The 44,553-nt window shown below is 40.7% G+C and carries 35 protein-coding genes and 1 pseudogene; 26 read left to right on the plus strand and 10 right to left on the minus strand.

Translation table 11 applies throughout. The features are described from left to right. Window positions 1-72: 72 nt before the first annotated feature. Window positions 73-1,713: an alpha-glucosidase family protein gene (locus A9479_RS13925; RefSeq protein ID WP_064663736.1), complete on the minus strand. Its 1,641-nt coding sequence runs from the start codon at window positions 1,711-1,713 to the stop codon at window positions 73-75. Between the two features lie 658 nt (window positions 1,714-2,371). Here A9479_RS13925 and A9479_RS13930 point away from each other — a divergent pair. The 8 genes from A9479_RS13930 to A9479_RS13965 all read left to right on the plus strand — a co-directional run bounded on the left by A9479_RS13930 (window position 2,372) and on the right by A9479_RS13965 (window position 15,601). Next, window positions 2,372-5,164 carry a TonB-dependent receptor gene (locus A9479_RS13930; protein ID WP_064663737.1) on the plus strand — a complete coding sequence of 931 codons (2,793 nt, stop codon included), beginning with the start codon at window positions 2,372-2,374 and terminating at the stop codon, window positions 5,162-5,164. Between the two features lie 118 nt (window positions 5,165-5,282). Continuing rightward, a complete protein-coding gene (locus A9479_RS13935) occupies window positions 5,283-6,776 on the plus strand; it encodes a tryptophan halogenase family protein (protein WP_064663738.1) in 1,494 nt (497 codons plus the stop codon). A 149-nt stretch (window positions 6,777-6,925) separates the two neighbouring features. Next, complete coding sequence (locus tag A9479_RS13940) at window positions 6,926-8,788, plus strand: alpha-amylase family protein (protein ID WP_029609931.1); 1,863 nt, start codon at window positions 6,926-6,928, stop codon at window positions 8,786-8,788. Next, the gene (locus A9479_RS13945; protein ID WP_064663739.1) at window positions 8,778-10,265 is read left to right on the plus strand and encodes an MFS transporter; all 1,488 of its coding nucleotides are present in this window, start codon (window positions 8,778-8,780) and stop codon (window positions 10,263-10,265) included. The genes A9479_RS13940 and A9479_RS13945 overlap by 11 nt, the downstream gene beginning before the upstream one ends. A 14-nt stretch (window positions 10,266-10,279) precedes the next feature. After that, entirely contained in the window at window positions 10,280-12,685 is a 2,406-nt protein-coding gene (locus A9479_RS13950; RefSeq protein ID WP_064663740.1) for a glycoside hydrolase family 15 protein, read from the plus strand. Window positions 12,686-12,771: 86 nt separating this feature from the next. Beyond that, window positions 12,772-14,484 (plus strand): alpha-amylase family glycosyl hydrolase, encoded by a 1,713-nt coding sequence (locus A9479_RS13955; RefSeq protein ID WP_064663741.1) that lies wholly within the window; start codon window positions 12,772-12,774, stop codon window positions 14,482-14,484. 500 nt (window positions 14,485-14,984) lie between these two features. Further along, entirely contained in the window at window positions 14,985-15,221 is a 237-nt protein-coding gene (locus A9479_RS13960) for a hypothetical protein (protein WP_064663742.1), read from the plus strand. Window positions 15,222-15,334: 113 nt separating this feature from the next. Beyond that, window positions 15,335-15,601 (plus strand): DUF4177 domain-containing protein, encoded by a 267-nt coding sequence (locus tag A9479_RS13965; RefSeq protein ID WP_013464815.1) that lies wholly within the window; start codon window positions 15,335-15,337, stop codon window positions 15,599-15,601. A 37-nt stretch (window positions 15,602-15,638) separates the two neighbouring features. On the opposite strand, the pseudogene A9479_RS13970 reads toward A9479_RS13965, so the two are convergent. Then, window positions 15,639-16,592 (minus strand): annotated as a pseudogene (locus A9479_RS13970) (IS110 family transposase). 416 nt (window positions 16,593-17,008) lie between these two features. Between A9479_RS13970 and A9479_RS13975 the strand changes: the two are divergent. From A9479_RS13975 to A9479_RS13985, 3 genes are all read left to right on the plus strand, one after another. Beyond that, entirely contained in the window at window positions 17,009-17,650 is a 642-nt protein-coding gene (locus A9479_RS13975) for a membrane protein insertase YidC (protein ID WP_231893574.1), read from the plus strand. A 27-nt stretch (window positions 17,651-17,677) separates the two neighbouring features. Next, window positions 17,678-18,103: an N-acetyltransferase gene (locus tag A9479_RS13980; protein ID WP_064663743.1), complete on the plus strand. Its 426-nt coding sequence runs from the start codon at window positions 17,678-17,680 to the stop codon at window positions 18,101-18,103. Window positions 18,104-18,212: 109 nt separating this feature from the next. Further along, window positions 18,213-18,452 (plus strand): DUF3955 domain-containing protein, encoded by a 240-nt coding sequence (locus A9479_RS13985; RefSeq protein ID WP_064663744.1) that lies wholly within the window; start codon window positions 18,213-18,215, stop codon window positions 18,450-18,452. 9 nt (window positions 18,453-18,461) lie between these two features. Here A9479_RS13985 and A9479_RS13990 read toward each other — a convergent pair whose 3' ends face one another. Together A9479_RS13990 and A9479_RS13995 are read right to left on the minus strand one after the other, a co-directional pair. After that, window positions 18,462-19,094, minus strand: coding sequence for a trimeric intracellular cation channel family protein (locus tag A9479_RS13990; RefSeq protein WP_064663745.1), 633 nt, complete (start codon window positions 19,092-19,094; stop codon window positions 18,462-18,464). Between the two features lie 285 nt (window positions 19,095-19,379). Continuing rightward, on the minus strand, window positions 19,380-20,396 hold the full coding sequence (locus A9479_RS13995) for a LacI family DNA-binding transcriptional regulator (RefSeq protein WP_013464820.1): 1,017 nt from the start codon (window positions 20,394-20,396) through the stop codon (window positions 19,380-19,382). Window positions 20,397-20,686: 290 nt separating this feature from the next. On the opposite strand from A9479_RS13995, the gene glk reads away from it, so the two are divergent. The 6 genes from glk to A9479_RS14025 all read left to right on the plus strand — a co-directional run bounded on the left by glk (window position 20,687) and on the right by A9479_RS14025 (window position 27,845). Continuing rightward, the gene (gene glk, locus A9479_RS14000) at window positions 20,687-21,685 is read left to right on the plus strand and encodes a glucokinase (protein WP_016899969.1); all 999 of its coding nucleotides are present in this window, start codon (window positions 20,687-20,689) and stop codon (window positions 21,683-21,685) included. A 29-nt stretch (window positions 21,686-21,714) separates the two neighbouring features. Beyond that, window positions 21,715-22,728, plus strand: coding sequence for a LacI family DNA-binding transcriptional regulator (locus A9479_RS14005; protein WP_008110549.1), 1,014 nt, complete (start codon window positions 21,715-21,717; stop codon window positions 22,726-22,728). Window positions 22,729-23,068: 340 nt separating this feature from the next. Next, complete coding sequence (edd, locus tag A9479_RS14010; RefSeq protein WP_064663751.1) at window positions 23,069-24,919, plus strand: phosphogluconate dehydratase; 1,851 nt, start codon at window positions 23,069-23,071, stop codon at window positions 24,917-24,919. Between the two features lie 33 nt (window positions 24,920-24,952). Continuing rightward, complete coding sequence (gene eda, locus A9479_RS14015; RefSeq protein ID WP_013464823.1) at window positions 24,953-25,585, plus strand: bifunctional 4-hydroxy-2-oxoglutarate aldolase/2-dehydro-3-deoxy-phosphogluconate aldolase; 633 nt, start codon at window positions 24,953-24,955, stop codon at window positions 25,583-25,585. Continuing rightward, on the plus strand, window positions 25,582-26,586 hold the full coding sequence (gene gap / locus A9479_RS14020) for a type I glyceraldehyde-3-phosphate dehydrogenase (RefSeq protein ID WP_013464824.1): 1,005 nt from the start codon (window positions 25,582-25,584) through the stop codon (window positions 26,584-26,586). The genes eda and gap overlap by 4 nt, the downstream gene beginning before the upstream one ends. A gap of 134 nt (window positions 26,587-26,720) precedes the next feature. Next, window positions 26,721-27,845, plus strand: a complete 1,125-nt coding sequence (locus tag A9479_RS14025; RefSeq protein WP_013464825.1) for a sterol desaturase family protein — start codon at window positions 26,721-26,723, stop codon at window positions 27,843-27,845. A gap of 46 nt (window positions 27,846-27,891) precedes the next feature. Here A9479_RS14025 and A9479_RS14030 read toward each other — a convergent pair whose 3' ends face one another. The 4 genes from A9479_RS14030 to A9479_RS14045 all read right to left on the minus strand — a co-directional run bounded on the left by A9479_RS14030 (window position 27,892) and on the right by A9479_RS14045 (window position 34,219). Next, entirely contained in the window at window positions 27,892-29,169 is a 1,278-nt protein-coding gene (locus A9479_RS14030) for a protein kinase (RefSeq protein ID WP_013464826.1), read from the minus strand. A 73-nt stretch (window positions 29,170-29,242) separates the two neighbouring features. Beyond that, window positions 29,243-29,956 carry a YebC/PmpR family DNA-binding transcriptional regulator gene (locus A9479_RS14035; RefSeq protein WP_013464827.1) on the minus strand — a complete coding sequence of 238 codons (714 nt, stop codon included), beginning with the start codon at window positions 29,954-29,956 and terminating at the stop codon, window positions 29,243-29,245. 198 nt (window positions 29,957-30,154) lie between these two features. Continuing rightward, a complete protein-coding gene (locus A9479_RS14040) occupies window positions 30,155-32,233 on the minus strand; it encodes a M13 family metallopeptidase (RefSeq protein ID WP_064663746.1) in 2,079 nt (692 codons plus the stop codon). 195 nt (window positions 32,234-32,428) lie between these two features. Continuing rightward, a complete protein-coding gene (locus A9479_RS14045; RefSeq protein WP_197487261.1) occupies window positions 32,429-34,219 on the minus strand; it encodes an ABC transporter ATP-binding protein/permease in 1,791 nt (596 codons plus the stop codon). Window positions 34,220-34,331: 112 nt separating this feature from the next. Here A9479_RS14045 and A9479_RS14050 point away from each other — a divergent pair, with 112 nt between their 5' ends. The 6 genes from A9479_RS14050 (at window position 34,332) to A9479_RS20125 (ending at window position 39,389) form a co-directional block, all read left to right on the plus strand. Then, the gene (locus A9479_RS14050) at window positions 34,332-34,793 is read left to right on the plus strand and encodes a hypothetical protein (protein WP_013464830.1); all 462 of its coding nucleotides are present in this window, start codon (window positions 34,332-34,334) and stop codon (window positions 34,791-34,793) included. Window positions 34,794-34,901: 108 nt separating this feature from the next. Further along, on the plus strand, window positions 34,902-36,740 hold the full coding sequence (gene secD / locus A9479_RS14055; protein ID WP_013464831.1) for a protein translocase subunit SecD: 1,839 nt from the start codon (window positions 34,902-34,904) through the stop codon (window positions 36,738-36,740). Continuing rightward, complete coding sequence (secF, locus tag A9479_RS14060; RefSeq protein ID WP_013464832.1) at window positions 36,733-37,662, plus strand: protein translocase subunit SecF; 930 nt, start codon at window positions 36,733-36,735, stop codon at window positions 37,660-37,662. The genes secD and secF overlap by 8 nt, the downstream gene beginning before the upstream one ends. A 101-nt stretch (window positions 37,663-37,763) precedes the next feature. Then, complete coding sequence (locus A9479_RS14065) at window positions 37,764-38,240, plus strand: GreA/GreB family elongation factor (RefSeq protein ID WP_013464833.1); 477 nt, start codon at window positions 37,764-37,766, stop codon at window positions 38,238-38,240. Between the two features lie 104 nt (window positions 38,241-38,344). Beyond that, entirely contained in the window at window positions 38,345-38,893 is a 549-nt protein-coding gene (locus A9479_RS14070; RefSeq protein WP_013464834.1) for a hypothetical protein, read from the plus strand. Window positions 38,894-39,047: 154 nt separating this feature from the next. After that, the gene (locus A9479_RS20125; protein WP_231893575.1) at window positions 39,048-39,389 is read left to right on the plus strand and encodes a hypothetical protein; all 342 of its coding nucleotides are present in this window, start codon (window positions 39,048-39,050) and stop codon (window positions 39,387-39,389) included. A 149-nt stretch (window positions 39,390-39,538) separates the two neighbouring features. On the opposite strand, the gene A9479_RS14080 is transcribed toward A9479_RS20125, so the two are convergent. Continuing rightward, on the minus strand, window positions 39,539-39,874 hold the full coding sequence (locus A9479_RS14080) for a zinc ribbon domain-containing protein YjdM (RefSeq protein WP_013464836.1): 336 nt from the start codon (window positions 39,872-39,874) through the stop codon (window positions 39,539-39,541). Window positions 39,875-40,189: 315 nt separating this feature from the next. Here A9479_RS14080 and A9479_RS14085 point away from each other — a divergent pair, with 315 nt between their 5' ends. From A9479_RS14085 to A9479_RS14095, 3 genes are read left to right on the plus strand one after another with little or no spacing between them, the layout of a single operon-like run. Beyond that, on the plus strand, window positions 40,190-41,584 hold the full coding sequence (locus tag A9479_RS14085; protein ID WP_013464837.1) for a RimK family protein: 1,395 nt from the start codon (window positions 40,190-40,192) through the stop codon (window positions 41,582-41,584). Then, entirely contained in the window at window positions 41,584-42,729 is a 1,146-nt protein-coding gene (locus tag A9479_RS14090) for a GNAT family N-acetyltransferase/peptidase C39 family protein (protein WP_064663748.1), read from the plus strand. Before A9479_RS14085 ends, A9479_RS14090 begins: the two co-directional genes overlap by 1 nt. A gap of 16 nt (window positions 42,730-42,745) precedes the next feature. Beyond that, window positions 42,746-43,258 (plus strand): MgtC/SapB family protein, encoded by a 513-nt coding sequence (locus A9479_RS14095; protein WP_064663749.1) that lies wholly within the window; start codon window positions 42,746-42,748, stop codon window positions 43,256-43,258. Between the two features lie 12 nt (window positions 43,259-43,270). Here the strand turns inward: A9479_RS14095 and A9479_RS14100 are convergent, their stop codons facing one another. Further along, the gene (locus A9479_RS14100; protein WP_064663750.1) at window positions 43,271-44,500 is read right to left on the minus strand and encodes an EAL domain-containing protein; all 1,230 of its coding nucleotides are present in this window, start codon (window positions 44,498-44,500) and stop codon (window positions 43,271-43,273) included. Window positions 44,501-44,553: the final 53 nt, after the last annotated feature.

Here is a 44,553-nt window from a genome sequence, read left to right on the forward strand (position 1 = left end):
TAAAACAATTAGCCATTAAAAAATGCTAAAAAAACCCGAGCAGTGCTCGGGTTTTTTATAATAATATAAATATTAACTGCAGTGGGCGTAATAACAACCAAATGGCTCAACTGTCAGTGTTTCATTATCAAGCTTTGCGTTGTGATGAGAAAGGTCGCTATGTTCATTTTCAACACTTGCATTAATAGTAAGTTTTGCTTGTGAAGCACTCAAATTGAATACACACAACATTTTTTCATCGTTTAGAGTACGGTAAAACGCTAAGATTGGCTCTTTGGTTTGTAAAAACTCAATATCACCTTCAAGTAATACCGGCTGGTTTTTACGCCATGCCATAAATTCACGGTACGCATTTAATATTGAGTTTGAATCATTCTCTTGTTCAGCAACTGCTTGCAGTCTATGTTGTTGATCAATAGGTAACCACGGTTTTACTTCACTAAAGCCCGCATTGTGAGCATTGGCATGTGAGCTATCAAGGTTTTCCCAAGGCATTGGGGTACGACAACCATCACGGCCTTTAAAGTTTGGCCAAAACGTAATGCCGTATGGGTCTTGTAAATCTTCAAACGCAACACTGGCTTCACCTAGCCCGAGTTCTTCACCTTGATACATACACACGCTACCACGTAACGAGGCCAATAGGGCGGTTAACATCTTACATTGCGCAGGGTTTACTTCACCCGTTTCGCTCCAACGACTTGCAACGCGCTCTACGTCATGGTTACTAAATGCCCAGCAAGGCCAGCCTTCAGTCATACGTTGTTCAAGTGTAGTAACGGTGTTTCTTATATATTCACTCGAGTAGTCATCAGTTAGTAGCTCAAAGCTGTAACCCATGTGCAGTTTATCGCCGCCTTGGGTGTATTCTGCCATGGTGGCTAATGAATCTTCAGATGAAATTTCACCTAGTGACACGGTTCCTGGGTATTTATTGAGCAAGGTGCGAATATCACGCATAAACTCAATGTTTTCTGGCTGTGTGTTGTTGTAGTAGTGATACTGAAAAGCATACGGATTATCTTCACTAAAACCACGGCCCTGACGCTTTTCTTTTGGTTTTGCAGGGTTATCACGAAGCTGTGCGTCATGGTAGCAAAAGTTAATTGCATCTAACCTAAAACCATCAACGCCTTTTTTAAGCCAAAACTCAACATTATCTAATACAGCTTGGCGAACATCAGGGTTATGAAAGTTAAGATCTGGCTGTTCCGTGAAAAAGTTATGTAAGTAGTATTGTCCACGACGCGGCTCCCATTGCCATGCACCGCCACCAAAAATTGATAACCAGTTGTTTGGTGCTGTTCCGTCTTCTTTAGCATCGGCCCATACATACCAATCAGCTTTATCGTTGGTTAAATCTTCACGGCTATCAATAAACCATTGGTGTTGATCTGAGGTGTGACTAAGCACTTGGTCTATAATAATTTTAATGTCGCGTTGATGTGCTTGCGCAATGAGCTCATCAAAATCATCTAAGTTACCAAAAAGGGGGTCGATATCGCGATAGTCGCTAATATCATAACCAAAATCTTTCATAGGTGATTTAAAGAAAGGTGAGATCCAGATAGCATCCACCCCTAAGCTTTTAATGTAATCAATGCGATTAATTATCCCTTTTAAGTCACCAATGCCATCGTTGTTGCTATCTTGAAAGCTACGCGGATAAACCTGATAAATAACCGCACCTTTATACCATTGCTTTTGGGCCATGCCTTTCTCCGTTTTCACACTGTCTTTGTGTTGTTCTTTTTTAGAGGTGTTAATCCTCGTTTATTTGAAAAAGCATACTTGAAGCCCGTCATACTGTAAAAAGTCTGCATACGTATGCACCGTTTTAAGGCCATTAAAAGAGGTTAAATCAATCGCTTATTTCATCGATTTTAACGCCGGTTTATTGAATATCTCTTTACCAATTTGGTTTGTTAAATTGTTAATTTATTGTTTGCGTTATTTAGGTGCTTAAAAATAAGGGGGTGCACTAAATTGGTGATTATTAATATTGGTCTTACCAATTGTACATAAATAAATGTTCTCCATAATAATAAATTAGAAAATAAAATAGCGTCGTGTCACTTTATTTATGTTTAATGACACACTTATTTTATCAAAAAATAAATAATGACTATCATTAAAGCTATAAATGCTAATTGCACTAAAATAACTCATAATAAAACAGTCACTTATAAAACAGTGTGTAAATTTAATGTTAACTTAATGCGTGTGGTGTAACTTTGAATACGTATGCATAAAGTTGTTAATAAAATAATACGAGCGTTAATATTCATCCTGACAACAAAATAAGCTCGCAGGCTTAACTATCACTTAAGCAAGTAAGCGGGTATCACATTATGGGTAACGGGAAAACATTATGGCTATGTTCAAACCAAGTATACTAACGCTAGCATTAACTGCTGCCGGACTATCAAGCTTTGCCACCACTGCGGCACAAGAAGAAACAATAAAAAATGATGATGTAGAAATCATCGAAGTAAAAGGTTTTCGCGGTAGTGTTGTTGAATCAATTAATACTAAGCGTTTTTCAACACAGGTGGTTGAGTCTATCTCTGCAGAAGACATTGGTAAACTTCCAGATACATCTATTGCTGAGTCAATTGCACGCTTACCTGGTTTAACAGCCCAGCGTCTTGATGGCCGTGCTAGTCGTGTAAGTGTTCGTGGTTTTAGCGAAAACGAAAGCGCAACCACCTTTAATGGTCGTGAGCAAGTATCGATTGGTGACAACCGTGGTGTTGAGTTTGACCTTTACCCATCAGAAATAATGAGCGGCGTAACCGTTTATAAAACACCAAGTGCTAGCATTGAAGCAGAAGGTATTGCCGGTGTAATCGACATGCAAACGGTAAAGCCTTTAAGTAAAGGCGAGCGCGTGATCATGTTTAATGGTCAGTTAGAGCAGTCAGGTTTTGATAAGCTAAACCCTGATGGTGATGATAAAGGCTTTCGTGGCACGGTTTCATACATTGATCAGTTTGCAGATGACACTATAGGTGTTGCATTTGCTTACAACACAATGAGCTCACCAAATCAAGAAAAACGCTGGAATTCTTGGGGATACCCTGAATTCGACGTTGATGGACAGAATTATTCTATCTTAGGCGGCGCTAAACCATTCGTACGTTCATCAACACTTGAACGTGATTCAGCGATGCTAGTAGTGGAAGCTGCACCAAATGATCGTCTAAACATGACGTTTGATGCGTTATATGTAGATTTTAACGATGAAAAAATCTTACGTGGTATTGAAGTACCTTTCGCCTGGGGTCAAGGTAGCATCGACCCGAATAGTGTTACTGTAGATGAACAGTCTGGCTTTATCACCAGTGCAACAACGCAAGGTCAACGCGTTGTAGTTCGCAATGATGTTGAAGAACGTGATGCTGAATTAACGCAATTTGGATTTAATACTAAATATGACATTGACGATTCATGGTCGGTAGAGTTTGATGCGAGCTTATCTGAAGTTGAGCGTAAGGACTGGAGCTTACAAAGTTATTCTGGCACAGGCCGTGGCGATGCAAACGGTATTGCTGACAACATTGGTTACTCACTTGATGGCGGCAATACCGGCGCCAAATTTAGCCACGAGTTAGATTATAGTGATTATGCTTTAATTCAGTTAGGTGGTCCTTTGTCATGGGGAACCAGCTCAGCGCTAAATAATAAGTACGGCTTAAATGATACGGCTTATCAAAACACCGCACAAGATGGCTTTATTAATGCACCTGAAGTTAATGATGAACTACATACTTTAAAACTAGCAGCAAGCAAGCTATTAGAAAACGATTACTTAAGCAAAGTAAGTTTTGGTATGTCATATCGCGACCGCGAGAAGAGTAAAAAGTCTGAAGGGTATTACTTAACATTAAGCGATTTCTCATTAGATAGTCCTGGTACGCTTGTCGTTCCAGAGCAATATCGCCTCGGAACAGCTAGCTTAGGCTTTATCGGTATGGGGGATATGATTGCCTATGATACCCGTGCACTAGTTGACGATGGATATTATGACTCAATTCAAGAAAGTTTAACGGATATAAAACACACTACGCAGTCGTACACAGTTCAAGAAAAAGTTACGGCGTTTTTTGTTCAAGCTGATATTAATGCTGAAGTAGGTGAACTACCATTAACAGGTAACTTTGGTGTTCGCTATGTTAGAACTGAGCAATCTTCGCAAGGTTTTGCGGCTGTGCCGAATGACGTGACTGGTCTAGTTGACGCCGTTCCTAACAATGTGTCACACGATTATAGTCATGTTTTACCTAGTCTTAATTTATCTTTAGCGCTAGATGAAAATCAAACTGTGCGTTTTGGTGCCGCTAAAACTATCTCACGAGCCCGCCTAGATGAAATGAATGCTTCTGTTAATGCGAGCTACAATTCTGAGCGTCCTGATGAGAATGGCAACTATTGGTCAGTATCTGGTGGTAATCCTACACTTGAACCAAAAGAAGCAACGGGTTTTGATTTTACTTATGAAAACTACTTTAGTGCAGAAGGATACTTCTCAGCGGCTGTATTTTATAAAGACTTAAGCCAATGGATATTTGATGGTGTATACGAAGTTGATATGTCAGGAGTTGCTAACCCTTCAACGGGTGAGATACCAGAGAATAGTACCGGTACTGGATCAGGTAAAGTGAATGGCGGTGGTGGAGATCTTTGGGGCTATGAATTGTCTCTTGCTCTACCGTTTAATATTTTTAGTGATTCATTAGAAGGTTTTGGTTTAATTGCCAGCCATACAGGAATTGAACAAGATATTGAAGATCAAAACGGTAATGAATACGAATTACCTGGTTTGTCGGATAAAATTGAAAGCATAACTTTTTATTATGAAAACTATGGCTTCCAAGCACGTACTAGTATGCGAAAGCGTAGCGACTTTAAAGGTGATATTTACAACGCAGGTTATGAAACTCAGCAAGTGAATATCTTAGGTGAAACAATTTGGGACGTACAAGTTGGTTACGATTTTGGCGAAGCAGGTGTTGAGAGCTTAGATGGCTTAAATGTGACATTCCAAGTACAAAATATCACTGAAGAACCATTTACAACACTAAGTGGTGATAATGCTTTACAAGTGCGTGATTACCAAGATTATGGGCGTAACTTTATTCTTGGATTTAGCTACAAGCTTTAACTGAAATTTAGTTAAGTTATTAGCCCTTGTAATTAGTTTTACAAGGGCTTTTTTATAACTACCTTACCTAAGTTTTATCAAACTTTTTAAATTCTGATTTAAAAAAGTGAGCAATAATATGAAGCCAATAAAACACGTCGTCATTGCAGGCGGTGGTACAGCTGGATGGATAGCCGCTGCACTGTTAAATAAAGTATTAGGTAAAGTAATTAATATTACCCTAATAGAATCAACTCACATTGGCACAGTGGGCGTAGGGGAAGCCACTATTCCCCCTATAATGCAGTTAAATAATGCATTGGGTATCAATGAACAACACTTTATAAGTGCTACTAACGCGACGATTAAGCTTGGTATTGAGTTTGAAAACTGGAAAAGCTCAGCACACAGTTATATGCATGCGTTTGGCACTTTGGGTAAAAACTTTCCTTTTTGTGACTTTTATAATTTTTGGCTTAAAGGCCAAACGCAAGGGTGCAAAGATGATTTTTGGGATTTTTCATTAAATTATCAGGCTGCGAAAAACAATAAATTTGCTCCACTGAATACCATTTCTAACACGTCGTTGCCAGGATTAAGCTACGCGTATCATTTTGACGCCAGTTTGTATGCTGAGTTTTTAAAGCACTTAGCCACAGAGCGGGGGGTAAAACATCTAGATGCTAAAATTAATGAGGTCATGCAGTGCCCAACCAGTGGCAATATTCAGAGCCTAACCCTTGATGATGGCAGCAGTATCAGTGGCGATTTATTTTTAGATTGTACGGGTCTGCGTGCCTTACTGATTGAGCAAACACTCAATACTGGATATGTAGATTGGTCGCACTACTTACCCTGCGATAGCGCCATTGCAGTACAAACAGCATCAAATGATGAATTAAAACCTTATACACGTTCAATTGCGCACAGTGCCGGTTGGCAGTGGCAAATTCCATTACAGCACAGAATGGGGAATGGCTTAGTATATTGTAGCCGCCATATATCTGATGACGACGCAAAACAATTATTACTCAATAATCTTCCTGCAGAGCCTATTACTGAACCCCGATTAATTAAGTTTAAAACGGGTCGTCGTTTAAAACAGTGGCATAAAAACGTCGTTGCCATTGGCTTATCGAGTGGGTTTTTAGAGCCACTTGAATCAACCAGTATTCACCTAATACAAAGTGCTGTGACGCGTTTAATTAAGTTATTTCCTCGCCATGGGGTTAGTGATGCGTTAGTAACAGAATTTAATAAGCAAAGCATCACCGAAATCGAGCATATTCGTGACTTCATTATTTTGCACTATAAGCTAACTGAGCGGGAAGATACTCCATTTTGGCGTCAATGTAAGCAAATGGAAATTCCGCAATCGTTAGCGCATAAAATGGATTTATTTAAACAAACAGGCAAAGTAGTGCGCGAAAACGACGAGTTATTTGCCGAAGTGGCATGGCAACAAGTCATGATAGGTCAAGGCCTATTACCCGATGATTACGGTGCACTAGCAGATTCATTAACCAATGAGCAATTAGCCGAGTTATTTAGTAATTTAAAAACATTAATAAATTCAACGGTAGAGCAACTGCCAAGTCACACCGTATTTTTAAGTAGTTTAAAACCAAAGTAAGCCCCAAAAAAAGTTTCATGCTGGCAGTTTAATTTTTGGGTTAACAGGGTCTGAATATAGCTGTGAATACGTATGCAGCAACTGTAACCAAACTACAGTTAGCTTTAGTATAAACCAATGACAACACTGAAATAAAAATGACACACACAATGAAAAAAAGATTTTACATACCCTTGCTGCTATTAAGCACATTAGTTGTGCAAGGCTGCAGTGATGATAATGAAAGCACGCAAGCAAAAACGGTTGTAAATAAGACAGAGCCTGTAAAGCCAGTTGTTTATCAAGTGTTTACTCGTTTATTTGGTAATACGCAAACAGCTAATATTCCGTGGGGTACTAAAGAGCAAAATGGCGTGGGTAAGTTTGCTGATTTTAACGATGCTGCGCTTAAAGGTATTAAAGAGTTGGGTACTACGCATGTGTGGTATACCGGCGTTTTACATCATGCCTTAGTGGGTGATTACACCGAATATGGTATTAGTCAGGATGATCCAGATGTGGTTAAAGGGCGTGCAGGCTCGCCCTATGCAATTAAAGATTATTACGATGTAAATCCTGATTTGGCGGTAAATGTAACGAACAGAATCGAAGAGTTTAGCGCGCTTATTGAACGTACCCACGATCATGATATGAAAGTGATAATAGACATTGTGCCCAATCACGTTGCACGTGATTACCACTCAACGGCTAAGCCTAATGGCGTTAAAGACTTTGGTGAACAAGACGATACCAGCAAAGACTATGATGTTAATAATAACTTTTATTATGTACCTGGTGAGTCATTTCAAGTGCCTTCGAGCGACAGTTATCAAGTGCTTGGCGGAAATTCTCATCCCTTAGCTGATGGTAAATTTAATGAAACACCGGCTAAATGGACAGGAAACGGTGCACGCTCTCCACAGCCTGATATAAACGACTGGTACGAAACAGTAAAAGTAAACTACGGCGTTAAACCCGATGGTAGCCTAGATTTTCCAACTTTACCTAAGGCGCTAGAACACCAAGACTACCGCGCTCATTACGCCTTTTGGCAAGATAAAGAGTTACCTAATAGCTGGTATAAATTTAGAAATATTGCGCTTTATTGGTTAGATAAAGGCGTGGATGGCTTTCGCTATGATATGGCTGAAATGGTGCCGGTTGAATTTTGGAGCTTTTTAAATTCATCGATAAAAATGCATAAACCCGATGCGTTTTTACTTGCAGAAGTGTACAACCCATTGATGTACCGAACTTATATTCACCAAGGTAAAATGGATTACTTGTATGACAAAGTAGGCTTTTACGACACCTTAAAAGCCATAATGCAAGGCAAGCAAGCCGCAAGTAGTATTTTTAATGCTCAGCAAAAAGTGGCTGACATAGAGCAACATATGCTGCACTTTTTAGAAAACCATGACGAGCAACGTATCGCAAGTCCTGATTTTGCCGGCGATGCCGCATTGGGCAAGCCAGCAATGCTGGTCTCTCACCTAATCAGTCGCTCGCCAAGCTTGCTTTATTTTGGTCAAGATGTCGGTGAAGATGGCTCAGAAAACGCGGGGTTTGGTAGCCCGACTCGCACCAGTATTTTTGACTATATTGGTGTTCCTGCTCACCAAGCGTGGATGAACAACGGTAAATTTGATGGCGGTCAGTTAACAACTGAACAAGCGCAATTACGCCAATATTACATTTCAATTATGGCACTTAACGATTTACCAGCGATTGTTGCCGGCGATATGGCACCCTTGTTGGTAACAGGCAGTAATAGAGTGGTAGGTTTTGTACGCACCCTAGGACAGCAATCATTATGGGTGCTGAGTAACTTTAGTCAGCAAGCGCAAACAGTCACTATTACGCTCACGCCCAATCAAGCAACAATGCTCAAACCAAACTCAACGCTTTACGATCTATTAGAGTCGCATAACGGTATTTTGGTGAGCGATGAGAAACAAAATACAACCTTTACGCTGACCCTTGATGCACTCAGTAGTGCCGTTTTAACAAATAAGGCTGACCATGAATTATAATAACAAACCAACCTTAAGCTTTTGGCAAATATGGAACATGTGCTTTGGCTTTTTAGGCATTCAATTTGGCTTTGCACTGCAAAACGGTAACGTAAGTCGGATTTTTCAAACCCTTGGGGCGAATGTAGACGATATTCCTATTTTGTGGGTAGCAGCACCACTTACCGGTTTAATTGTACAGCCAATTATTGGTTATTGGAGTGATAAGACGTGGGGCAAATTAGGTCGCCGTCGTCCGTTTTTTTTATACGGCGCTATTTTAACCACATTATCGTTATTTATTATGCCAAACTCACCAACACTTTGGATTGCAGCGGGCATGTTATGGATCATGGATGCATCGATTAACGTCACCATGGAACCATTTCGCGCCCTTGTAGGCGATAACCTACCAAACAAACAGCGTGCTACTGGCTATGCAATGCAAAGCTTTTTTATAGGCGTAGGCGCCGTGGTTGCTTCTGCACTCCCTTGGATGATGACGAACTGGTTTGATATTGCCAACACCGCCGCTGCAGGGCAAATTCCTGATTCAGTAAAGTACTCATTTTACTTTGGTGCAGTTGTATTGCTGGTCGCAGTGGGCTGGACAATTATAACCACCAAAGAATATTCACCTGAAGAATTGGCCGCATTTAATCAACAAGAGCAAGCTCAAGTTGAACAGACGGTTTGTGCACAAATTAACTTTAGTAAAGGCGGCAGTGTATTTACCGTGCTAGGGCTTGCCGTACTTGGTTTAGTCACGGGATTAAACCTAGAAAAAGAGCTGTACCTATTAGCAGCTGGCTTAGTGAGTTTTGGCGTTATTCAATTTATTGCAGCCGCACTTCAGGCAAAAAACCACACCAGCGGTGGCTTTTACCAAGTCGTTAACGATGTATTCACCATGCCAGAGGCGATGAAACAACTTGCTTGGGTACAGTTTTTTAGCTGGTTTGCTTTATTTGCCATGTGGATTTACACCACCTCAGCGGTAACCAGTTTTCATTATGGTAGCAGCGACACAAGTTCAGCGGCGTATAACAATGGTGCAGACTGGGTGGGTATTTTATTTGCGGCTTACAACGGTTTTGCTGCATTGGCGGCTTTATGTATCCCGATCATCGTTAAGCGTGTTGGTTTAAAACTAGCGCATGCACTTAACCTTATTTTAGGTGCCTTAGGTTTAGCGAGCTTTATGTTTATAAAAGATCCGAGCTTACTTATTTGGCCAATGATAGGTATTGGTTTTGCGTGGGCGTCTATTTTGTCGTTGCCTTACGCCATGTTAAGTACCTCAGTACCGAGTCATAAAATGGGTGTGTATATGGGAATATTTAACTTTTTTATTGTGATCCCACAATTATTAGCCGCCAGTGTACTTGGCCTGATACTCCGTCACTTTTTCCAAAATCAACCTATTTACGCATTGATGCTAGGTGCTGTGTCTTTTGTACTTGCAGCGGTTGCCGTACTGCGTGTTAAACAGTCTTAATTTAAGGGGCTAAAATGAAAAAATATAACCTAATTACCGCGACAATATTGGCCGCAGGCCTTGTAGGTTGTGGCGTGCAAAATACGCAAACCAGTGCAGTAGCAAAAACATCAGTGAGTGCGCCAGGCGCACCAGGCGAAGCCCCATTTTGGGCATACGCAGGCAAAACTGGGATAGGCACGTCTTTTGAGCAATACCAAAATGGCCATTACAGTGACGAAGCACCTACAGGTAAAGTGTCAAAAGTATGGTTTTCGATTGCCAAAGGGATGATCACCGAAACCATGTTCGGGCTTATTCATCAAGCGCAAATTAAAGACATGCAATTTGTTGTAGTCGGAAAAGATTTTACAGTCACCGAAGCTGACGATTTAGACGTTACCATTGATTACTTATACAAAGACGATAAAGGCCGCCCGTTATCATTAGCATACAAAGTAGTAAGCAAAGATAAGCAAGGTCGCTTTAGCCTGGAAAAACATATATTTACCGACCCAGACGGTCAAAGCTTATTTGTACGCAGTATTTTTAATACCCAGCTTGACGGTGTAAAAGCATATGTAACAGTTAACCCGTATATAAACAACAACGGCTTAGATGACTTTGCAAAAACCACCGAGCAAGGATTGGTAGCGTGGCAGGGCGATAATTACTTGTCATTGCAAGGTGCACAGCCATTTAAACAAACAAGTGTCGGTTTTACGGGCGTGAGTGATGGTTTAAGCCAGCTTAAAACAACTCAGCAGCTTACCCGAGTTTATAAAACTACCGGTGAACAATCGGGTAATGTTAGCCTATTTGCAGAGCTGGGTGAAATTGGTAAAAACAGCCAGTTCGATTTAACCCTAAGCTTTGGTAACAACCAGCAATCAAGCTTTAAACAAGGGCAAGCTACGCTAGCCAAAGGTTACCAAGCTGTGCTTGATAATTACAACGGTAAAGGCGAAGCGCTTGGTTGGCAAGACTACCTGCAAAGCCTTGCACCGCTAAACAACATGAGCGAACAAACCGCTGATAACGGCAAGTTACTTTACACCAGTGCTATGGTGTTAAAAGCGCAAGAAGACAAAACTCATGCTGGGGCACTTATTGCCTCTTTATCTAACCCATGGGGTGAAACCGTATCGTCGAAAACCGGCTCTACCGGTTACAAAGCGGTATGGGTGCGCGACTTTTATCAAGTTGCCATGGCATTTATGGCACTAGGCGATACCGCAACAGCCAAAACCGCATTTGAATACCTTGAAAAAGTACAAGTAAACAGCAAAACCCCGGGCAACAAAGGCGACACAGGGTGGTTTTTACAAAAAACACACGTAGATGGCGAACTTGAATGGGTAGGCGTACAGCTAGACCAAACCGCTATGCCTATTATGCTAGCGTGGAAGCTTCATCAGGCAGATGTGTTAAGTGATGCTGAGCTAACTGATTGGTATACCCGCATGTTAAAACCGGCCGCTGACTTTTTGGTAGACGGTGGGCGCGCTAAAATCCTATGGAACGACATGCAAATAACCCCACCTGCGACTCAACAAGAGCGTTGGGAAGAGCAAGAAGGGTATTCGCCATCAACCACCGCTGCTGTTATTGCCGGTTTAATTACCGCCGCTGATATTGCAAAAATGGCAGGTGATGAGGTAAATGCTAAACGCTACCTTGCAACAGCAAAAAGTTACAACGCCGATATAGAAAGCATGATGTTTACCACCGCAGGAAATTTAGAATCAAACGCATCAGACGGCGAGTATTTTATACGTATTGGTCAAGACAAAGACGCCAATTCAAATACTAAAATTAACGCCAATAATGGCCGTGAAGGGTTTAATAAAAAGCAAATTCTCGATGGTGGATTTTTAGAGCTCGTTCGCTATGGTGTACGTGATGCACTAGCGCCTAGCATAGTAAAAACACTCCCAGAATATGATGACGAAACCCTAACCGATAACCTACAAGTTAAATACAGCTTTGAGTTTATTGATGGCAGCGGCACATTTGCAGGATACCGCCGCTATGGTAACGACGGGTACGGTGAAGATGAAGTAACTGGCGCTAACTATGCGCAAGGTGGAAAAAATAGCCCAGGGCAACGTGGGCGAGTTTGGCCATTTTTTACCGGTGAACGTGGTCATTATGAAATTGCCGCCGCAAATGCTAATAATACCTTAGATGCAACAAAACAGCAGGCTATTAAAAATAGCTATGTAAAAGGGCTAGAGCAATTTGCTAACGAAGGTATGATGCTACCAGAACAAGTATGGGATGGCGTAGGCGTAAATAAAGCAGGATACACGTTAGGCGAGGGTACAAACTCGGCCACACCACTGGCGTGGACGCATGCTGAATACGTGAAGCTAGTGCGCTCACTAAGCGACAAACAAGTATGGGATCATTATCCGGTGGTAACTAAAGCACTAAAATAACCACAAACTATCCGCAGTTCAGGTTAATTAACATAGCCGTAGTAAAATACGGCTATGTTATTTATTATAATAATAACGAGGCTGAAATGAAAACATTTACCTTGAGCGCATTAGCATTAGCAATCATGCTAACAGGCTGCCAAAGCGCACCATCATTAAATAACAACACGAATAACACCGAGACATCGCAATTAAATACTAAACAACAAGTAAGCCCGTGGTGGGAAAGCGCCATTTTTTACCAAATTTGGCCACGCAGCTTTTACGATAGCGATGCTGATGGTCATGGCGACTTTAACGGTATGACCCAAAAGCTCCCGTATTTACAAGAGCTCGGCGTAAATGCACTGTGGTTAACCCCCATGTTTGAAGCACCGTCGTATCATGGCTATGATTTTACTGAATTTTACCAAGTAGAAAACGACTACGGCAGCATGGCCGAGTTTGAAGCCTTTATAAAAGCCGCTGATGATAAAGGCATGAAAGTCATACTTGATTTAGTTATAAACCATATATCAAGTAACCATGAATGGTTTCAGCGTTCAGCAAAACAACAAGCCCCTTATGCTGATTACTTTATTTGGCGCGACGATATGCCAAAAGCCGGAAGTGGCTGGGGCCACGCATGGAGTAATAACGACCAACCCGATGCAGTATGGCATTGGAATGAAACACGCCAGCAGTATTACTATGGTGCGTTTGGAGCAAGCCAACCTGACTTGAATTTACGCCACCCAGATGTTGTTGCCGAAATGGAAAAAATGGCTAAGTTTTGGCTTGATAAAGGCGTTGCAGGGTTTAGATTAGACGCAGTTCGTTTTGCAATGGAAGGTGGCGCAGATGCGCAAGCCGATACCGACGAAACCATTGCATATTGGCAGCACTTTAACCAATACGTAAAAAGCGTTGATCCAGAGGCATATTTAGTGGGTGAAGCTTGGGCAGACATTCCCGTTGCAGCAAAATACTTTGGCGAAGGTAAAGGCCTCGATCAAGGCTTTGATTTTGAAGTGGGCTATAAAATACTGGGCTTATTAAAACCCGATGTCAGTGGTGAAGCGCAATTTGGCACCATGCAATCTAATCAAAAAATCAACGCAGTTGATGCCAATGTGCTCAAACAAAATTTACAGCAGCGTATTGATTCAACTGCGCCGCTTGATTTTTTTGCACCGTTTTTAACTAATCACGACCAAGAACGTATCGCTTATCAACTTGCAGAGCACGACGATAAAGCAAAACTTGCTGCCGCCATGTTATTTAGCTCTCCTGGTACGCCGTATATTTATTACGGTGAAGAGATAGGCTTAACACAAGGTGGCACAGGTCACGATGTGTATAAACGTGCGCCTATGCAATGGGACAACAGCAATCAAGCCGGTTTTACCAAAGCTAAAACGAGCTGGGTTGAACAAAGTGAATTATTTGGTAAAGACTTTACAAGCTGGTGGCCTGAATTTTTAGCCGAGCAGCTTAGCGCAGGTGATCGCAATGTTAAAGTACAGCAAGCACAATCTGACTCACTGTGGCGTTTATATCAGCACTTAATCGTACTAAAAAAACAGCGCCCAGAGCTGGGTATTAAAGGCAGTTATGAATTAACGCAACACGACAACGGCCTAGTTGAAATAACCCGCGAGTTAAACGGCAGTAAAAGTATGTTTATTCTTAATTTAACCGCTAACCCGCAAAGCATCAGCGGTATAAAACGTCAGGGGTTAACGCCTAGCTGGCAACACGACCTCAATGACGAGCAACTCGCAGCTTATGGTTTGTTGTTACTGAATAACACACTGTAAATAAAGTACATAAAAGGGGCTAATATACATTAGCCCCTTTTGGTAAAAGTGCTATTATTGCATTCCCCCCAAGTTATACCCCATTTTAATGAATCATAAGTCGCTTAACTTCTTCTGGCGTCATGGCACTTATCATGAAAATGAATATAAGATGCAATCCACCTCAGGTAGGTGCCCACGGTACGTAATGAATACTGATGTACCAACATATATCCAGCAATGTAATTTAAAAATGGGGAACGCGTTTTCATATCATCATCAATGCTTAAGGCTGTATAAATATATAGATTAGTTGTTTCCTTCTATATTCAAGAAAATGAGCGACGAGCGCATTTTCATCTTTCATATTATATTTAGTAGCAAGAAATAATTATAGCTAGCAATGAGTTAAGTTATTTGTTAAAAAAGTAATTAATAAATATATTAGCGTGACGTTGGCAGAAATGTACGCGACGAGCGCACTATAAAATTGTTAGGTGTTTCTAAGGTTTGGAGTTCAAATGGGATTTAAGTTTTGGTTCGTTAGAGCATTAAAAGTATTTCTTGGAGTAGCAGCCTTACTTTTTATAGTTGAGTTGCTTAAACAGCACTCAGTTCAAGAAGCATTAACTTTTGCTTGTACTTGGTCATTGATTACAACAGCAGTGTTTATATGTTCAAGACTATATCAATCACGTAAAGGTGTAGAGTGTGCTTTGTGCAATGATATTCCAGACAAAAGTGATAAAAACACCTAACAAGAATTTAAAGCGGGACTGCTAACAGTTTGCTCGGTTTCGCAACGCTACACATTTTAGCAAACAATTAACAGCCCCTTAAATGGGCGTTATGTTACTAGATAAGGATATTTATGAAATTAAGCATCGGAGCTTTATTAACACTCTTTCTAATCTCAGGCTGTACAAGTACATCAATTAAGCCGTTGAAATGGGAATACAAAACTATAAATGTAAATCCATTTAAAAATGGGCTTATTGGTAGAGAGCTAAGAGAAATCGAAAAGGAATATTCTAATACGCAAAAAGAGCTTCTTTCAAAATATGGTGAAGATGGCTGGGAATTGGTTCATATTGAGGGTAAAAACTATATTTTTAAAAGGCCAGTTCAGGTTAATTAAGTAACATAACAAGTGACTATGGTGTCAATTCCTAATTTTAAACCATTTTAGGATCCCACATGGCACCATCCCTCACCATAGAATTTATGATGACTACCAGCTTTCGTATGCACGCAATAATGGCTACCTTTTTAGGCTTTCCTGCTTTAAACATGCGTTGATAAAGGTCTTTAAATTTAGAGTTGCACTGAATGGCTGACATCATCGCCATGTACATGGCAGTTCTTATTTTAGGTCGGCCGCCACGTATCATTCGCTTACCTTGATACACGCCACTTTCACGATTAAATGGGGCTACACCCACTAAAGAAACGGCCTCTTTGTTGTTCACATAACCTAACTCAGGCATATCACTAAGCAAGTTAAATGCGACCACATTGCCAACACCTGGCACACTTTGGATAATGGCATTTTTTGCTTTGTATTCGTCTCATTCTTCAATCAATTTTTGAAGTTTTAAATCGACTTTATCTATTTGGTTTTTCAGTGCAGTTAAGATAGGTTTTATGAGTGACGATAGTGTTTTTGGCATTATTTGAGAGCGATTTTTCTCCATCGTTTGCATATTCATTAACTGACGTCTTCTCGAGAGTAAATCGCTCATCAAGCGCATTTGCTCTGGCTTTAAAGATGATAAAGGCGGTTTAATCGCTTCACCAAAGTGAGCAATAAGTTGTGCATCAAGTTTATCCGTTTTTGCTTTTTGGCCGATAGCGCCTGCGAAGCGTTTTATGTTCACGGGATTAGCAATAACGAATGGAATATTCGCCTCAGCGCAGGCTATGATAAAAGGCTGTTCAAGACGTCCACTTGCCTCAATAGTAACGCGTGTTACTGGGTGTTTTTTTAAGATTTGAATGGCGTGTTTAATGCCACTTTGATTATTTTCTACAGTAAAGTAAATGTCTAAAGGCCTGATATAAATATCGAGTTGTGTTTTACCTGTATCGACACCGACGTTAATTTCATTTTGATTATTTATTTTATTCATAATAAGCTGACTCTGCCTTGCTATTCGGGCTCGAGGCCCCGTTGACTATCCGAGTTTAATGCTTGGAGTTTATACAGCGTTCTAACTTGTTACCGGTCTCTCAATAGAGGAGCCTACGCTCAATCGAACTACTGTATAAAAGGCTTTGGTTGCAGCCAAAGCTTGGGCCTCACATTACCCGAACTAGGTTAAAGTATTAATTAATTTATGGGTTTATTATCCATACAAGTCGTTAAAGCAGGACACTGCTCCTCACCCGTTTTAGTGAACAACTCCACATAACATTAAGGAGTAACACAGCCTAATAGGCCCTTAAACATAGCGAGTTGATTTTAGTTTAAAATAAACTCTTGACATAGTATGTCGTGGTGGTTACTTTTAATACATAATATTAAAAGGAAAACTAAAATGGAAATTTGGAATTTATTTACAGATTTTATCGTGCAATCAATCACCTTTTTTACCAAGAGGTGGGCGTAAGCCAAGCGGCTGCTATTATTTTGTTTACCGTTATTGGACGATTAGTCTTAATGCCGATTAACCTTGTCGCTATGGCTAATATGGTTAGAAACAAAAAAGCAATTGCCGCACTAAAACCTGAGCTAGATAGCATAAAAAACAAATATAAAGATCAACCCAGTCAAATAGCCCAATCGACAATGGCACTGTATAAAAAGCACAACATTAAGTTTATCGATAAAAAAAGTGTGATTAATATGGCAAGCCAAGGGGTATTTGGCCTTGGAACTTTTCAGGCTCTGCAACAAATTGTATTTACTAGTAAGTTTGCCTGGATTGCCAATATTGCAAAGCCTGATATTGCGCTTTCCTTATTAGTGGGGGCTATTACATATTTATCTATGATGATGATGCCTGGTAGCGCAGAGCAAACCAGCACTTTATTGTTCCTAATTCCCGCAATTATTTGTGTGGTTACTCTCGTTAATTTTCCTTCTGCAATTGGCTTATACTGGGCTACATCAAGTAGTACTAGCTTGTTGCAGTCATTATTAGTAAATAAGTATTTTAAAAACCATCAGCCGCAGCATGCTTTGTAAAAGTCGCTAAACAAAGGAATGGCAATAATGAATATGTATTATCAGCCCACAGCCGAACTAATGGCTTCTGCACAGTTAACCTATACCAATATGCGTAGATATTATGAGCATTATGGTGTTGATTGGCAGCAACTTAAAATATGTGAGCAAATTTCAGACCTTGAAAATTGGGATGTTTTGTTAAATGGCGATGTAGTGGGTGCAATGCGCTTGGCTTTCGATGATGAGGGTTGCTATATACGTGACTTACAAGTAGATGCTGCGTTTCAAAATATGGGTATTGGTGCAGCAGCAATTAGTGAGTGTTCTCGTTTAGCTGTGCACAGAGGTGCTATGCAACTTAGGCTTCGCGTTTTTAAAATAAGCCCTGCGCACAAGCTTTACACACGTTCAGGTTTTAGCATAGATAAAGAAGACGACAGGTTTTATTATATGTCTAAAAGCTTAGTTTAATGAGCGTGACTTTTATTTTAAAAATTAATGTTGCTCAGTCACTGTAGATTAATATTCGCTCATTCAAACTGCTATCCCGACAATTTAATAAAATAGTTATGGATAGATTATGCGCTTTTTTACAAACAAAACAGCCACATTGAGTGTTTGCTTTTTATTGCTTGGCACGGGTTTTATGCTGATAGAGCACAGTCTGTATCAATATGTTGATCATAATGGTGTTCTACATGAAAGCTTGTTTATGCCCTTGAGCATACTGTGTTTTGCTTTGGGGTTATTTTTTGTGGCCAGTTTATTAGCCCGAAAAGTATTCGGGCTCTTTAAAAGCGCTAGTGGAGGTGGGCATTAACCGCTACTGTTATTGCTCATTATTTAAGTTAGCGGGCTCTAATAAGTTAAATGTCGGTAAGCGCCATTTAAAGCGTACCGATGCCATTCGAATTAAATAGCCTACTACTAAACTTGCAACCACGCTGATATTGTCGTCAATGTTGTAGTGATGGAGTGCTAAGTATAAACACGCGACTATTAGCGCTACACTTGCGTAAAGTTCATGGTGTAATACCAGTGGTGCTTGGCGACAAATTAAATCACGCAATAATCCACCAAATACGCCGGTAACTATAGCAGCGACCACACAAATACCATAGTGCAAACCCATATTAAGCCCAACTTGGCAGCCAATAATACTAAATGCGGCAAGCCCTAAGGCATCTAAACGCATAAATATGCCTTTAAATTTAACCACCCATTTTGCTAGCCAAGTTGTAACAATACCCGCCACGCAAGTGATCAGTAAATATTCAGGATGCTTTACCCACGTTAACGGGTAATTGCCCAGTAAAATATCGCGTACGCTGCCACCCCCAATGGCTGTGGCACTGGCTACTAGCATAACCCCAAACCAATCCATGTTTCTGCGCCCAGCGCTGAGTGCACCGGTCATGGCTTCTGCTGTAATTCCGATGATGTAAACAATAGTAAGTAGCATGAAATAGTCACTTAAACTTTTAAGAGCAAAAATTAAAGTGCGATTGTAGAGATAAAATAGTGCATTGACGAGTGAAAAATCACATTAAAAACAGCCACTTTCGGATTAAAAAAACTAATGTTATAGCAAGGTGTGAATAGGCTGTTAATCTAAAGAACACTTTTGGTTTGCTGGTAAAAACAGCAAGGACAAATGACCGTAATTAAGCCAATAAAGCCCAAATAAATATAAGGGTAAGAGGAGGGGGATTTGGCTACTTTTTAAAGGGTGGCCTCACGCAATGAGTTAACTTGAGCCACGCGCAATTAAACGCGGTGGCAGCAGGGTACTTTGTACTTGCTCACCACGAATTAATTTAAGTAAGTTTTCAACTAACATTTGCCCCGCTATAGTGGTGTTTTGCTCTATGGTTGTGAGCGGAGGATTAATGTAACTGGCAATAGAAATATTATCAAAGCCGATTACGGCTACATCTTTTGGCACGTTAATATTAGCTTCTTTAAGCGCGCGTATTGCGCCTATGGCAATCAAATCGCTGGCAGCAAAAAGTGCATTAAAAGTAATGTTATTAGCAATTAAAGAGCGAGTAGCATGGTAGCCAGATTCTTCGGTAGAAATTGCATTGGCAATTTTACGATCATTTAAGGTGACACCGTTTTGCTGTAGTTCGTCTTTAAAGCCATTAAAACGGGCAAAAAACTCAGGGCTGTGATCAGAGGCATCGCCAATAAATGCACAATCAGTTCGGTTATGCGCAAGTAAATGCTCAGCGGCAAGTTTACCACCGCCATAATTATCGCAACTTATAGTTAAATCAGGGCGGTTATCAACGCTTGCTCCCCAGCAAACAAATTTAGTGTTTTGTTCAAGCAAGGTATTAAATTTTGGTTGAAAATCAATGTAGTCGCCATAGCCTAATAAGATTATTCCATCTGCTCGATGGCTGTCTTCGTAGTCTGCTTGCCAATCAGCGCTGGCTGATTGAAATGAAACAAGTAAATCGTAACCCTCTTTTGCGCAGGCACGAGTAATACTCCCCAGCATGGCTAAAAAAAACGGATTGATTTGTGATTCATCTGAGGTTGGGTCTTCGAACAACAGCAATGCTAGGGTACTGCTTTGTTGAGTGCGAAGGTTACTGGCGTTTTTGTCTACTTTGTAATTAAGTTTTTTAGCAATATCGTGAACACGTCTTCGTGTTTCGTCATTTACCAATGGACTATTTCGTAAAGCACGGGAAACTGTAGATTGAGACACCCCAGCATAGTGGGCTATATCAAACGAGGTGGCTTTACCTTTCATCACGATTACTTACTTAAGAGGACAATAAGGGGATATTCTCGTTTATTAGTGATTTTTTTCAAGCTTATTTGTCAATAAAGGCATTTTTTTATTGATTTTTTCATGACACCGGTGTCACAATGAGGGCGTTTTATCATTTTGTTGTCAAAACGTATTAGCTACCTTTATTATTAAAGGTAGCATTTTTTACAGTGATAGCTGCTTTGAGGTGATAGCTCAAAGTAAATAAGTATCAATGATACCCCATTAAAATAATAAGTACTCATTACTTAAACAAAAGAGATAACACTATGGGTTTACACTCTAGCACACACTTTGATCCTATTCTGGTTGCTGATATTGGCGGCACAAATGCTCGTTTTGCGTTGATCACTGGGTTCGACGAATCAAGTAATCAATTTACCATTGAGCATAATCATACTTTTCCCAGTGCTAACTATGGATCGCTCGAAAGTGCTACCGAGTACTACTTATCAACAGTGTCTCATATAACCCCTAAACGCGCATGCCTTGCAGTAGCAGGCCCTATAAATGCAGGGCAAGTTCATTTAACTAATTTAGGTTGGCACTTTAGCGTTAATGATTTTAAACACCACTTTGACCTTGCTCAATTAAGCGTTATAAATGACTTTGCTGCTTTTGCCTACGCAGCACCGTATTTAGACCCTTCACAAAATGTCACTGTTAAACCTGGTCAAGCGGATGAGTCTGCCAATATAGGTGTAATGGGCCCAGGCACTGGTTTTGGTGCAGCGTGCTTAGTTAGAACGGCACATTCGTGCGCGGTAATGAGTTCAGAAGGCGGGCATATTTCGTTAGCAGCCGTTAATCAACTCGACGCTCAACTTATTCAAGAACTCAAAAAAGATCACCCTCATGTATCGGTAGAAACGGTATTTTCGGGCCCTGGCATTGCTCATTTGTATAAAGCCATGGCTGCGGTTAAAGGGGTGGCGGCAAAAAATTTAGATGCCGCACAAATTAGCAGCTTAGCCAATAGCGGTGAATGTGAAGTGTGTGATGCAACGCTTAATCAATTTTGTGACTGGATTGGCAGTGTTGCGGGCGATTTAGCATTGGCCTACGGCGCCTTAGGCGGCCTTTATATTGGCGGTGGAATTTTACCACGCATGCAAGCTCGTTTACTTGAAAGTCGTTTTATTGAGCGCTTTTCGCAAAAAGGTATTATGTCGCAGTACACAGGTCAAATTCCGGTGACGTTAGTAACACAAGACAACATCCCATTAATTGGAGCTGCCGCGTGTTTGCATACGAGTCAACAGGATTAATCGCTTTGCATAGGTTTGGAAATAAATAGATGAAAAAAGTCACTATAAACAGCGTTGCCAGTCATGCAGGTGTTTCTAAAAAAACCGTATCGCGAGTACTCAACAATGAGCCTAATGTCAGTGCAGCTACACGCGAAAAAGTGTTAGCCGTATTTAAAGAGCTAGATTACACCCCAAACCCAATTGCACGCGGCCTTGCACAAAATCGCAGCTTTATCATTGGTTGCATTTACGATAACCCTAGTAAAAGTTATATCACCCGTGTGCAAACAGGCGCACTGGCTGCCTGCCAAGAGAACAACTATAACTTGCTTATTCATCCTTGTGAGCTCAGGGGCGATGCACTCATTAACAATATTGAGCAGTTATTGCAGTCATCACGCCTTGACGGTTTAGTATTAACCCCGCCATTTTGTGATTTTGGCGAGTTGGTAGATTTTTTAAAGTCGAAAAAAATCCCTTATGCTCGAGTCGCTTCTGCAATTTTAGATGATGATTCTATTTCTGTGACCAGCAATGACGAGCAGGGGGCGTTTGAAATTACCGAGCATTTAATAAACCTAGGACATACGTCTATCGCGTTTATTAAAGGTCACCCAGATCACAGTGCCACTGAGCAGCGTTTTAAAGGTTACAGGCGCGCATTAACAACTCATGGCATTGAATTTAACGAACGCTTAGTTGAAGAGGGTAACTTTAGTTACCATTCAGGGGTAGACAGTGCGCGTAGTATTTTAGATTTATCGCCACGTCCTACTGCTGTATTTGCATCAAACGACTACATGGCAGCGGCAGTGCTCAAATTAGCCACGCAGCGTAACTTACGTGTACCTGATGATATTTCTATCGCTGGGTTTGATAATGCACCAATAGCGCGCCACATTTGGCCTGGGCTGACCACCATAGCGCAACCTGTAGAAGAAATGACAAAACAAGCCGTTACGCAATTGATCACCCATATTATTGAGCCGCAAGAGTCGCCATATAAAGTGATTTTAGAAGCAAAATTAATCACGCGAGAGTCAACTGCAGCCGTAAAATAAAACCCTTTTTTCACAGTAGCCCGAGTATGAGTGACGCTTACTCGGGCTTTTTTTTGTCTGTACTTTTAATTTTCATTATTTGCTTGCTGGTATTTCACTAAAAATTCACGTTTATTTATTGTACATGTTAAAAAAATTGGCTATTTTTATGACTCAGGGTTGACACCGGTGTCAATGTCATGCGTTAATACCCTGACACCGGTGTCAGGGTTGTTGTGAGAGGCTCCCTGGTAGCGTACCTTTGAACGGGTAAGTCAAAGATGCTCAGTACAGTTATTTTCGTGGAGTCTATAATTGTTACTGAGCCTTTATCCTCTAACGAATAGAGATGAGTAAAATTATGTTGCACCCTCGAATTCAAGAAGTCACAGATCGCGTTATTGAGCGCAGTAAACAAACCCGTCAAGCCTATTTAGATCGTATTTCGCACGCAAAAAAACAAACAAGAGTTCGTGCTGGATTAGGCTGTGGCAATATTGCTCATGTAATGGCTGCGTGTAGCAGCGATGACAAAGCGCGTTTAAAAGCAGACGAGGTGCCAAACCTTGCAATTATCAATTCATATAACGACATGTTATCTGCACATGTGCCTTATAAAGAATACCCCGATTTAATTAAAAGCATTGCCACTAAATTTGACGCCACCGCGCAAGTTGCTGGCGGTGTACCTGCGATGTGTGATGGCGTTACGCAAGGGCGTGATGGCATGGAGCTATCGCTTTTTTCTCGTGACGTTATTGCTATGTCTACTGCGGTTTCGTTATCGCATGACGTGTTTGATGGTGTGTTTTGTTTAGGCGTATGTGACAAAATTGTCCCAGGCCTATTAATTGGTGCTTTATCATTTGGTCACTTACCTGTGTATTTTTTACCAGCAGGGCCTATGCAATCAGGTATACCAAACAAAGACAAAGCACGTGTTCGTCAAAAGTTTGCACAAGGACTGGTATCTCGTGAAGAGCTACTAGAAGCTGAAAGCGCTTCTTATCACAGTGCGGGTACCTGTACGTTTTATGGCACTGCAAATTCAAATCAAATGCTGATGGAAATAATGGGCTTACACTTACCAGGTAGCTCGTTTATAAACCCATACACAGAACTGCGTGATGGCTTAACCGGTAATGCGGTTGAAACCATGCTTAAGCAGCTTACTGAAAACAAAGATGGCCCGTGTTTAGCGGATGTGATCAGCGAAAAAACCATTATTAACGGCTTAGTTGGCTTGTTATCAACAGGTGGCTCAACAAATCATGCAATCCATATTGTGGCGATTGCTAAAGCGGCCGGTATTCAAGTTACATGGAAAGACATGTCTGATTTATCAGCGGTTGTTCCATTACTGACGCGTATTTACCCTAATGGCTCTGCAGATGTTAATCACTTTCAAGCAGCCGGCGGAATGGGCTTCTTAATGCGTGAATTAGCAGGTGCTGGTTACCTTCATACAGACGTAACCACTATTTTAGGCGAAGGCCTTGCACCTTACATGTGTGAGCCACTACTCGATAAAGACGACAACTTAATTATGAGTGATGCGAATGGCCCAAGTAAAGTTAAATGGGTCGCGTGTCCAGAAAACTCACATGATGAAGAAGTACTTCGCCCAGTAAGTAACCCATTTAGTAAGCAAGGTGGTTTACAGCTACTAACGGGTAACTTAGGTAAAGCGGTTATTAAAGTTTCTGCGGTTGCAGAGTCTCATCAAGTGGTGTCGGCACCGGCTAAAGTATTTAGCTCACAAGGTGAGTTACAAGATGCCTACAGCCGTGGCGAACTTAACCAAGATTTTATTGCTGTACTTAAAGAGCAAGGGCCAAAAGCCAAAGGCATGCCTGAGCTTCATAAGCTCACACCAGTAATGGCAACATTACAAGATCAGGGCTATAAAGTGGCTATTGTTACCGACGGTCGTATGTCGGGCGCATCAGGCAAAGTACCAGCGGCAATCCATTTAGCACCTGAAGCGGTTGAAGGTGGGATTATTGCTAAAATTCATGAAGGCGATATTGTTACTCTAGATGCGCCAAATGGTATTTTAAAACTGCATGTTAGCGATGAAGAGCTTGCTAAACGAGAGCCGCAAATTAGCCAAGCAAGCCAAACGTTTGGTACAGGTCGTGAATTATTTACTGGATTTAGAAACATAGTAAGCAGTGCCGATTTAGGTGCAAGTGCTTTTGGACTTGAATAATAATTAGCCATATTGGGTAATGAGGAACAAGTAATGAGTATTGAAAAAATCTTAGCATCGGCACCGGTAGTGCCAGTGGTGGTAATCGAAAAATTAGAAGATGCAGCACCACTTGCAAGAGCGTTATATAACGGTGGCCTAAAAGCACTTGAAATTACACTGCGTACACCCATTGCAGCTGAGGCTGTAAAACTAATGAAAGCAGAAGTGCCCGAAGCTTATGTTGGTACAGGTACTGTGGTTGATAAAGCAAGCTTTAACGCATCAGTAGAGGCGGGTGCTGACTTTATGGTAAGCCCAGGTGTTAGCGATGAGTTATTAGCGCTGGCAAAAGAGTCTACTATTCCATTTTTACCCGGTGCAGCGACCCCAAGCGAAGTGATGAACTTAGCTGCTCATGGTTTTAAGTTCTTAAAGTTTTTTCCTGCAGAAGCTGCAGGCGGTGCTGCCATGCTTAAATCTATTGGCGGCCCATTACCTGATATTACTTTTTGTCCAACCGGTGGCATTAGTTTAGCAACCGCACCTGATTACTTAGCACTTAACAATGTTATTTGTGTAGGTGGTACCTGGATGTTAGATAAGCAACTTATTGAAAATAAAGACTGGCAAGCTATTGAAACGCTTGCTCGCCAAGCATGTGAAGTTAATAGGAGTCAAAAATGATTAATGTAGCAATTAATGGCTACGGCCGAATTGGTCGTAATGTATTACGTGCACTGTATGAATCAGCGCAAAATAATGAAATTAAAATTGTGGCTATTAACGATTTAGCCCCAGCCAATGTAAATGCTCATCTGACTCAGTTTGACTCAGTACATGGTCGTTTTTCACAGCAAGTAACGCTTAAAGACAACACCATGTTAATTGGCGATGATGTGATCACCTTAACGCAAGAACGCGATCCTGCTAATTTACCGTGGAAAGCGTTAAACGTTGACATAGTACTTGAATGTACAGGGTTATTTACGTCACGCGAAGCGGCTAATAAGCATATTGAAGCCGGTGCTAAAAAAGTAGTGGTATCGGCACCTGGTACAGATATGGATGCTACCGTAGTGCACGGTGTAAATAGCGATGTAATTAATGCCGATAGCAATATCATCTCAAACGCGTCGTGTACAACTAACTGTTTAGCGCCAGTAGCCAAAGCAATAAACGATACGGTAGGGATTGAACAAGGTAGCATGACTACTATTCATGCTTATACCAACGATCAGAACTTATCTGACGTATACCACCCAGATTTATACCGCGCGCGTAGTGCGACTCAATCTATGATCCCAACTAAAACGGGCGCTGCAAAAGCGGTTGGTTTAGTACTGCCTGAACTTGCCGGTAAACTAGATGGCATGGCGGTACGTGTACCTACAATTAATGTGTCGTTAGTTGATTTAACGTTTATTGCTAAACGTGACACAAGCATTGAAGAAATTAACCAAGTGGTTAAAGCAGCCTCAGAAGGGCCAATGAAAGGTATTTTAGAGTACAACGAGCTGCCGCTTGTTTCTATCGACTTTAACCATAACCCAGCTTCATCTATTTTTGATGCAACGCAAACGCGTGCTGATGGTAAATTAGTTAAAGTAATGGCGTGGTACGACAACGAATGGGGTTTCTCAAACCGCATGTTAGATCAAGTTAAAGCGCTGGGTGCCTATTTATAAATTTTCCGTGTAGTTAATTTAGCTTTATCCAGCCAAGCCACGCATTGCGTGGCTTTTTTTGTGTTTTAGTTAGCCCAAAATTTGCTAGAATATGCGCACTAGAATAGGGACTGCATATTATATTAAGGAAAATAATGCTAAAACACGTCACTAAAAAAATATTTCGCACCAGTCACCTGCAAATTGGTGAGGGTAATATCAGCGGTTACATTGCTTGCTTTTTGGCGATATTAAGTTGCTTGGGAGTGCTTGCATTCCACTTCCCTGAATATTTAACGACTCCAGAATTGCGTAAAAGTTATAGCGTCGAGTTTTTACGTCAACTTATGTTTGTTGCCCTTATTATTTCAGGAAGCCTGGGTTTACTTAATTTTGTACGAAATACCAATAAGCGCTTGGGGGCGACTGCGTGGTTTTTTATTGTACTAGCAATTGGCTTTGGCGGCCCGAATGTTGAAGTGAATGACTTTGCCGATAACACCCCATATATTGGCTTAGACTGGTTTATATTAGACTTATTAGGCTCAACCTTAATTTTTATTTTAATTGAAAAACTGCTTCCGCATCGAAAAGAGCAAAAAATACTGCGTAGTGAATGGCGCGGGGATTTAAACCATTTCTTTGTCAATCATCTAATAGTGGGCTTTGTATTACTGGTTACTAATCATTTTGTTCATTATGGTTTTGGTTGGGCGGTGTCGAGCACATTACAAGGTTACATAGCGCAAATGCCGTTTATACTGCAGCTATTTTTAATTATTTTGGTGGCTGATTTAATGCAGTATTGGACACATCGTGCGTATCACGAAGTCCCCTTTTTATGGCGATTTCATGGTGTGCACCACAGTGCCAAAGAAATGGACTGGTTAGCAGGCTCTCGTCAGCATATTTTAGAAATACTGGTTACCCGTAGTTTAGTGTTAACGCCTATATTTGTGCTGGGTTTTTCACAGCAAATTATTAGTTTGTACGTGATTATTGTAGGCTTTCAAGCGGTATTTAATCACGCCAACGTAAATGTAAAATTTGGGTGGTTAAAGTATTTTATAGTTACACCGCAGTTTCATCATTGGCATCACGCATCCGATAAAGCCGCAATTGATAGAAATTATGCAGCCCATTTTTCGTTTTTAGATTACTTGTTTGGCTCTGCAGTAAAAGGGCAAGCAGAGTGGCCTAAAGAATATGGGGTTGTGGGTGATTACATGCCTGTAGGTATGCTAAAGCAACAAATTTACCCGTTTAAAAAACAAAAATAGTGTTCAATTTTAGCTTGTGGCCATAATATTAATGGCCGCATAACCACTATAAAAAGTCAGCTAATGCGCTAAGTGTTGGCCGCTGTGTGATATTTTCGCTCATGCATTGCTGCGCAATATGTTTTAAGTGCATGACTTCAGCGTTTTGCTCTTGGCAGGTTGTGAGTAAATCCTCGATTAAACACCCTAAAGCACGCACTTCTATTAACTGCATTTGTTGACGTTGATAGTCACTGAGCATAGTAAGATCAGTGGCCGCGCCAAAATCCCCAAACAGCACACGCGCGTGCGGGTCAACCATGGTATTGTGCGCATATATATCACCATGGCTTATATTGTGCTGGTGCAAGTGGGCCACAGTGCTAACCATTTGCTGCGCTATGGCATAAATTGCGTGGGTAGAGTAGTGGCAATCGCTTTCAAATGTATCTCTAGTACAGGTATCAAGGCTGGGCGGTAAGCCTAGATTTGTATAGCTTGTATCAATTAACTCCATCACTAAACCAAGCTGTTGCTGTTGTTCAATGTAAGCCAGTACTTTAATTAAGTTTGGATGCTCAAGCGCTTGCAAGCAACAATTAACTTCATCCAGCGGGTAACCATCGCTTGTAATAGTCCCTTTAAATAACTTAACAGCAACCGGCTCTTTATTCGTTGAATAAGCAAGATGGATAATCCCTGATGCGCCTTGGCCTATTACTTTACTGAGCGAGTAATCTGCCAGTGGTTTATTGGCTAAATTTGATTGGGTAAGGCACTGTGATTTATTAAAGCAATTACCTGCAAATGCAAGCCAAGTCAGTTTTGGTAGTTCAAATAGCCAATCATCAATTTGAGTTAACTGATTTGCAGAGAGCCTAACTAGTTCTAGGTTATGGCAGTTTGCCATGCTTATTGGTAGCTCACTGAGCTGATTACCTGCCAATGCCAGCTTTTTAAGCGCAGTGTATTGGCCAAATGTTGCAGGCAGCTTAGCTATTTTATTATCTGTAAGAATAAGCCATTCAATCGTTTTAGGTAGGCAGTGATCTGCAAATTCAGTGATGTGATTACCTTTAAATGCAACCATTGTCAGAGCAGGGCACTTAGCGAGTATTTTAGGTATATGTTTAAACTGATTAAACGATAAAAACAGTCGTTTTAATTTTGTTAGGCAGGCAAATTCATCAGGTAAATCAGATAAATTGTTATTAGATAAATCCAAGACTTCAAGGGTATCCGCGAGGGTAAAAATTTCCTCTGGAAAGTGGCTTAGCGCTTCAACTAATTGTAGGTGTTTTGCACCAAGTAATTGGCCGCTGCGAAGTTGTGAAAGGGTATTCAAAATTAATAATCCATTTTAAAATCAATAAAAAGGCCAACTAAGTTGGCCTTTAAACACGATTAAGCTTTAACGTTTAAAATTGTGCGTTGTGGTACACGTTTTGTACGTCGTCACAATCTTCAAGCATGGCTAAAAAGCGTTCCATCACTTCTACATCTTCGCCTTCAATAGGGGCTTCTACTTGGGGTACAAAGGCAATTAAGTCTTCGTCAAATTCTGTCACACCCATTTCTTCAAGTGCGGTACGCGTATTGTTGTATTCAGTGTGTGGAGCAAATACCGTCACTTTACCATTTTCTACTTCTACATCGGTTACATCAACGTCAGCCATCATTAGCGCTTCAAGTACGGTTTCATCGTCGTCACCGTCAAATACAAAAATAGCAAGGTGATCAAATAAGTGTGATACCGAGTTTTGTGCGCCAATTTTAGCGTTTGCTTTAGTAAAACACACACGTACATCAGCAAAGGTACGTTTGTTGTTGTCGGTTAAACAGTCAACAATAATCATGCAATTACCTGGGCCGTAACCTTCGTAGCGCGTAGCTGCATAGTCTTCACCGCCGCCGCCTTTGGCTTTATCAATGGCGCGTTCAATTACGTGAGCCGGTACTTGGTCTTTTTTAGCGCGTTCAATTAAACGACGCAGTGCTAGGTTACCGTCTGGATCAACACCGCCGTTTTTTGCACAAATATAAATTTCTTTACCGTATTTTGAATAAACTTTAGTTTTAGCACCCGCAGTTTTAGCCATTGAATCTTTTTTGTTTTGGTAAGCTCTTCCCATCTGCGTTTCGCCTTAATATGTATAAATAATTGAAAAAATTTGCAAGCCCATATTCTAAAGGTAAATGCCGGGCAGGGCTAGTAAGTATTGAGATTGATTACTAAGTAACGGGGGGAACAGTTATTATGAATGGAAAATAAAACAACCCGCCGAAGCGGGTTGTTTATTCGTTACAAATGATGAACGTTTGTCAGGGGATTACCAAATACGAACACGTTCGTCTTCTGGTAAGTACAACTCATCACCTGGTTTTACATCAAATGCTTTGTACCATGCGTCGTGGTTACGAGGAGCTTGTGCTCTAAAGCGACCTGGCGCATGCGTACCGCCACGTAATTGATTTAACATGCTTTGCTCAGTACGTTTTTCTTTCCATACCTGTGCCCACGCTAAGAAGAAACGTTGATCGCCGGTTACACCATCAATCACAGGGGCTTCTTTACCATTTAGGCTTAGTTTGTAGGCATGATAAGCCATGGCTAAACCACCTACATCACCAATATTTTCACCTAAGCTGTTGCGGCCATTTACAAAGTTACCTGGAATTGGCTCATATTTGCTGTACTGAGCCGCCAGTTTGTCGGCTTTAGCATCAAAAGCAGCACGGTCTTCGTCAGTCCACCAGTTACGTTGTATGCCGTTAGCATCTGATTTTGACCCTTGGTCATCAAAGCCATGGCCCATTTCGTGGCCAATCACGGCACCAATACCACCGTAGTTTACCGCAGGATCTGCATTTGGATCGAAAAACGGCGGTTGTAAAATAGCGGCAGGGAATACAATTTCATTAAATGAGCTATTGTAATAAGCATTTACACGTTGTGGTGTCATACCCCAGCGATTGCGGTCGGTTTTCTTAAGCTCTTTTTCAACGCTATCGGCTTGGAAAAACTCACGCATATTTTTTACATTAGCCATTAAATCATTTTTGCTAATGCTTAAGCCTTCGTAAGATTGCCATTCATCTGGGTAACCAATTTTTGGCACAAACGCCGCTAATTTTGCACGCGCATTCACTTTTGTTTCTGCGCCCATCCAATCTAGGTTATCAATACGCTCGCCAAGGGCTGTGCGTAAGTTTTCAACCAGCTCAGACATTTGTTGCTTTGATGACTCAGGGAAATAACGTTCTACATAAATTTTACCAATCGCAAAGCCTAGTGAACTAGTGCCTGACATTTGGCTGATCGCACGTTTCCAGCGCGGACGAGGCTCCTGCTGACCATTTAACTCTTTACCAAAGAAAGCAAAGCTGGTGTTAAATATGTCTTCTGACAACAGCCCAGCGTTACCATTAATTGCATGATATGTTAGGTAGTCTTTCCATACGCTTATATCTTCGTTGTTGATTAAATCAATCATGGCCTTTACAGGTTCAGGCTGCGACACGTTTAGCTGCGGTACTTTGTAACCTGTTTGCGCAAAGTATAAATCCCAATTAAATCCAGGGTACTGAGTACTTAACTCGTCGCGTTTTATTTGGTTTAACGTTATGTCACGATTACGGCGTTTTTCACGTGGCCAATGACCTTCTGCAATTTTTGTCTCTAGCGCTAAAATTGCTTGTGCACGTTCAGTGGTATTTTCAACACCAGCAAATTTAAGCATGTCGTCAATATGTGCAACATACGCTTCACGAGTTTTGACAAAACGCTCTGCATCTTCAAGGTAATATGAACGATCAGGTAAGCCTAAACCACCAGCACCTAACGACATTTCGTATTTATTAGGATCTAAGCGGTTAAACCACATACCACCACCAATTGGGGCGCTAACACCAGTGAGCCATGAATTACCAAAGATTTTTGCTAAGTCATCAGTTGAGTCGACAGCGTTAATATCGTTAAGCAATGGCTTAATGGGAGTCACACCGAGCTTATTTAGCGTGTCGGTATCCATGTACGAATTATAAAAATCAGCAACTAGTTGCTCTTCTGCATTTAAATTTTCACGTGCTGCAATATCTTCAATAATTTCTTTTACACGCTCTTCACTGCGTTCAGCTAACGCAGAAAACGCACCATAGCGTGTTTTATCTGCTGGCATTTCGTAGTTGTCGTACCATGAACCGCTGGCATACATAAAAAAGTCATCGCCTGGTTTTACAGCTTCATTGCGGGCAGTTAAATCAACCCCAAAAGTGCCTAATTCAGCTTGCTCAGTTGCTTGTGGTTTTTCAGCGACTGCTGCGACTTGCTCAGTTTTTGTAGTTTGTGGCTCTGAACAGCCGGTAATAAATGTAGCGGCGAGTGCCGCTGCAATTAAACTTTTTTTCATTACTTTCCCCTATGAATTCACGTTATTTAATTCGTTATATTTTTGTTATAAAAATAGCTATTTGATTGTATTGATAACTTCACTTCAAACAAACCTTTTGAGGTGAATAACCGTACCGGTCGATAAGATGAATAAAATACTATCAAAATAGCAAAAAAACACTCAACTACTTAAATCGTTCTTGAGCGGCTTAGTTTATTGCGCCTTTGACTGCTTTTGCTGTAATGCCCACATACGGGCATATTCACCGTTTTGATTTAGTAGTTCTTGGTGTTTGCCTTGTTCAATAATTTCACCAGCTTTTAAAACAATAATTGAGTCTGCGTCGGTTATGGTCGAAAGTCGGTGCGCAATAACAATACTGGTGTGATCATTTGCCACTTCACGCATTGCTTTTAAAATAGCTTGCTCTGCATGAGAGTCGAGCGCAGAGGTTGCTTCATCAAAGATTAAGATGGGTGATTGCTTTAAAATAGCACGGGCAATGGCAATCCGTTGTTTTTCACCCCCTGAGACTTTTAACCCACGCTCACCCACGAGGGTTTTATCGCCTTTGTCTAAGCTATTTATAAAGTCGGTTAAGTGCGCCATGTTAATTGCTTTATTTATTTCATCTTCAGTTGCTGAGGGTCTGCCATAGGCAATATTCTCACGGATGGTGCTATTAAACAGCACAGTATCTTGGGGGACTATCGCAATGGCTTTACGCAAGCTTGCAAGAGTAACTGTATTAATTGCTTGTTTATCTATGCTAATAGTGCCTGATGACAGCTCATAAAAGCGATACAGTAATCGGGCTAATGAGCTTTTTCCTGCACCACTTGCACCCACAATCGCGACTTTTGAGCCGGCAGTAACATTAAAGCTAATGCTTTTTAAAATAGGCCTTTTACTGTCGTAGTGAAAGCTTACTTTATCAAAGCTAATTTCACCTTGTTTAATGACCAATTCTTTAGCCTCATGAGCATCCGCCACTTTAGGTTGTGTATTAAGCAGGCCGAGCATGTTTTCAAGGTCGGTGAGGGCACGGCGTATTTCGCGATACACAAACCCTAAAAAGTTGAGCGGTAAAAAGAGTTGAATCATATACGCATTGATCATCACCAGTTCACCAATCGTTAACTCGCCCGTGACAACTTCGCTTGCGCCAAGCCACATTAATGCGGTTATTGCACAGGCAATTATGAGTGCTTGCCCTGAATTTAGCGCCAGTAACGAGAGTCTGTTTTTTAATCGTGCTTGTTCCCAGGTTGCTAAAAACGTATCGTAAGTTTTAGCTTCATACTCTTCGTTATTAAAGTATTTAACGGTTTCGTAATTTAATAAGCTGTCGATGGCGCGTGTGTTACTTTGGTTGTCGGCAGCATTTGACTCGCGAATAAAGCGGTTTCGCCATTGGGTAACTGCCACGGTAAAAAAGATATAAATAGCCACAGCAAGTAGGGTGATCAGCGCAAACCAAATAGAAAATAAGGTGCCAAAAATAATCGCCACGGTCATTATTTCAAACAACGTGGGCACAATATTAAACATTAAAAAGCGCATTAAAAAGCTCAAACCACTGGTGCCGCGCTCTATGTCTCGACTTATACCGCCAGTTTGTCTGTCTAAATGAAAGGCTAAATCTAACGAATGCAAATGTTTAAATACTTTAAGGCCAATATCACGCATGGCATGCTCGGTGACTCGAGAAAATACAGCATCGCGTACTTCACCTAAAAACACGCTGGCAAATCGCAGTGCGCCGTACATAACGAGTAATAAGGTTGGGACGAGCAGTAGCGGGTTAATTGATTTATCAACCGCATCAATTATTTCTTTTAAAGCCCATGGCATGAGCAATGTCGCGCCTTTAGCACCGACTAGCGCTAATATGGCAATCAGCACACGACCTTTAAATTTAGTGATATAAGGCCAAAGAGTTTGAATGCTTTGTTTTAAATTCATAGCGTCGGGGCGTTTTACTGAACTTTGTCTGGAGCGCATCGAGGATCTCAGTATTGTTTTTATATAAATGAAATAGCTTAATGTTGGCTATTGTATTTTAATTAGCTGCCCTTATATACTAGCTATCCTTTATTTTAGTTTTAAATGACAGATGTTAAAATTTCGCGTTTTTTTAGCTACTTGCTTGTTTTTTGCTGCACTCTTTAGTGTGCAAAGCCATGCTATGGGCGTAAAGCACGAATTAAACAGTAACCAAAGCAGTTATAGCCATGTTGTTAATGTCGAAAATTTAACTAACGCTCCCACACCGTTAAAATCGCTAGGTAATTTACAGCATAAAAACTCAAAGCATTCTGAGTTTGCTGCGCATCAACCTAGGCTAACAGCCAATAACTCATTTTTATTTTTACACAGTGCGCAGGGCGATCCTGAATACGATGTAGTGCATGAGTTTTTTGCGCTAAATGGGTGTAGGCATATTTTTTTGCGACCGCAAGCAGTCACCATAAATCAGCCTTGGTATACTTGGGTTTTTAAAAGTAAAAAGTCGCGCTTGAGCGGCTGGAAAGATGCGAATCTGTTATACACCGCTGTAACCACCTACCACGCTTAAAGTTCCTTAATTATCGTTAATTGGTTTTAACGCATCGCGTTTTGACCTTAATTTTAATTGTGCCTAATAGGTACGTTACTGAGCTATGCCTAGTAATAAGGAACAACTATGTTAAGTTTTAAAAAACAAAAAAAGCCATTTATGGCTAAATTTAAATTAAGCTATGTAGCCATGTTGGTTGTATTGGTTTTACTGGCAATAAGCGCTTTACCTAATTTATACCCGAATAAATCGTGGTTGCATATTAGTGCCGCACCTGAGGTTAAAACACAAGCAATACCAAGTACTGAAAACATAGTGCGCTTTTTAAATAGCCAAGGGTTTGAGGTCAGCCAAGGGGTAGAAAACCAAGCAACAATTAATGTGCTTTTAAATACACCTACGCAAAGTGCCCAAGCTCAAGCGGCTATAAAATCGAATTACCCAAACACACAAGTTAAAATTGTAGAACATGCAACCAGCCCTATTTGGTTACAAGAGTTTGGTCTATCGCCCATAAAGCTGGGTCTTGATTTAAACGGCGGAGTATTGTTTGTACTTGATGTTGATTTAGATAAAGCCATTGATGAGCAATTACTCAGTGCTTACCAGCAAACGAAAGCCATTATTGTTAAACAAAAAGCCTATGGTGTTAAAGCAAAGCAAACTAACCAAGGCTTTGAAATAAGTGCATTAGAAAATGCAGCTGAAAAGCTAACCTCAGTTATTAGCGACCTTAAAAGCCGCTTTGAAAATCTAACTTTAACCACATCAACTCATGGCAACTTACAGGTCGTTAAAGTGAGTTATTCTGAGCAAGGGCGCAGCGCATTTGATAAACAAGTCATGAGCCAAACACTCACTACGCTTCGCTCACGCATTGAAGAGTTAGGAATTACCGAGGCGGTTACACAGCGCCAAGGTAAGCAGCGCATTCGCATTGAGCTACCCGGCGTCCAAGACCCAGCCGAGGCAAAACGTATTATTGGTGCTACCGCGTCACTTGGGTTTTATCAACTTAAAGAGATTGGCGGACAAACATTTAATTTGCAATCGGGTGGGACTATTAAGCTCGACCCTGTGCCTATTTTTACTGGTGAGCACATTAATAATGCCAATATTGGCCGTGATGACTGGGGTAAACCTTTAGTACAACTGAGCCTAGATAGCCAAGGTGGCGATGCTATGTCGGCGTTTTCTAAGGCGAATATAGGCAAGCCGATGGCAACGCTCTATTCAGAGTATTCACAAAATGCTAAAGGTGAAGTGGTTAAAAAAAGCGAAGTCATTAATGTGGCGAATATAGCCCAGCATTTAAGCTCACGCTTTAGTATAACCAATATGCAAAGCCAGCAAGCGGCTGCCGATTTAGCGCTATTACTCCGTGCAGGATCGCTTACGGCGCCAGTAACCATAGTACATGAACAAACTATTGGTCCAAGCCTTGGCCAAGACAACATTAACAATGGATTGGCGGCGTTAATGTTAGGCATGGGGTTAACGCTTGCCTTTATGGCGCTGTGGTATCGTCGTTTAGGGCTTATTGCAAATGTTGCGTTAGTTTTAAATTTAACGTCTTTAGTGGGGTTAATGTCATTATTACCTGGGGTGGTTTTAACACTTCCTGGTATTGCAGGTTTGGTGCTAACCATAGGAATGGCAGTTGATACTAACGTGATTATATTTGAACGCATTAAAGAAGAGCGCCGCAAAGGACGTCCTCCATATCAAGCGATACAAGAGGGCTATAAACAAGCTGCGAATACGATTTTAGATGCCAATATTACCACGATGATCACCGCGATTATTTTATATGGCATAGGTTATGGCCCTGTAAAAGGCTTTGCTATAACGCTGGCGCTGGGACTTATCACATCGGTATTTACTGGTGTGTATGTATCGAAATATTTAAGCCAAAGCTTATATTTAAAGCTGGGTAAAAAAGCAGGAGTAAACGCGCATGCTTAATTCTTTTTTAAAATGTGAGGCAGGGTCTCGTATACGTTATACAGGCATGCTGATCAGCGCCATATTTGTGTTGTTGTCGGTATTCACCATTGCACAAAAAGGGCTAAACTTTGGCCTTGATTTTACGGGTGGATACTTAACAGAGTTTACCACCAGCCAAGGTGTTGAACTAAAACAGCTTGAGCAATTTATTGCAAAAAATCATCAGGGTGAATTTGAGCTAACAGCACAGGGCAATAATCATTTTCAACTAACACAAGGCCCCAATAATACAAGCAATAACGATGACTGGAAAACGGCTATTAGCCAAAACCCAACTATAAATGCTGAGGTTTTATCATCGGCTTATATTGGCTCTCAAGTGGGTGATGAACTATTTGAACAAGGCTGCTTAGCATTATTTGCTGCGATGGTCGCGGTAATGATTTATTTAGCTGTTCGTTTTGAATGGCGTTTGGCATTAGGCTCTGTGGTGGCTTTATTTCATGACTTAGTGCTGGTGGTTGGCTTATTTGCATGGTTACAAATAGAGTTTAACCTAACTGTTTTAGCCAGTTTGTTGGCGATTATTGGCTACTCATTAAATGACTCAATAATAGTTGGAGATAGGGTGCGCGAGCTGTTGCGCATACCAACAAACATCACACTCAAACCAAGCAGTATTATCAACAGTGCTATTAAAAGTACCTTAACTCGTACGCTTATTACCTCCGGGACTACGCTCGCAACGGTGGCAAGTGTTTGGCTGTTAGCAGGGGCGCCGCTTCAGGGATTTGCAATTGCTCTGTTTGCAGGAATAGTCGTAGGCACGTTATCGTCCATTTGTATTGCTGCAACATTACCCGAGCTACTTGGGTTAAGTGCTAAAAACTACGATAAGCAAGTGGATCAGCAAACGCAGGCATTAATGGATATGCCATAGGCTTAAATCAGCATTGTTGTTACACAGCAAAGGGATAGTGTTAGGTGTAGCAACAATGCTAAAATGGCAAAATTATTTTACCGTATTTAGTGAATTTCCAAATGAATAAAGCCCATGTTACAGAGCACCTGCGTTTTGCCTTAGAAGAGCAGCTTAATACTGCGAAAATTGCAGCTCAAACAGCCCACGATACCGCGACCCACGAAGAAAGTATTGCAGAAACTCAATATGATACGCTCGGGCTTGAAGCTGCGTATTTAGCGCAAGGTCACGCTGATCGGGTGAATGAGTGTTATAAAGAAATACAACTATTTGAAGCCATCTACAACGACGTCGTTACAGGCACAATAGCAGTCAGTTCATTGGTGTGTTTAGAAGATGATGCAGGCACACAAAAATGGTTTTATTTAGGCCCTGCAGCTGGTGGATTAACCGTTGATATTAAAGGCACAACTATTCAAGTACTTACCTCTGGTGCACCATTAGGCCAACAGTTATTAGGTAAACAAGTCGATGATGAAGTTAGTTTAACACTCGGTGATGTAAAACATAGTTACGATGTGGTTAAAGTGCTTTGAATGTAGTATTTATTTGTCTCTTACGCTGAGACGCAGCATCTCGTAGGCCTCTTTGTTAAATAATTGCCTGAAACTTATAGAATAAAATTAGAGATGAGCCGTTTATGAACTTAGTTTTGGTTAGTGATATATTTGGTAAAACAGCGGCTTTAAAAGCATTAGCTGAAGAACTAAACGCTCAGTCTATTGTCGATCCCTATGGCGGGGTGGATTTGGCATTTAACAGTGAACAGCAGGCCTATGAGTATTTTAGTCAGCATATTGGCCTTGATGAGTATGTCGCTATTTTACAAAAAGCGATTAAACCACTCGCTGGTAACATCATATTGATTGATTTTAGTGTTGGCGCATCGGCAATTTGGTCAATGTCTGCACATCCGGCGATTAAAACGATAGCTAAGGGCATTTGTTTTTACAGCTCGCAAATTAGGCACCATACTGAGCTAAACCCGGCATTTGAAATAGAGTTAATTTTTCCTCACTATGAGCAACATTTTGATGTAAAAGCACTTCAGGCTAAGTTGGCAACAAAGCCTAATGTTTCCGCTAAGTGTGTTGATTATTTGCATGGTTTTATGAACTCGCATTCGAATAATTTTAATCAACGCGCTTACGATGAAACATTAACTGTGTTATCTAATAAGCTAATATAATAAACTAGTTAAGGAGTGTTTATAACTCGATGTTAGCCGGTTTCACTCAATCACAACTAAGGCATTTATAGCGTGAACTTATAAGATTTGCTTGAGTCTGATAATCATTAACGGATAAGCAGTTAAATAAAGGACATAAATTTAAGGGAATATTATGGAGATAGGGATTTTTACCGTCACAATTACGGGTGTTTTACTCACGGCTTTATTTATAAAGTACTTAACTTTTAGGCCTGAGCGTGTTTTTTCTGATATTGGAGAAAACGTTCTACTTTGCAAAAAACCTCACTGGTTCAATAATAATAAAAGTAGAATGCAGCTTATTCCTAAAGGGGCGATAATTAAAATACAGCTAGCGTCAAATACCGTTACTTTATTTTGTAAAAGTGGCAATGTTATTGATATACCAGTTCCAAACTCAAAGTTTACTGCCGATGTTTTGCAAAGCGCAAAAACACACTTTCACAAAGCAGAAGTAGTAATACTAGACAACTAACACACCACTATGAGAACTGAATATAGATTTTAAAATTTTTTAAAAGGCGCTGAAAATCGATTAGTTAAAGTGGATGTCAGTTTGTTAATGTAATAAAGCGCCAAGATTACGCAGGTTATTGCTGTATTTAATTGTTTATCTCAATGGGTTTAGGCTTTTTTAACAAATTTAGCCGTCACCATCATTTCACCTATGCCATCTACTTTACAGTCAAGCTCATGATCTTTTTTATCAAGTACACGTCTTACTAAGGCTTTGGTGCCAATTTTAATAACTTGTGAGCTACCTTTAATTTTTAAATCTTTAGCTACGGTTACTTTGTCGCCATCAGCAAGTAAAGTGCCGTTTGCGTCTTTCACTAAAATAGCGTCTTCGTCATTAGTAACATTCGGGTTCCACTCATAGGCACATTCTGGACAAATAAGCAGCTGTTGGTCTTCGTAAACGTATTCACATTGGCATTTAGGACAAGCGGGAAGAGACATGATGATCACTTTTAGTATTAAATTTTGGCTATTTTAAAACACAAATTAGCAATAAAAAAGTTCATCAAAAATTTTTATCTTTACGCTAAAAATATCTCGTTTGTGTGCATCTAAAAAAGGGCATATAAATCACCTGTCGCTTAAGCAATTTAAGCGCTAACGTTTATAGTAGATATTCGTTAAAGCACCTATCGTATTAAGTGATTTGCTAAATGCTGCACTTAGTGCGATAGGTGTTTCTATTTGCTGTTTTATTCGCTGAGCTAACTGATTAGCAAGGCTGCTTTGTATATTTTGACTTAACTAGGAAAAGTCGTGTTTAAAACCTTAATTGTGGTTGATAACAATGAGCAAACGCTTGCTCTTTCATTTGAAAATGTCATTACATTTGACACCTATTTGCGTGACTACCCAAAACGCAACGAACCAAAAACCCGCATAATAAACCTATGTGATGCTAGCCAGTATTTAAGTAAAGGCTATTACTGTTCGTTACTTGCTGAGGCGCGCAAGCATCAAGTATTACCGAGTGTAAAAACAATTAACGCGCTTCGAAGCAATCAAGCGTCATTACAAAATATTGGCCATATTGATGGTGCTGTTTATTTTGGTCATGCGGGAAATGATCAACAAGCTAAAGCCGCTAAATCGGTATTTAAACAATATCCGGCACCTATTTTATTTGTTGATGAGCAAGGCCTATTACAACAAGGATCATTAGCGTCACTAAGCGAGCAGCAGTATGCTGCGTTTATTGAAAAGCTAAATGAGTTTACCCAAACGCAATGGCGTATTGGTAAAGTAGAGCGCCGTTTTCGTTGGGATATGGCGATATTGGTTGATCATAACGAAAAAGTACCGCCAAGTGATAAAGATGCAATAGCCCGTTTTATAAAAGCAGCAGCGAAACATGGTATTAACGCAAAAGCACTCAGCTTTGAGGAAATAGACAATATTGCCCAATTTGATGCGTTGTTTATTCGCCAAACAACAGCGATTGATCACCCAACGTACCGCCTTGCAAGTAAAGCGCAAAGCCTAGGTTTAGTGGTGATTGATGATGCGGAGTCTATTTTACGATGCTGTAATAAAGTGTACTTACATGATGCATTCAATTATCAAAAAGTACCGAGCTTAAAAACCGTGGTGGTCGCAGATCAATCAAAAGACACAATTGAGCAACTAGAAGCGTCGTTTACTTATCCGCTGGTATTAAAAATGCCAGAAGGGTCGTTTTCTAAAGGCGTGTATAAAGTTGCTAATCGTGATGAATTAGAAGCTAAGCTTAGTGAGTTATTTGCTTTAAGTGCGCTAGTTCTGGCGCAAGAGTACATGTACACAGAATACGATTGGCGTGTAGGGGTACTTAATGGCCGTGCTATTTATGCGTGTCGTTATTTAATGGCGCGTAACCATTGGCAAATATATAACCATGACGCAAAACGCTTTTTCTCGGGTGGCTTTGAAACATTGCCTACGTTTGAATTACCTAAAGCTGTACTGGATGCTGCTTTAAAAGCATGTAAAACCGTGGGTAAGGGTTTATACGGTGTGGATGTAAAAGAGCATCAAGGCCGTGCGTATGTGTTGGAAGTAAACGATAACCCAAGTATTGATCACAAAGTAGAAGATGGTTACTTAGGTGATGAGTTATACATGATCATTATGGATGAGTTTAAACAGCGCCTTGAAGCACGAGGTCGCGGCTAATGCTTAACGCATTGTCTGATATGACGATTTTGGCAGGAGCGGGTATTAGTATTCGCCCTGCAAGCGCGAGTGATTTAAACGCCTTAGTGGCGCTTGAAAATGCCTGCTTTAGTAACGATAAGCTTAGTGCGCGAAGTTTAAAGCGTTGGCTTAGTGCTAAACATGGGATTTTATTAGTCGCCGAGCATAATTCGCAATTATGTGGTTACGGTTTGGTGTGGTGCCACAAAGGCACGCGGTTAGCGCGTTTGTATTCGTTAGCCGTATTACCGACGATGCAGGGCAAAGGAATCGCTAAAACGCTGCTTAAAGCCCTTGAAAAAGCCACTAGTGAGCGTGGGCGTATTTATTTGCGTTTAGAAGTGGCAGTAAATAACGACAGCGCCATAGGGCTTTATAAAAGTGTAGGGTATCGAGTTTTTGGTCAATACAGTGATTATTACGATGATCACAGTGATGCCTTGCGCATGCAAAAAAACATTCGCCAAACCAGCGAGTTGCAAGTTGAGCGTTTAACGCCATGGTATCAGCAAACTACCGAGTTTACCTGTGGGCCTGCGGCATTATTAATGGCAATGGGCTCGCTTGATAACAGCACAGAGCTGAGTCAGTCACATGAATTAGCTTTATGGCGTGAAGGCACCACCATTTTTATGACCTCGGGACATGGCGGTTGTCATCCGTTTGGATTGGCATTGGCTGCAAATAAACGGGGATTTAAAAGTGAGGTCATTGTTAATACCTCAGAGCCATTATTTTTAGATGGGGTACGCAGTGATAATAAAAAAACGGTGCTGGCGACAGTACATCAGCAATTTGTTGAAGGCATAGCCTCGGCTAATATTCCTGTTACCTATAAAGATGTTGAACTAACTGATATAGAAACGTGGTTAAACCAAGGTTTTAGTGTGTTACTGTTAATAAGCACTTATCGGTTTGATGGAAAAAAATCACCGCATTGGGTATGTGTTACTCATTTAGATGCGCACTGTGTGTACGTACATGACCCGTTTTGCGAACCAGGTAACGACAATCAATTAGCGATTGACTGTCAATATGTGCCAATTGCACGCAGCGATTTTAGTAAAATGTCGGCTTTTGGTAGTCAAAGGCTTAGAACGGCAGTTGCTATTGGTAAAAAATAATAGATTAGGATTTTAAGTGACATTTTTAGATTTTATCGATGTAGCCCCATACTCGTGGTCAGCTATTGGTACGGCGGCTTTTTGTGGGGCTATTATTGGTATAGAACGGCAATTGCGTGGCAAACCTGTAGGGATCCGTACTTCTGCACTGATCACCTTAGGTACTTACTTGTTTTTATCGACTGCGTTTAATTTACAAGGGGATGTGATTGATCATTCTCGCGTAGTCGGGCAAATAATTACCGGCATCGGCTTTTTAGGCGCAGGCGTAATGCTCGCAAAAGACGGTGCGGTAGTCGGGGTTACCTCTGCTGCCACCATTTGGGTACTGGCCTCCATTGGCGTGATGATAGCAACCGAAAACCTCGGGGCTGCTATTAAGCTCTCGGTGCTTGTGGTGGGTATTTTATACGGCGTTGACGTGCTAGAAGCTAAGTTTAAAAGCTTAAGTAAAGGCGTGCATGCTAAAGTGAAAAGTTATCATAAACGCTATTATCGAAAAGACAGTATTGATACCGAGCGCCACTAATTAGTGGCGTTTTTATGCGGGTAGTGCTTTGTTTTGGAAGCTAAGCGCATCTTCAATTGGTGCGGGGCGGCCAATAAAATAACCTTGTACACTGTCTACATTGAGTATTCTTAACGAGTTTAGTTCTTCTGCGGTTTCGATCCCTTCGGCAACAATGGTGCAGTCGATTGCTTTTGCAAATCCACACAGTGCTTTTGCCAGTAAAAATTTACGATCGTCTGTGTTTATATTTTGAGTCAGGCTAATATCTAATTTTATAATATCGGCCTCAAGCTCTAGTATGTGCTGAAATGAGGAAAAGCCAGCGCCTACATCGTCAATGGCCAAGCGCAGACCTTTGTTTCTGAGAGGCCTAAGTGCAGCTCGCATTTTTTCGTAATTAGAAATTGGCGAATGTTCAGTAATTTCTAATACCACCCTAGTGCAGTCAATCTGTTGTAATGTTCGTTCAAGTGCGCCGCTAAGAATGTGCGAAGGCGAGCAATTAATGGCAATGTAAGTTGTATTATTAAACTTTGCCATATTGGCTACTGCATTTTTAATGGCCAGCATTTCTAATGATTCACTTAAACCCACCTTACTCGCTTCTTTAAACCAGATATCAGGGGTTTTATAAGGGGTGGTAAAAAAACGTGCAAGCGATTCAAAACCTACAACTTTATTATTTAGTTGACTATAAATAGGCTGAAAATAGATACTAATATCATTATCGCTAATAATTTGCTCAATAGTTGATTTTGTGTGGTTGTACGATACGCTTTTATCTAAACTCTTTTCAATTAATCCGGTCGCTATTTCTGAAATAATATTTAAAAAAGATAAATCGCGCTCATTTAAGCTCTCATCATGGTGTGATTTATAACAACAAAACGTACCATATAATTTCCCGTTCGACAGGTTGATAGGTACACCTATATATGCCCCTATACCTAATTTTTTTGTAACCGGCATCGCTTTGGTTATTGGGTTTGCTTTGGTATTAGTAATAATAGGGCTAAGCTTGTTGTCGGTGATTTGTTGGCAATACGTTTCATTAATCGGATCGGCATTACCCACTTTAACAATTTGGTTTTCAGAGGGGTTATCGACCACTTTAAAAACACGCTCACCGTTAATAAATTCAGATATAAAAGCAACATCCATATCTAAATGTTTACGAACCAAAGTGAGTAAGTTAGCTAGTTTAGCCTTAATGGATGCATTGTTGTGTTGTTCGACAAGCAAATTGGTTAATTCATCCATCGGCTATCTCCCTATGTTAATACCACTACACCTAATGAGTAATACTATAATTT

This window comes from Pseudoalteromonas sp. MQS005 (assembly GCF_001661605.1).
In the GTDB taxonomy this organism is placed as follows: Bacteria; Pseudomonadota; Gammaproteobacteria; order Enterobacterales; family Alteromonadaceae; genus Pseudoalteromonas; species Pseudoalteromonas tetraodonis.

Excerpts from the sequence above, each read along its gene's own strand:
- A9479_RS13925 (WP_064663736.1), bottom strand. The coding sequence starts at position 1,713 with ATGGCCCAAAAGCAATGGTATAAAGGTGCGGTTATTTATCAGGTTTAT.
- A9479_RS13930 (WP_064663737.1), top strand. The coding sequence starts at position 2,372 with ATGGCTATGTTCAAACCAAGTATACTAACGCTAGCATTAACTGCTGCC.
- A9479_RS13935 (WP_064663738.1), top strand. The coding sequence starts at position 5,283 with ATGAAGCCAATAAAACACGTCGTCATTGCAGGCGGTGGTACAGCTGGA.
- A9479_RS13940 (WP_029609931.1), top strand. The coding sequence starts at position 6,926 with ATGAAAAAAAGATTTTACATACCCTTGCTGCTATTAAGCACATTAGTT.
- A9479_RS13945 (WP_064663739.1), top strand. The coding sequence starts at position 8,778 with ATGAATTATAATAACAAACCAACCTTAAGCTTTTGGCAAATATGGAAC.
- A9479_RS13950 (WP_064663740.1), top strand. The coding sequence starts at position 10,280 with ATGAAAAAATATAACCTAATTACCGCGACAATATTGGCCGCAGGCCTT.
- A9479_RS13955 (WP_064663741.1), top strand. The coding sequence starts at position 12,772 with ATGAAAACATTTACCTTGAGCGCATTAGCATTAGCAATCATGCTAACA.
- A9479_RS13960 (WP_064663742.1), top strand. The coding sequence starts at position 14,985 with ATGGGATTTAAGTTTTGGTTCGTTAGAGCATTAAAAGTATTTCTTGGA.
- A9479_RS13965 (WP_013464815.1), top strand. The coding sequence starts at position 15,335 with ATGAAATTAAGCATCGGAGCTTTATTAACACTCTTTCTAATCTCAGGC.
- A9479_RS13980 (WP_064663743.1), top strand. The coding sequence starts at position 17,678 with ATGAATATGTATTATCAGCCCACAGCCGAACTAATGGCTTCTGCACAG.
- A9479_RS13985 (WP_064663744.1), top strand. The coding sequence starts at position 18,213 with ATGCGCTTTTTTACAAACAAAACAGCCACATTGAGTGTTTGCTTTTTA.
- A9479_RS13990 (WP_064663745.1), bottom strand. The coding sequence starts at position 19,094 with ATGCTACTTACTATTGTTTACATCATCGGAATTACAGCAGAAGCCATG.
- A9479_RS13995 (WP_013464820.1), bottom strand. The coding sequence starts at position 20,396 with ATGAAAGGTAAAGCCACCTCGTTTGATATAGCCCACTATGCTGGGGTG.
- glk (WP_016899969.1), top strand. The coding sequence starts at position 20,687 with ATGGGTTTACACTCTAGCACACACTTTGATCCTATTCTGGTTGCTGAT.
- A9479_RS14005 (WP_008110549.1), top strand. The coding sequence starts at position 21,715 with ATGAAAAAAGTCACTATAAACAGCGTTGCCAGTCATGCAGGTGTTTCT.
- edd (WP_064663751.1), top strand. The coding sequence starts at position 23,069 with ATGTTGCACCCTCGAATTCAAGAAGTCACAGATCGCGTTATTGAGCGC.
- eda (WP_013464823.1), top strand. The coding sequence starts at position 24,953 with ATGAGTATTGAAAAAATCTTAGCATCGGCACCGGTAGTGCCAGTGGTG.
- gap (WP_013464824.1), top strand. The coding sequence starts at position 25,582 with ATGATTAATGTAGCAATTAATGGCTACGGCCGAATTGGTCGTAATGTA.
- A9479_RS14025 (WP_013464825.1), top strand. The coding sequence starts at position 26,721 with ATGCTAAAACACGTCACTAAAAAAATATTTCGCACCAGTCACCTGCAA.
- A9479_RS14035 (WP_013464827.1), bottom strand. The coding sequence starts at position 29,956 with ATGGGAAGAGCTTACCAAAACAAAAAAGATTCAATGGCTAAAACTGCG.
- A9479_RS14040 (WP_064663746.1), bottom strand. The coding sequence starts at position 32,233 with ATGAAAAAAAGTTTAATTGCAGCGGCACTCGCCGCTACATTTATTACC.
- A9479_RS14045 (WP_197487261.1), bottom strand. The coding sequence starts at position 34,219 with ATGCGCTCCAGACAAAGTTCAGTAAAACGCCCCGACGCTATGAATTTA.
- A9479_RS14050 (WP_013464830.1), top strand. The coding sequence starts at position 34,332 with ATGTTAAAATTTCGCGTTTTTTTAGCTACTTGCTTGTTTTTTGCTGCA.
- secD (WP_013464831.1), top strand. The coding sequence starts at position 34,902 with ATGTTAAGTTTTAAAAAACAAAAAAAGCCATTTATGGCTAAATTTAAA.
- secF (WP_013464832.1), top strand. The coding sequence starts at position 36,733 with ATGCTTAATTCTTTTTTAAAATGTGAGGCAGGGTCTCGTATACGTTAT.
- A9479_RS14065 (WP_013464833.1), top strand. The coding sequence starts at position 37,764 with ATGAATAAAGCCCATGTTACAGAGCACCTGCGTTTTGCCTTAGAAGAG.
- A9479_RS14070 (WP_013464834.1), top strand. The coding sequence starts at position 38,345 with ATGAACTTAGTTTTGGTTAGTGATATATTTGGTAAAACAGCGGCTTTA.
- A9479_RS20125 (WP_231893575.1), top strand. The coding sequence starts at position 39,048 with ATGGAGATAGGGATTTTTACCGTCACAATTACGGGTGTTTTACTCACG.
- A9479_RS14080 (WP_013464836.1), bottom strand. The coding sequence starts at position 39,874 with ATGTCTCTTCCCGCTTGTCCTAAATGCCAATGTGAATACGTTTACGAA.
- A9479_RS14090 (WP_064663748.1), top strand. The coding sequence starts at position 41,584 with ATGCTTAACGCATTGTCTGATATGACGATTTTGGCAGGAGCGGGTATT.
- A9479_RS14100 (WP_064663750.1), bottom strand. The coding sequence starts at position 44,500 with ATGGATGAATTAACCAATTTGCTTGTCGAACAACACAACAATGCATCC.